Source organism: Novosphingobium profundi, assembly GCF_018491765.1.
GTDB classification, from domain to species: domain Bacteria; phylum Pseudomonadota; class Alphaproteobacteria; order Sphingomonadales; family Sphingomonadaceae; genus Novosphingobium; species Novosphingobium profundi.
The window spans coordinates 223807-275033 of the sequence record NZ_JABWCU010000008.1; the positions used below are offsets into that span (position 1 = coordinate 223807).

Sequence of the window (51227 nt, forward strand, 5' to 3'; positions counted from 1 at the left end):
TCGGCCTTGACTTGCAAGCCTTGCAAGCTAAACGGCCCGTCGCAGACGCGAAAGCGGCCACGGTGGCATTTCGGCACACCAGGCTAGCACGCAGACGGGGGATCGTCGGCAGGCTCGAACGAATAGGAAACGGCTCTCAGAGCCATTTCGTTCCAGCCTGTGTCGGACCGGTTCACCGCATTTGACCTTGTGTTGATGGGTACGAAGCTTGAATGGGCGAGCGCACTGGCGCTGGCCGCATCTGTTGTTACTGCCGTATTGAGCACCCAGGGTTCGGGTGCCGCCGCGTCGGATTATCTTCCGATACCGGCCATCATGCAGGAACCCGCGCAGCCGGTCCTCGAGGCCCCTGCCCCCTCCGCGACCGCTTCCGCCGTCGGCGATGATGCCAAGGACGATGTGACCTTCGTTGCGCGTCCCGTGGTTCAGGCCCTTCCGGAAGAGCCGGTCGAGGACACCGCGACCTCGCTCGCGCAGCTTGTCGCCATGCAGGACATGCCCGAGCAGCTCAGCCGCGACATGCGCTGTCTTGCCGGCGCGATCTATTTCGAGGCGCGCGGGGAATCGCTCGAAGGCCAGCTTGCGGTCGGCCGCGTGGTCGTCAACCGCAGCGATTCGGGCCGTTTCCCCGACAGCTACTGCGGCGTCGTGCTGCAGCCCTCGCAGTTCTCGTTCGTGCGCCGTGGGCGCCTGCCGCACATTCCGCAGAAGTCGGCGGCGTGGAAGCGTGCCGTTGCGGTTGCCAGCATTGCGGTGGCCGACAGCTGGACCAATCCCGCCAAGGGCGCGCTGTTCTTCCATTCGGCGCGCGTGTCGCCGCGCTGGAGCCGCAATCGGCTGGCCCGCGTCGACAACCACGTTTTCTATCGCTGATAGCCCTTTGTAGAACGGGCAGCGCAGGCGGTTGGCCTACGCTGCCCTTTTTTTGCCTTCCAGTGCCGTGTCAGGCGCGCAATTCGACCCAGACGGGTGCATGGTCGCTGGCCTTCTCACGGCCCCTGTGGGCCTTGTCCACGCCGCAGGCGATGAGCCGGTCGGCGAGTTCGGGCGAGAGCAGCGCGTGATCGATGCGAAAGCCGTGGTCGCGCGGCCAGGCGCCGGCCTGGTAATCCCAATAGGTCCACACGCCGCCTTGCGGGTTGTGTGTCGCGATCGCGTCGGTCCAGCCATCGCCGAGCAGGCGGAAATAGGCGTCGCGCGATTCCGGCTGCATCAGGGCGTCGCTCGCCATCGCGGCGGGCGACCAGATGTCGCGGTCATGCGGGATGACGTTGAAGTCGCCGGTGACGATTGCCGGCACTTCCTCGGCGCGAATCTGGGCCATGCGCGCGCGTAGCCGTTCCATCCAGCGCAGCTTGTAGTCGAACTTGGGGCCGGGCACCGGATTGCCGTTGGGAAGGTAGATGCCCGCAACGCGCACGCCGAAGACGTCGACCTCGAGATAGCGCGCGTGATCGTCCTCGGGCTCGCCAGCGAGGCCCCGCTGGACTTCGACGGGCATTTCCCCGTCGGCGAGGATGGCGACGCCGTTGAAGCTCTTCTGGCCGTGCCACAGGCCCTTGTAGCCCAGCTTCTCGAACTCGGCGATCGGGAAGCCCTCGTCCTGCGACTTGATTTCCTGCAGGCAGGCGACGGCCGGGCGCGTTTCCGCGAGCCATTCGAGCAGGCGGGGCAGGCGTGCCTTGACGCCGTTGATGTTGAAGCTGGCGATTTTCATGGTTCGCCTTCTCGACAAGGCCGAGGGGCCGCGTCAAGGCCTTCGCGGATGTTTCCGGCGGGTCGGGCGCGGTTGTCCCCGCGCGCCCGTGCCGGAATCAGATGCTGAAGCTGGATCCGCAGCCGCATCCCGCGGCCGCCATCGGATTCTCGACCCGGAACGCGGCGCCGCCAAGCGATTCCACGTAGTCGACCACGCAGCCGGTCACGAGATCGAGGCTCACGGTGTCGACGACGAGGCGGACCCCGTCAGTCTCGGCCACGCAGTCGTCCGCCTCGGGCGCCTCCGCGAGGCCGAACTTGTACTGGAAGCCCGAACAGCCGCCGCCTTCGACCGAAAGCCGCAGGATCGCGGGCTTGCCCTGTTTCTGCGCGATCGTGGCGACACGGGCGGCGGCAGAGGGGCTCAGAGTGATTGCGGGCTGTTCCATGGCGCCAATGTAGGCCCGTACGGGCCCATCGACAAGTTCGACGCGCTCACGTGCCTCGTGCTGGACGTGAGCGCGCGTGTCGGGGCCCTGCCGATGGCCCCTGCCCTGCTGTTTCCCGAGGTCAGGCCATCTGGATGTAGTCGCGCATCGCCGCGGCTTCGCCCTCGACCTTGTCGATGCGGTACTTGACGATGTCGCCGATCGAGACGAATCCGATCATCCGTCCGCCCCGGACCACCGGCAGGTGGCGAATGCGGCGCTTGGTCATCATCGCCAGCGCGGTCATCGCGGAGGTCTCGGGCTCGACCGTGACCGGGGGCGTCGTCATGACCTCGCGCACGGGCATGTCGAGCACTGCGGCGCCGAATTCGCGCAGGCGATAGAGGACGTCGCGTTCGGAGAAGATGCCCGCGATCGTCTCGCCGTCCATGACCGGAAGCGCGCCGATGCGGCGGTCGGCGAGCAGGCTCGCGGCCTCGCGCACGCTGGCCGAGGCGGGGCAGGTTACAATGTCGTGGTGACCCTCGATTATCCTTTCAATCGTCATCCATGGCTCTCCCTCTGCTAGAGCGCTGTGCCGGACTCGTTGGACCGGCGAGGCACAGCGTATCACAGGCTCTTCCCGTCTGCCACTTGCGCACAGTTACAGGGGGTGGGGTTCAGGACCTGGTTATCTTCTGGTCTCGGGACATCACAAAGCATGCGAGTTTCAAGGGGTTTACCACCCCTTGACCCCGTATACCGTCGAGCCCGGCACCGTGCGCGAGGCGTCCGGACCCGACTGCCCGGGACGGTCGTGGGAGCTCGCGGGGCCCTGCCCCTCGAAATCCTCCCTTGAGCCTCTTGGAACCCGCCCCCTCTTGCCGCCGTCCCCGCAAAGGCGCAGAGGGAGAGTCATGGCACGCCCCTCCCCCCTCGACGATCCCGAGAAGGCCGCCCACGCCTGGGCGCGCTACTTGCGCATCATGCGCTGGATGATGCTGGTGACGGTGGGGCTGGTGGTGGCCGCGATCGTGCTGCTCTACCGTTCGAACGGGGCGGTCTCGATCCATTTCTACATCGCCTCGGCGCTGGGCGTGGGCTTTACGATGCTGCTTGCCTCGGCGCTGATGGGTCTTGCGTTCCTGTCGAGCGGGACTGGCCATGACGAGGCCGTCGCCGATCCGCTCGAGGATGAGCGCGACCGACCCTGAAAGCCTCAGGCGTCGTTCATTCCGGATGGAGGCGGTAGGCTTCGACCGGCTCGCCGCCGATCAGGTGCTGCTGGATGATCGCCTCGAGCACGTCTTCGGTGCAAGAGTGGTACCAGACCCCATCGGGCCAGACCACGGCGACGGGCCCCGCCGCGCAGATGCGCAGGCAATCCGCCTTGGTGCGGGCCACCCCGCCCTGCCCGTCGAGCCCGAGCTGCTTCAACCGCTTCTTGAGATACTTCCAGGCGGCCTGGCCCTTCTCGGGCGAGCAACACTTGGCCTTTTGCGGCTCGGCGCACAGGAAGATGTGGCGCGTGATCGCCTCTCCACCCGTCTTGCCAAGCGCCTTGCGCGCCGTGTGCAGTTCGTCCGGATCGACGCTCACGGGCGCAGCATCCAGTCGTCGAGGCCCTCGGGAAGCGGTACCGTCTTGCCCTCCCCGTTCACCGCCACCGTCACGCAGCGCGAGAAGGCGACGGCTGCGCCGTCCTGCGTCAGGACGTGCACCATGGTCATGCTGGTGGTGCCCAGGCGTTCGAGCGCGCAGTAGACGCTGACGGGCGCGGGATAGTCGGTTTCGCGCAAGTATTCGATGTTGAGGCTGACCACCATCGTGCTCAGCCCCGCGAACTGCGCGCGCAGGCCCGAGGCGCGGTAGAAGCGCACACGGGCGTCCTCGACATAGGCCGCGATCGCGACGTTGTTGACGTGGTGGTTGAGATCGAGATCGGCGAAGCGCGGGGCGATCTCGCAATGGAAGGGGTAGCGGGCGGCGTCGAGCAGCCGGGGATCGGGTTTTGCCATGGAACGACATCTAGGACGGCGCACGGCCGCGATCCAGTGCCTGTCTTGCGCTGCCGGGCGGGTGAACCCTGTTTCAGCCCTTCTTGCCGACGATGCGGGCGATCTCGTCGGCGACGAGGCGTTCGACCATCGGCGGCAGGTTGCGGTCGAGCCATTCGGCGAGCGCGGGGCGCAGCAGTTCGCGCACCATGTCTTCGAGCGAGGTCTCGCCCGAGCGCACGATCTTGGGCTTGGAGCCCGGCTCGGACAGCATCGCGAGCGCGGCGAGCGAATCCTGCATCGATTTGCGCGCCTGGGGCTGGAGCAGCGATTCGGCTTCCGGGGACGGGGTTTCGGGGTAACCGGCGTCGAGCGCCTCGGCCTCGTCAAGTTCGAGCACCGATTCCTCGTAGCGGTTGCTCGCGGTTTCCGCCGCCATGCCGGTGGGCACCGACTGGCCGCGCAGGCCCGCCATGTCGCGCGAGATGACCTTCTTGATCGACTGGAGAATCTCCTCGACCGACGGTTCACCGTTCTGGCGCATGACCTAAAGACCCCCTGAATTGCGGCGCTTTCCCGGCGAAGGGTGGCACCATACCGTACGAAGCCGCTTCATGGTGGGCGAATCGCGCTTCGTCAAAGTTAATTCGACGGAATGTTCCCGTCCTGCACTGGCGTGTCAACGGTGCGTGTCGCGCGTGCCACGGGCGCGGGATCGTTACCCCAGTCCGAGATCTTGCCGCGCACCCGTTCGTAATTGACTTGCGGGTCGTAGAGCAGCCCGCCCTCGAGATTGAGGTCGCGCGCCTCGGCGCGGCCCATCGCGGCGAGCAGCGTGAAGCCGGCGACATAGGCGTTGCGCCGTGCAGTCACGAGGTCGGTCTGGGCGTTCAGGTATTCCTGCTCGGCGTTTAGGATGTCGAGGATCGTGCGGTTGCCGACCGAATTCTCGGCGCGCACGCCTTCGAGGCTGAGTTCGCCCGCATCGACCGCGACTTGCGAGGAGGCGATCACGTCGAGCGAGGCCTTCCAGGCGGTATAGGCCGCGCGGACCTGGGCGATGACGTCGCGCTCGGTGGCGATTTCCTGTTCGAGCGCGGCCGAGGCCTGGGCCTGGGCCTGGCGCCGCTGGGCCGCGGGCAGTCCGCCCTGGAAGATCGGGATCGAAACTTGCGCGCCGGCCTGTGCGGTGCGGTCGGTCTGCGGGTAGAGCGCGGAGCTCGCCCCGCCCAGCGTGTTCAGGTAGTTGCTGTAGCTGCCGCTGGCGAAGAGGCTGACACGCGGCAGGCGCCCGGCCCCCGCCACGTCGATGTCCTTGTCGGCGGCGAGGCTGCGCTGGTGCGCGGCGATGAGGTCGGGGTTGTTGTCGAGCGCGATGGTGACCGCGTCCTCGGGGCTGTCGGGCAGGCCCGGCAGCGGCGGCGGTGGGGCCAGGCTCTCGGGCGGCTTGCCGACGAGGCGGATGTAGGTTTCGCGCGAGGAGGCGAGATCGGCCTGTGCGGTGCGTGCGCTCGATCGCGCGACCGCGAGGCGCGATTCCGACTGCGCCACGTCGGTGCGGGTCACGTCGCCGATCTCGAAACGGTCGTTGGTGGCCTGGAGGTTGGTCTCGAGCACCGCGACGTTCTTGGCGTTGAGCCCGACCAGCGCCTCGGCGCGGATCACGTCCATGTAGGCGGCAACGACGTTGGCGAAGAGCGAGCTCTCGGTGCCGCGCAAGTCGGCCTGGCCGGCCTCGACGCGGATCTTCGCGGCCTTGATCTGGTTCTTCACCGCGCCGCCCGAATAGATCGGCACGCCCAGGTCCGCGCCGGCGTTGAACAGGCGCTTGGGCGCCGTGAACGAGGTCCGGCTGGTCTGGAGGTATTCGGTGTAGGTGGCGTCCGCGCTCGCGCTCGGCAGACCGGCGGCGCGGGCGATCGGGACGCCCTCGTCGACGCCGCGCTGGTTGGCGCGGGCGGCTTCCAGCGTGGGGTTGGTCAGGTAGGCCTGGACGAGAGCATCGCGCAAGGTCTCGGCCCGCGCCGGAAGCACTCCGGCGAGGCAGACCAGTGTCGCACCTGTCATCATCCCGGCGCGCCGCGCGAGCCGGGACACGATCAGAAGGTCCAGCGCTTGGGGGCGGCGAATTCGCCGACGGCGGGGATGCCCATTTCCGAGACCGGCAGCAGCGCGAGCGTGCCCGCGGTCTTGCAGCCGACCGCGAGGCGCGAGACGCCGCGCAGGATTTCGCCGGTCACCACGCGGCCGCCGTCCTCGAGACGGGCCACGAGCGCTTCGGGCAGTTCCTCGGCCGCGCCATCGACGATCACGAGGTCATAGCCGCCGGGGCCGGCGACGAGCGCTTCGGCCGGGGTGATCGTGTCGAACTGGGCGACGAGCGTGCGCAGCAGCGCAGCGAAGTAGCCGTTCGCATCGCCGACGAGCAGGATCTTTTTGGCCTGGGTGGGGTCGGCCTCGGTCAGCGCGGCACCGTAGAACAGCGGGGCGGCCAGGAAGCGGCCCTCGCCCAGCGGCACGGCGCGGTCGATATAGGCGGCGGCCTTCCAGTCGGCGGGCACGAAATCCTCGCGCGCGACGCTGGCCATCGCGGTGAGCACCCAGGGTTCGTTGATGCCGCTGGTGCGCAGCTGGCTCGAGACCATGGCGCGGCGGGCTTCGTTGGTGCCCGTTTCGGTTACGGGGGCGGACCGGTCCTCGGTCAGGGTCATCTCGTGCATTCCCTCAAGCAAGCGCGGCTATGGGGCCTGGTGGTCGCAGGCGGCAGGTCGCGCGGATAAGTCGGCAATTCCAGAAGGCGCTTCTAGGCCAACGTGCCTTATAGGCCAAGTGCTTTGAACGGCACTGGTCGATCACTCTTGACGCTTTGACGATGGGGGGTCTCGCGCCTATGGGAACTTCCAAAATGACAAGAGGTCCCGATCCGGGACCGTGCAACAGGAGCGTTTGATCCCATGGCCGAAATGGTGACTATCCGCGAAGACGACCTCATCGAAAGTGTCGCCGACGCTCTCCAGTACATCAGCTATTACCATCCGATGGACTATATCCGCGCGCTGGGCGAGGCCTACGAGGCCGAGCAGGGCCCCGCCGCGAAGGACGCGATCGCGCAGATTCTCACCAATTCGCGCATGTGCGCTGAAGGTCACCGCCCGATCTGCCAGGACACCGGCATCGTCAACGTGTTCATCGAGTGGGGCCAGAACTGCCGCCTCGAGAGTGACCGCAGCTTGCAGGAAGTGGTCGATGAGGGCGTGCGCCGCGCCTACGGCAACAAGGAGAACAAGCTGCGCGCTTCGGTGCTGGCCGACCCCGCCTTCACCCGCCGCAACACCAAGGACAACACGCCTTCGGTGCTCTCGGTGACGATGGTCCCGGGCTCGAAGGTCTCGGTCGACGTTGCGGCCAAGGGCGGCGGCTCGGAAGCCAAGTCGAAGTTCAAGATGATGAACCCCAGCGACAACATCGTCGACTGGGTGCTGGAAATGCTGCCCCAGATGGGCGCGGGCTGGTGCCCGCCGGGCATGCTGGGCATTGGCATCGGCGGCACCGCCGAGCATTGCGTCAAGCTGGCCAAGCAGAGCCTGATGGAGCCGATCGACATGGGCCAGCTCAAGGCACGCGGCCCCCAGAACGATATCGAGGCGCTGCGCATCGAGATCTTCGACAAGGTCAACGCGATGGGCATTGGCGCGCAGGGGCTGGGCGGTCTTGCCACCATCCTCGACGTCAAGATCCTCGATTGGCCCTGCCACGCGGCGAACAAGCCCATCGCGATGATCCCCAACTGCGCGGCCACCCGTCACGCACACTTCACGCTCGACGGTTCGGGGCCCAAGTACCTGGAAAAGCCGAACCTCGCCGAGTGGCCCGACGTGGAGTGGAAGCCGAGCAAGGAAGCCATCCGGGTCGATCTCGACACGCTTACGGCCGAGGACGTGAAGAGCTGGAAGCAGGGCGATCGCCTGCTTCTCAACGGCAAGATGCTGACCGGGCGCGACGCCGCGCACAAGCGCATCCAGGACATGCTCGAGAAGGGCGAGGAGCTGCCCGTCGATTTCAAGGGCCGCGTGATCTACTACGTGGGGCCCGTCGATCCGGTGCGCGACGAGATCGTCGGCCCGGCCGGGCCCACCACGGCCACGCGCATGGACAAGTTCATGGACATGATGCTCGAACAGGGCCTGCTCGCCTGCGTCGGCAAGGCCGAGCGCGGCCCGGCGGCGACACAGTCCATCGCCAAGCACGAATCCTCGTATCTGATGGCCGTGGGCGGCGCCGCCTATCTCGTCAGCCGTGCGATCAAGGAAGCCAAGGTCGTCGGCTTCGAGGACCTGGGCATGGAAGCGATCTACGAGTTCACCGTCGAGGACATGCCGGTGACCGTCGCGGTCGATTCCGAGGGCAAGAACGTCCACCAGCTCGCGCCGCTGGTGTGGAAGGACAAGATCGCCAAGGAACACCTCCTGGCCGACTGAGCCGGGATCTCCTCGCGAAGATGAAGACGGGCGGGCGGCGTGGGCCGACCCGCCCGTTTTCGTGACCGGGAGGAGGGCGGCTCGACAAAAAGCCGTTGCGCTCCGACCGGCGAACTGGCCTGATCGTGTCCACCGGCGCTAAGGCGGGGAGGACATGGCCATAGTATCTGAAAATCCGCGTGTTCCTGCCCGCATGGTGCTGCTTTCGCTCGCCGCGTTGTGGGCCTGCTATTTCTTCGTCGCCACGCTGCGGGGCGCCTTCATGGGCTATGAGCTGGCCTGGCCGATCGTCTCGCGCCGGCTGACGATCTGCCTGCTCTCGATGATGGTCATGGCTTCGGTCTGGCCGCTGCTGCAGATGCTCGACCGCAAGTCCAACGCGATGCGGCTGCTGGTCGTGCTGGTGGGGGCGCTGCCGCTGGCGATGGCGCTCAGTCTCATCAACACGATGGTCTTCGCCGACATCACGCTGGCAATGAAGACCGCCGAGAAGCAGGGGCTGACCCGGATCGATCCGGGTCGCGTGCGGATCATGCAGGACGAGGCCGGCAACATCCTGGTCGACCTTCCCGATGCGGCCAAGGCCACGCAGGCCCCGCGACCACCGGCTGCGCCTGCGGCACCAACGCCGGCCCCGCTAGCCAGCGACGAACACGCAGAGGCGCAAGGTGCTCTCGACGATCCGGGCCCGCTGGTCGAGGGCGGCGCGGGGGAGGGCATCCTGGCCTCACCGCGCGATTCGGGCATCACCATCCGCGCCAGCGGGCACAAGGCGGGCAACCTGTTCGGGCAGTGGGCGGGGCTCGCCGACACCACGTTCGGCCGCTATTTCCTCGTGCTCGCCTGGGCCGCGCTCTATTTCGCGCTCGCCAAGGCCGAGGAAGCGCGCGCGGCCGAGCGGCGCGAAGGCGAGTATCGCCGCGCCGCCGAGGCGGCCGAGCTGCGCTCGTTGCGCTACCAGGTCAATCCGCACTTCCTGTTCAACACGCTCAATTCGCTGTCGGCGCTGGTCATGACCGGGCGGCAGGACGATGCCGAGACGATGATCCAGACGCTCTCGACTTTCTATCGCCGCACTCTCAACGGCGATCCGACCGGCGACTTGCGCCTCACCGACGAGATCGAGATGCAGAAGCTCTATCTCGCGATCGAGGCGGTGCGCTTCCCTAATCGTTTGCAGACGAAGTTCGCGATTGACGAGGACGTTGCACATGCGAAGGTGCCCGGGCTGATCCTTCAGCCGCTGGTGGAGAATTCGGTGAAGTACGCGGTCGCGGCGACGCAGCGGCCGGTGACGATCGCCATCACCGCGCGGCGCGAGGGGCGGCAGCGACTGGTCCTGACTGTTGGCGATGATGGTCCGGGCGCGGCGCTCAGCAAGGCCGAAGGGTGCGGCATCGGCCTTGCCAATGTCCGGGACCGGTTGCGCGCCCGCTACGGCGAGGGGGCCAGCCTGTCCTTCGGGGCGCAGGACGAAGGCGGTTTCGCGACCGTGCTCGACCTGCCGCTCGAGATCGAGGATTGCCATGCGATCCTCGATACGCGTGCCGCTGGAGATCGGATGTGACGGACGCCCAGGCAATGCAGAATACAGAGCGCAATTCCCCTATGGATACCCCCGGCGTCGCGCCCTTGCGCGCGCTGATCGTCGACGACGAGCCGCTCGCGGTCGAGCGCATGCAGGTGATCTGCGCGAGGATCGGATCGGTTTCGGTGGTCGGCACCGCCAGCGACGGCGAGGCCGCGCTGCGCCTCAGTGAGGCGCTGTCCCCCGACTTGTTGCTGCTCGACCTGACGATGCCCGAGACCGACGGGCTGACGGTGGCGCGCCGGCTTTCGAGCCGCGCCGATGCGCCGGCGGTGATCTTCGTCACCGCGCACGACGAATTCGCGGTCGAGGCCTTCGATCTCGACGCGGTAGACTACGTGCTCAAGCCCGTGAGCCCCGAGCGCCTCGAACGGGCGATCGCGCGCGTGATCGCGCGGCGCGGCGAGCGCAAGCAGCCACGCAGCGACTGGCTCGAGGAATTCTGGGTGCCGCACCGCTCCGAACTGGTGCGCGTGCCCGCCGAGGACGTGCGCCAGATCGACGCCGAGCGCGACTATGTGCGCCTCCACGTGGGCGAGCAGAGCTACCTCCTGCTCCAGACCATCACCAGTCTGCAGGAGCGGCTCGACCCCGACCGCTTCATCCGCATCCACCGCAGCCACATCCTGCGTCGCGACCACGTCAGCGGCCTCAGGCACGAAGGGCTGGGCGTGTGGTCGGTGGAGACGTCCGACGGCGAGACCTTGCGCATCGGGCGCACCTACCTGCCCGAGGTCAAGAAGATGGCCGGCCGCTGAAAGGCGGGCCCGCGACCTCGGGCGAAAGGCAGCGGGGCGCGCTGCGGGCCAGGGCATCCGCGCGGCACGGAAAAGGGCGGAGCACCCGCAAGGGCCCCCGCCGCAGTTTTTCCGGGTCGTTTCTTCTTATGGGACCTCGTGGGCGGGGGCATCAGCCCCCGAGGCGGATCGACGTGTTCTGGTCGCGGGTTGCGGCGGCGATCTGGCCGTCGAACTTGTCGGTGGCCTGGTGGTAGCACGCAAGCGACGAGGCGCTCGGCAGGTTCGAGCCGACGGCGGGCTGGTCCATCTTGCAGATCTTGCGCGCGGCCTTGACGAGGCGGCGTTCGAGGATCTTCTGGTCGTCGGGCGAGCTCAGGTCGAGATCGGTGTAGTAGACGGTGGCGGTGGGGATCGCCTCTTGGGCGGCGGCCGGGCTCGAAGTGGCGGCAAGGCCGGCGAGAGCGGCAGGTCCGACAAGGGCGGCGGCGAAAAATGCGGTCTTCTTGAACATCGGGTTTCCTCCTTCGGTGAGCAGGTCCGCGATGTGTCTCGGCCGGCTCGATGAGTCTGGTTTGCCCCCGATTGCGACGCGCTTCACGCCAGCTTCTATGGTGGGTCGTCCAAGCTCGACCAAGGGCGGCGCATGGCGACAAACGACATTTGTAGTCGACGAACGTCGTACGCGCCGAAGCGCGCAAATGCGCGGGTTCCCGGCTCGCTTCGACGAATCGCTAAGTTTGCCGGACGAAGGTATGGGCCGCCGCCTAGTGCCGGTCTCCAGGCGGGGGTGGCGCGCGCCGGCTGCTGGCGTTAGTCTGCGCTTCGTGACCTTAGCGCTGATCGTCGTCTTCGTTCTGGGAGTGGGGAATTTCGCCGCTCACAAGGCCGTGCTCGAAAGCGGCCATCGCATGCTCGCGCAAGTGCCCTGGCTGTTCAAGCCGCTGGGCGGGCCGATCAGCCTGGTCGTTGAATTCGTGATGCTGCTCGGCACGATGCTGATGGTGGCCGCGGGCTCACAAGGCTGGGCGCTGCTCTATCTCGGTTACTCGCTGGCCAACGCGGTGGCGGCCTGGATGATCGTCACCGAGCGCTTCTAGACGGGAACCGCCGCGCCTTCGCACGGTTCTTGGCTGCATGGAACAGCAATCGGGCATTGGGCAATCGGATGGAGAAGCTGCGCCGGGCTTGACCTCTCGGCAGGTCTGGCTGGTGTGCAACGCGGCGAGCGGCAGCAATGACGAGCAGTCGCAGCGCGACGTCTGCTCCGCACTCGAGGAGGCCGGCTTCACGATTGCGCGGACCATCCGCTTTCCCGACGAACCCGCTCCCGAGGCGGCCGATCTCGACGCGCAGGGGATCGACCTCGTCGTGACCTTCGGCGGTGACGGCACGACGCACGCGGTGGTCACCGGATTGTTCGGCTGGAGCGGCGCGGTCCTGGTGCTGCCCGGCGGCACGATGAACCTGCTTGCCAAGGCGCTGCACGGCGACGTGGATCCATCCACGATTGCGTCCCGGCTCGCCGGCGGGCAGGGGCGGCGCGAACGCCCCTCGGTGATCGGATCGCCGCACGGTTTCGGACTCACCGGCGTTCTCGCCGGGCCGGGCACCGTATGGAACGAGGTGCGCGAGGCGATGCGCGCGGCCAACATCGTGGAGATGGTGGCGACGACCCGGCAGGCGATCAGCTGGTCGGCCAATGGCCCCAAGGTCGTCTGCGCGCAGAGCGACTGCGGCCGCGAGGAAGGCTATGCAGCGATCACCATCAACCCGCGCGAGGAAGGTCTGCTGGTGCGTGGCTACTACGCCGAATCGCTGGCCGACTACGCGGGGCAGGGCATCGCGCTGCTCAACCGCAATTTCCGCGATGGCCCCCACGACGAACTGGGCGTGCACCAAACGGTGCGGCTGGTCTGTTCGGCGGGCGAGCCGATGGGCCTGCTCATCGACGGCGAGCCTTTCGACGGCAAGGCCGAGGAGATATTCGAGCTTGCACGCTGCGAGGTCGATCTTATTGCCACGCTGGAGACATAGTTCGCTGGCAGGGCTGCCGGGGGACGACACCCCAAACACGAGGCAGGTGATTTTTTGATGCAGGATCGTTCGCTCAAGCTTTTCCATCTGAGCGATATTCATTTCGGGCTCGAGGATCGCAGCGCGCTGGCCTGGGTCGAGCGCTGCATCGCGCGCGAGAAGCCCGACGCGGTGGCGATCACCGGCGACCTGACGATGCGCGCGCGAACCCGCGAATTCGACGCAGCCTGCCGCTGGATCCGCCAGCTCGACGTGCCGGTGACGGTCGAAGTGGGCAACCACGACATTCCCTACACCAATCTCTACCAGCGCTTCTTCGACCCCTATCGCCGCTTCAACGCGATCGAGGACCTGCTCGAGGTCGAGCTCGACTTGCCGCGCCTCGCGGTGATTCCGCTCAAGACCACCACCCGCGCGCAGTGGCAGCGTTTTCCCTGGTCGAACGGCTGGGTGACCAGGCGCGCGCTCGCCGAGACTCTCGCCGCGATCGACGCGCAGCCGGCGGGTACGCGCGTGCTCGTTGCCGCCCACCACCCGCTCACCGAGAGGCGCGAGCGCGACAACAAGCTGCTCACCATTAACGGCAACAAGGCGATGGAAGCGCTGGCCGGCCGCAAGGTGGCCGCGATCCTGACCGGGCACATCCACGATCCCTTCGATCTCGTGGCGCAGACCCCCGCGGGGCCCTTGCGCATGATTGGGGCGGGCACCTTGTCCAAGCGCATCCGCTCGACACCGCCCAGCTTCAACGAAATCGTGATCGAGGGCGAAGAAATCCGCGTCACCGCGCGCAACCTCGCGGACGTGGCGAGCCGCGACATGATGATTTGCGACGTGCCCGAGAACGCCTTGCCCCCGCGCGAGCCGGGCGAACCGGTGGCGCCGGTCGGCCACGTCCCCCCGGTCGATCCCCCGGTAAACTGATACCCCATTTTGCTTCGGACATGAAAAAAGCCGCGAAGCCCGTCGGGGCCTCGCGGCTTTTTTCGTGGGTATGGGGTCGGAATTACATGACGTTGCTGGCGGGGGCCTGCGGGGCGGGTTCGGCCTTGTCGTCGGTGTAATCGTGGTCGACCGAGCCGATGCCGTTGATCTCGCTGCGCAGGATCTGCGGCTTGCGCTTCAAGGTGACGTTGCCCACGCCGTTGATCTTGATGTCGGCGAGGCGGCGGGGGGCCAGTGTGACGTCGCCTGCACCATCGACGCGCACGGTGGCGTCGTCACCCTCGACCTTGCCGAGGTCGATGTCGCCCGCGCCGTGCGCGGTGACGAAGATCGTGCGCACCTTGCCGCGGGCCTCGAGATCGATGGCTCCGTTCGCGCTCAGCGAGAAGCGCTCCTGGTCGAGGCCGACCAGCGTGACGTCGCCGGGCGCGTCGAGATCGAGGCTGTCGATCTCGGGCGCGGTGATCTGGACTTTGAGGCTCCGGTGGCTGGCGAGCTTGCCGTCGACCGAGAGGCGGCCGTCCTTCCAGACCAGACGGTCGAGCACCTTGGCCGGGCCCCGGACCGTCATTCCGGGCGTGTCGCCGCGGGTGAAGCTGAGCTCGACGGGAATTTCCATCGCGATCTGCGCACCCGAGGCGAGGGCGAAGGCGCGCGTGGTGGTGGGGCCGAGTTCACCTTCGTCCTCGTCGAAGTCCCAGCTCCATCCCCCGTTCTGGGTGAATTCCTGGCGCAAGTCCTTGCCGCCGACGATCCAGGCCCCACCGAAGGCGACGATCGAGAGGATCGCGGCGCTGGCGAAGACAATGAGCAGTTTCCTGAACATCTTGGTATCTCCTAATTCGCGTTGTTCGCCCTTGGGGTCAGGCTTCGGTGTGGATGGCGGGCTCGAGCACGCGGAAGTGCAGGCGGCCGAACCAGATGATGGCGTTGATGATCCAGATCGAGAGCAGCGTCAGCACCGCGCCGGCGGCGATTGCCCCGGCCATGGTGCCGAGCCCCGCCAGCAGCGCGACCGCCCAGCCGCCCGGGAACCCGCTGAAGGGCCCTGCGACAAGCACGAAGCCGCCGGCGATGAAAACTGCCAGAGCGGCCACGAAAAGCGCGAGCAGCGTGCCGAGCACGGCCAGCACGATCGGCAGCAGGATCAGGATGTCGAGCGAGGCGAGGCCGACGAAGGCGACGATCGCGGCAAAGGCGGAGGAGGGCGAGCGCGCGCTCTTCCAGTTGCGCGAGCCGGCCTCGAAGCGCAGTTCGCGGGCGATGCGTGCCGGATCGCCAAGCGCGGCGGCGATGTCCGCCTCGCTGCGGCCCTCGGCCATGCCGGCGTCGAAATGCTCGGCGTAGTCGGCAAGGATGTCGTCGACGTCGTCGGCGGGAAGGCCCTTCAGGCCCATTTCGAGGCGGCGGATGAATTCAAGACGCGTCATGGCGGGATTCCCCTTCCTGCTCGGTCGCTGTCGCGGTGGTCTGGGTGGGTTGGGCGCCGAAGCCCTCGCCGTCGATCAACTGGTCGACAGCCTTGGTGAAGCCACGCCATTCGGCGATCTGGGCGGCAAGGCTGTCGCGGCCCGCGGGCGTGATGGCGTAATACTTGCGCGGCGGGCCGGAGGGCGATTCCTCGAGGTAGGTCGAGACCAGGCCATCCTTCTGCATGCGGCGCATGAGCGGGTAGATCGTGCCTTCGCCCATGTCGACCGCGTCAGCCATGCGGCTGGCGATCTCATAGGCGTAGCTGTTGCGGCGCGAAAGGAGGGCCAGCACGCACAGGCCGAGCACCCCTTTCTTCAGCTGCACTTCGATTTCGGACATCGAATCATCTCCTGTCGATGGAGACTGTGTAATGCAAGCTAGTGTATGATGCAAGGTACCTTGGAAAGATTGATACATTGCAATGAACCATACGCATCCAGTGCAAGGTACCTTGCTTGGGGTAATTGCCGGAAATGGCGCGCAGAATTGACGGGGCCTCGGGTCGAGACCCGCAGCGAACTCGGGGTAGACCCCTATATCGCAGACCCCTGTCCTCGCGGAACAATCGGGTCCGAGAGGGATGGTGGGCTTCACGCGCGACTCGTCATTGCGGGGCGTTCCGGCCCCCTCACGTCCAACAGGAGACCGCGTGATGCACGACGATACGCCGACCCCCGACATCGACAATGTTGAAACGGCCGCTTCCAAGCCGGACGGCCTCTCGCGCCGCAAGATGCTCTCGGCGACGGGAATGGCCGCCGCGCTGCCCGCGCTCGGCACTCTGGTGGGCACCTCCAAGGCGCTGGCGCAGGCGGCCTCGGGGCGCAAGCCCAACATCCTGGTGATCTGGGGCGACGACATCGGCTGGCAGAACGTTTCCGCCTATGGCCTGGGTACGATGGGCTACCACACGCCCAATATCGATCGGATCGGGCGCGAGGGCATCAAGTTCACCGATCACTATGCGCAGCCTTCGTGCACGGCGGGCCGCGCGGCCTTCATCACCGGCCAGTACCCGATCCGTTCAGGCATGACGACGGTGGGGCAACCGGGCGCCGCGCTGGGGCTGCAGGCGGCCTCGCCCTGCCTTGCCGAAGTGATGAAGGCGGCGGGCTACCGCACCGGCCATTTCGGCAAGAACCATCTGGGTGACCGCAACGAGCACTTGCCCACCGCGCACGGTTTCGACGAGTTCTTCGGCAATCTCTATCACCTCAACACGCAGGAAGAGGCCGAGCAGCGCGATTACCAGGCCTTCGGGAAGCAATTCTCGGGCGACCTGGAAAAGTACGAGTCGCAGTTCGGCACGCGCGGGGTGATCCATTCCTTCGCGACCGACCGGGACGATGCCACCAGCGACCCGCGCTTCGGCAAGGTCGGCAAGCAGACGATCCAGGACACCGGGCCACTGACCGCCAAGCGCATGGAAAATTTCGATTCGGCCGAGATGATCCCCACCGCGCTCGAATTCATGGGCAAGGCCAAGAGCGCCAACGCGCCGTTCTTCGTCTGGATGAACACCTCGCGCATGCACGTCTACACGCATCTTGATGCGGAATGGCGCTATGCGGCCGAGAAATACACCTCCGAGGCCGACATCCACGGTTCGGGCATGATGCAGCACGACCGCGACGTGGGCACCGTGCTCGACTGGCTGGCCCAGCAAGGGATCCTCGACGACACGCTGATCTGGTATTCGACCGACAACGGGCCCGAGCACGATTCCTGGCCGCACGGCGCGACCACGCCGTTCCGGGGCGAGAAGATGACGACTTACGAGGGCGGCGTGCGCGTGGTCTCGCTGCTGCGCTATCCGCGCATGATCCAGCAGGGCCAGATCCTCAACGGCATCCAGGCGCACCAGGACATGTTCACCAGCCTCGCCGCGGTCGCCGGGGTGCCCGACGTCAACAGCAAGGTGATGAGCGCCAAGAAGCAGTACATCGATGGCGTGAACAACCTGCCCTACTGGACCGGTCAGCAGGAAAATTCCAATCGCGACCACATCTTCCACTACTACGAGAGCAAGCTCACGGCGGTGCGCATGGGACCGTGGAAGATGCACTTCTCCACCAAGGAAAACTATTACGACAACCTCGTGCCGCGCACCGCGCCGCTCATGTTCAACATTCGCATGGACCCGTTCGAAAGCTACGATTCGGTCGATTCCTACGGGCACCTGCTCCAGAAGGTGTCCTGGCTGATGCAGCCGATGGGGGTGCTGATGAACCGGCATCTCAAGACGCTGGCCGACTATCCGCCGGTCCAGGGCGGCGCCTCGTTCGACATGTCGAACGTGGTCGAGGAATTCATGAAGCAGGGGCAGCAGTAAGCGCGCACGCGCTGCGCGGACTCATTTTCCCGGAGGGCAGGGGCCCCGGACCGGCTTCGTGCCGCTCCGGGGCTTTCCCATGCCCTGAAGAGGCGATTTCAAGTCCGTGGAGGCGTGGGACTGGAAACAAGCTCCAGGCGTTCCCTGAGGCTCCCAAGAGCAAAATGGGCGGTATGCCTGGCGCACGAAAAAAGGGCCCACGGTTTCCCGCGAGCCCCATTTTCGTAACCGGTAATCCGGTCCAGTTGAAACTTAGCGCTTCGAGAACTGGAACGAACGACGGGCCTTGGCGCGGCCGTACTTCTTGCGCTCGACCACGCGGCTGTCGCGGGTGAGGAAGCCGGCGGCCTTGACCGTGGCGCGCAGGGTCGGCTCGAACTTCGAGAGAGCCTGCGAGATGCCGTGCTTGACCGCGCCGGCCTGGCCCGAGAGACCGCCGCCCTTGACGGTGGCAATCACGTCGTACTGCTCTTCGCGCGCGGTGATCTGGAACGGCTGGGCAATGACCAGACGCAGCGTCGGACGGGCGAAGTAGACCGACTGGTCACGGCCGTTGACGGTGATCTTGCCGGTGCCGGGCTTGATCCACACGCGGGCCACGGCGTCCTTGCGGCGGCCGGTGGCGTAGGCGCGACCGTGGGCGTCGAGCTCCTGCTCGCGCAGGGGGGCGTTCGAGACGACGGGGGTGAAGACCTGCTCTTCAGTGGTCTCTTCGGTCGCGACTTCGGCGCCGAGGTCCTTGAGGTCGGACAGGCTCTGGACGGTATCGGTATCGGACATTACGCGCCCACCTTGTTCTTGCGGTTCATGGAAGCGACGTCGAGTGCTTCGGGCTGGGTGCCACCGTGCGGGTGCTCGGTGCCGGCGTAGACGTGCAGGGCGCGCATCTGGTCGCGGCCGAGCGGGCCACGGGGAATCATGCGTTCAACCGCCTTTTCAAGCACGCGCTCGGGGAAGCGACCGGCGAGGACCTTGTCCGCGGTGACTTCCTTGAGGCCGCCAGCATAGCCGGTGTGCTTGTAGTAGGTCTGCTGCTTGAGCTTGTTGCCGGTGAAGCGGACCTTCTCGGCGTTGATCACGACGACGTGGTCGCCGCAATCGACGTGCGGGGTGAAGCTCGGCTTGTGCTTGCCGCGCAGGAGGTCGGCGATGATGACGGCGAGGCGGCCAACCACCAGACCTTCGGCATCGATCAGATGCCACTTCTTTTCCACCTCGGCCGGCTTGATCGACCGGGTGACCTTCGTGAGCGCCTTCATGGCTGGTCTATCCCTTGTGTTTCGTGCGCGCGCCCAGTGCCGGATTCACGAATGCGAATCTGCGCTGTGCGCGGGAAGTGGCGCCAATTCGTCGAAATGGGCCGCCAAGTCAAGCGGAGCGCGGCTTTGCGAAGAGGTAAAATGATACCTCTAGGAGTTTTCCGGTAGCTCGCCGAGCCAGGCGAGGGTGGGCGCGGCGCCGTTCTCGCAGATCCAGCCCAGCACCGCGGGCGTTTCGTAGGGATGGAGGCGGGAGAGGCGCGAAACCGCGGTTTCGAGGAGGTCCGCGCGGGTCTTGAGCAGCAGGCCGACCTCGCGCGCGGTGTCGATCGCGCCCTGCCATTCGAACACGCTGGTCACGCCGGGAAGCACGTTGCCGCACCGCGCGAGCTTTTCAGTCACGAGCGTGCGGGCGGCTTCGAGCGCGCTCGCCTCGTCGGGAAAGGGGCTCCAGACGAGCGCGCCGCGTGGGTCCGGGGCGGTCATCTCACGCCGGGGCTCAGGCCGCGCTCAGGCGATTGACCGGGTCGCGCCGGCCGAGCGCGTGCGCCCCCCAGACGGTGGCCATGACGAGGAGCGCGGCGCAGACCTGGTGCGCCACCGCGATCCACAGGCTCACTCCGGACCAGATGGTCGAGATGCCGAGCAGGATCTGCAGCCCGAAGGCCATGTGGATCGCGACCGAGGCCGGGCGCTGGCGCACCGCGCGCAGGCGTCGGCCCATCATGATGAGCAGCACCACGACGATCCAGGCCCACCAGCGGTGGAGGAAGTGGACGAGATAGGGATCGCTGAACAGGCCGTTCGCGCCTAGGTCGATGCCGGCGGGGACGAACGCGCCCTGCATCAGCGGCCAGGCGTCGAGGTGGAACCAGCCCGCACCGGCGACGTAGCCCGCGCGCAGCCCCGCCACCAGCGCGCCAAGGAAGAGCTGGAAGGCCAGTGCGGCGAGGACGAGGACGGTGAAGCGGTTGAGCGAGGCGCGCGCCTTGCCCTGCTGGAGGATCGCGAGGTCGAGCGCGGTCCACACAAGCCCGCCAAGCGTGAACAGTGCGGTCAGGAGGTGCGCGGCGAGGCGGAAGTGGCTGACCCGGTCGAGCGCCTCGGGGGAGAGCCCGGAGGACACCATCCACCAGCCCACCGCGCCCTGCAGGCCGCCGAGCGCGAGCAGCGCGATCAGGCGCGGCTTGTAGCCGAGCGGGATCGTGCGGCGCATCCAGAACCAGATCAGGGGCAGCACGAAGACCAGTCCGATGATCCGTGCAAGCAGGCGGTGCGCCCATTCCCAGAAGTAGATGAACTTGTAGTCCGACAGCGTCATGCCCGCCGGGCCGTTCACGTCGAGATATTGCGGAATCTGGCGGTAGCGGGCGAATTCGGCCTGCCATTGCGCCTCGCCGAGTGGCGGGATCACGCCGGTGACGGGCTTCCACTGGGTGATCGAGAGGCCGGACTCGGTAAGCCGGGTGATCCCGCCCACCGCCACGATGAGGACGATGAGCACGGCGACGGCAAGCAGCCAGCGGATCATGGCGGCGATATCGTCGGAGGTTCCGATCAGGGGGCGACCATCAGTATTCTTCATGAGGACACTCCCTGAGCCCTCGGGCCGGTTTGCGCAAGGGGTTGGACCATGCGGTAGCCTCGTGCGACGGAACGAGTCCCCCGGCGCCGAGATCACTTGATTAATGTTACAACGTTACATATTGGCCGGGGCATGCGCAGGACTACATCCCCGATTCGCGGACGGCTCGACCGGGCCGGCATCCTGTTGAGCGGATTGTGCGCGGTGCATTGCGTGGCGGGGATCCTGCTCGTGGGCGTGCTCGGTCTGGGTGGCCAGTTCCTGCTCGCGCCCGCAATCCACGAGATCGGCCTTGCGCTTGCGGTGCTGTTCGGCGCCTTTTCGCTCGGTTTCGGCGTTTTGCGCCACGGCCGTCTCGCCCCGCTGGCGCTGGGCGGCGTGGGCCTCGCGCTGATGGCGATGGCGCTCTTCGTCGGCCATGGACTGCACGAGGCGCTGCTCACGATCTGCGGAGTGGTGCTGGTCGCCACTGCACATCTCACCAACCTGCGCGGCCACGCAGCGCACTGAAGCTGCGCCTTGCGCTCGGCGCAATGCGCGCTATCTGCGGTCACATGACCCGGAACGACACGCCCAGCCCGCTTCTTTCGCTGACCGTCAACGGCGAGCCGCACCGCATCGAGGCGGGGGCGACGATTGCCGACCTTGTCGCGAAAATCGGACTCGATCCCGCCAAGGTCGCGGTCGAACACAATGCCGAGATCGCCCCGCGCTCGACGCTCGCCGACATCGTGCTGCGCGATGGCGACAGCCTCGAGATCGTCCACTTCGTCGGCGGCGGCTGAGCGTCCCGGGTCCCTCGTTCGGACCCGCCCCCCTCCCCCCCATTGCCGACTTTCCCTCGATTCTCGCCCCCCTTGAAAGGATGCGAACCGTGACCGACACTGCCTCCGCTCCCGCCCCGACCACCCCTGCCGACGCCGCCGACACCTGGACGGTCGCCGGGCGCACGTTCACCTCGCGCCTCATCGTGGGCACGGGCAAGTACAAGGATTTCGAGCAGAACGCGGCGGCGGTCGAAGCTTCGGGGGCCGAGATCGTCACCGTCGCGGTGCGCCGGGTCAACGTTTCGGACCCCAAGGCGCCGATGCTGACCGACTACATCGACCCGAAAAAGATCACCTATCTGCCCAACACCGCGGGCTGCTTCACCGCCGAGGACGCGATCCGTACGCTGCGCCTGGCGCGCGAGGCGGGCGGCTGGGATCTCGTCAAGCTGGAAGTGCTGGGCGAGGCGCGCACGCTCTACCCCGACATGCGCGAGACGCTGAAAGCCACCGAGATCCTCGCCAAGGAAGGCTTCCTGCCGATGGTCTACTGTGTCGACGACCCGATCGCGGCCAAGCAGCTCGAAGAGGCGGGCGCGGTCGCGGTCATGCCGCTGGGCGCGCCGATCGGTTCGGGGCTGGGCATCCAGAACCAGGTTACGGTGCGGCTCATCGTCGAGGGGGCCAAGGTGCCGGTGCTGGTCGACGCGGGCGTGGGCACCGCGTCCGAAGCGGCGGTGGCGATGGAGCTGGGTTGCGACGGCGTGCTGATGAACACCGCGATCGCCGAAGCGAAAAATCCGGTCCGCATGGCGCTCGCGATGCGCCTCGCGGTAGAGGCCGGACGGCACGCATATCTTTCCGGCCGCATGGCGAAACGTCGTTACGCCGACCCTTCGAGCCCGCTTTCCGGCATGATTTGATGGTTAACAAATTCGTTTCCTAATCCTTTCGGCCAGTGAGGTGTTCAAACGATTGCATACTTAACGCACGGGTAACCGGAACGTGGTTTACTGTGTCCAGCAGAGGAAAGGCCAAAGCTTAGAAAACAGAAACGGACACGGTCATGGAATACGCAGGCACGGCAAGTCTCACGATCAGCGAACTTCGCGAATTCGCAAGCTTTACGCCCTCGGAGCAGCGCTACATCCGGCGCAGCCTCGATGTCGGTCTCGGCCGGCAGGATGCGTTCAAGCTGTGGGGGCGCAATGCGGAAGAGAAGTCCTCGATCCGCTGCCAGTACGAGATGTACCGCGACCTGCCGGTGCTGCGCGCGCAGCAGCCCGATGAATACGGGGTGGTCGATCTCGACGTGTTCATGGGCAAGCTCATCCGGCTCGCCATGTTCGACCTCGCGCAGGGCAGCCTGACCAGCTTCTCGGCCTTCCGCTTTCTTTACGAGCGTCTCTTGGGCGCCGGGGCGCGGCCCTGGTTGCCGGGCGCCTTCTGCGGTGCGGCGGCGCTCCCGCAGATCCGCCCCGACCGGCGCAAGACGCTGCTCCACTCGATCAGCGAGGCGGCCGCCACCGCGCCCGGCTGGTCGACCCGCGAACCCGGTTTCTACCCCGAATGGATCGAGCTGGAAGCCGCCTGACGCGCTTGCGACCGATCGAGAGGGTCACTTCGGGTCGCACCGTTCCCTCGCTCGCCAAAAGGCACCAAGGGCCGATCACCTCCGGGCGATCGGCCTTCTTGCGACAGGGCCTTGCGTGAGGCCCTGAGCTGCGGGCGGTGATTGTCGCCATTCGGATAGATCCAAGTCCGGTGCGCATCGCCGTGCGATTGTGGCATCCTTGCAATCATGGAAGACCGGCTGCGCGGACGCGCCGGAACATGAGGTGCAGGACGTGACGATGAAACCGCAGACGGCAGGCCGGCGGGCGATGCCCGGGCTCGACGACAGCGAGGACCAGACTTTCGGCATGATTGCCGCGTTGGCCAGCGAACTGGCCATGGCGCGCGAGCGTATCGACACGCTCGAACGCCTGCTGGCGGCGCAGGGCACGCTCGACGCCGACGCGGTCGAGGCCTATGTTCCCGACGAGGAGGCCGCCAAGGCGCGCGGCGCGTTGCGCCAGCGGATGATCGGCAAGGTCTTCCGGCCGATCCGCGAGGCGGCGATCCGCCGCGCCGCCCAATCGACCCCGACCAAGGGAGCCTGAAACCGATGTCGCATCCCATGCTGGCCAGTGCCAACCACGACGAGACCGCCGAACAGCTCTTCGTGCGCGATCTGCAGACCTGGCTCTACACCGAAGTCGAACCCCACGAGCGCCAGATCGCCGAGCAGCTCGATCCCGGCCTTTCGCACAATTCGCGCGCCGAGGCGGTGTTCGAGGCGCTCCACGCGGAGCCCGCGTTCCTGGGCTGGTCGAACTTGCGCCGCACGACCCAGGAACTGCTGTGGGATTCGGTGTGGAACTGTGTCGATCGCCAGGCCGGAGCGCTCGACGCCAAGGCCGCCGAGGCGGGTGAACTGGGCTCGCTGAGCCTTGATCCCGACTTCACGGTGCCCGCCTATCTCGCCGATTCGCACGTCCACCTCATGCCCGGCGGCTACGGTTCGGACACCGAGGGCGTGCGTCAGGGCGCGCTGATGGATCGCGGCGGCGCGGTCTACATGCTCGGGCGCAACGGCGGCTTCCTCAACGACGGTCGCGGCAAGGCGGTCGCGGCGCATCTTGCCACCTGCTATCCCGATTTCGCGCCCGAAAAGCTTGTCGAACTGGGCTGCGGAGTGGGTTCGAGCGTGATCCCGGTGGCCAATCTCTATCCCGGGGCCCAATCCTATGCTGTCGACGTCGGCGCCTCGGTGCTGCGCTATGCCCACGCCCGCGCGGCGCACCTGGGCGCGGACATTCATTTCGTGCAGGACGATGCCGAGCGCACCCGCTTCGAGGACGGGAGCTTCGATCTCGTGTTCACCGCTGCGGTCATGCACGAGACTTCGCCCGAGGCGATTCGCCGCATCATCGCCGAAAGCCACCGCCTGCTGCGCAAGGGCGGCGTCGCGGTCCATCTCGAAGTGCCGGTCAAGTACGAGACGCTCGACTTGTGGAGCCAGGTAATCGCGGGGGTCGAGCGCGACTACAACAACGAACCTGCCTGGCAGGAGGCCACTTCGGCGGACTATGCCGCCTTGCTGCGCGAGGCCGGGTTCGAGGATTGCAGGATCGGCTTCCAGGACGCGGTCTTCGGGCCCGATCTTTCGGCGAGCACTTTCGGGACCGAATCGAAGGGGGTCTTCCTGTCCTGGTTCGTCGCCTCGGGCCGCAAGTAGGGCCGCCTTGGGCCATTCGCGAAAAGGGGCGCCTTCCCGATGGGAGGTCGCCCCTTTTTCGTGTCCGGCTTTTTCGCGTCAGTTCCGGTAGAGCCGGTCGAGTCGCTCGCCGTAGCGCTCCTTGAGCTTGTGGCGGCGGATCTTGAGGCTAGGGGTCATTTCCTCGTTCTCGATCGCGAAGGGCTCGTCGGCGAAGGCAAACTGGCGCACTTTCTCGATGACCGAGAGCTCGCGGTTCACCCGGTCGATCGCCTCGCGCAGCGCGGCGCGAAAAGGTGCGGTCGGCTCGAGCGCGGCGAGATCGCCCGCGAGGCCCCGTTCGGCCGCCCATTCGCGCGCCCAGTCCGCATCGGGCACGATCAGGCCCACGACATAGGGTCGCCGGTCGCCCGCGACCATGGCCTGCGCAATCTCGGGTTGAAGCGTGAGCATCGATTCGATCCGCTGGGGCGAGACGTTGTCGCCCTTGTCGTTGACGATCATGTCCTTCTTGCGGTCGGTGATGCAGATGCGGCCCTTGTCGTCGATGTGGCCGATGTCGCCGGTGAGCAGCCACCCGTCCTGGAGCGCGGCGCGGCTGGCGGCCTCGTTCTGCCAGTAACCGTGCATGACCAGTTCGCCGCGCACGCAAATCTCGCCGTCCTCGGCGATCCTGACCTCCGCGTGGCGCAAGGGCGGGCCGACGGTGTCCATCTTGATGCCCGCGCGCGGGCGGTTGACCGAGATCACCGGGCCGCTTTCGGTTTGGCCGTAGCCTTGCAGGAGGGTGAGGCCCATGGCGTCGAAGAACTGGCCGATCTCGGGGTTGAGCGGCGCGCCGCCCGAGACCAGCGCCTTCATGTGCCCGCCGAACTTCGCGCGAATCTTGGGGCGCAAGGTGCGTTCGAGCAGGAAGTCGAGCGGCCCGTCGGTGAGCCGCGTGCGGCCTTGCGCCTTGCGCGCGGCGAGCGCGATCGCCTGCTCCATCAGCCACTTGGCCGCGCCGCCCTGCTTCTCGATCTGCTTCATGATCTTGGTGCGCAGGACTTCGAAGAGACGCGGCACCACGACCATGATGGTCGGGCCCACTTCCTCGATGTTGGCGGCGAGCTTCTCGAGCCCCTCGGCGTAGTAGATCTGGCCGCCGAGCGTCACGGGGAAGATCTGCCCCGCGGTGTGCTCGTAGGCGTGGCTGAGCGGGAGGAAGGAGAGGAACTTCTCGGGCACGTCGAGGTGGAAGTCCTCGAGGATGACCGCGGTCGTGCCGGCGACGTTGGTCAGCAGCATGCCGTGATGCTGGCGCACCCCGCGCGGCGCGCCGCCGGTGCCGCTGGTGTAGATGATGCAGGCGAGCGTATCGCGCTGGATGTGGATGAGGCGCGCTTCGACTTCTGCGCGCGCGGCCTGGGCATCGCCCGTCAGCATGTCGGCGAAGAGCGCGGTGTCGAAATTGCCGCCCTGCAGGCTGGGCAGTTCGTCCATGCCGATCACGTGGCTGCACAAGTCGGTCTGCACGATCGCGGGAAGCAGCGCCTTGGCCAGCTTCGCACTCGACACGATTGCCGCGCAGGCGCCTGAATTTTCAAGGATATGGGTGTGATCGCGGGTGGTGTTGGTGGTGTAGGTCGGCACCGTCACGCAGCCGGCCGCCATGATCGCAAGGTCCGAAATGCACCATTCGGGCCGGTTTTCCGAGACGATCAGCACGCGGTCGCCGTCGGCAAGCCCCATGCGCCGCAGCGCGCTGGCCATCAGGCAGACACGGCGGGCGACTTCGGCCCAGCTGATCGCGCGCCATTCGCCATCGTGCTTGGACCAGAGCATGGGAGTCTCGCCCAGCGCGTCGGCGCGCTTGAGGAACAGCGACACGACGTTCGCGCTCCTGTCGAATTCGGCAAGATCCATGACCTGGGACATTCCTCTCGTGCGCCTCGCGTTTCACCCGGTGTGTGGTCCGGCCGCTCCCGTCCAGAGTCGCGGCCCCGGTCGGACGCGCCGGCCAGGGGCAGGCTCGTTTGCCGAACGTTTAGGCGCGGCAAACGGTTGCGGCAAGATCGCCGCGCCTCCTGTCAGAATTGTCCCGATTAGGCCAGTGGATTGATTTTGACATTTGCATCCCCCCGAAGGGGTGGGCACATGTCAGAAGCGAACCACCAGACTACTCGTGCGCGCCGTTGAGGCTGTTCTTGCGCCGCTTGATCACGGTGACGTTGCCCAGCGTGTCCATTCCCACGCCCTCGCTGCGCGGATCGGCGGCCCCGATCCAGCGCCCGCCCACCTTCTCCACGGCGTTGGCCTTGAGACCGAGCGGCACGACCTTGACGCTCTCGCCCAGCTTCTCGAGCGCGGGGACCATGGCGGCGAGTTCGGTGCCCTCCTCGAGGCTCGCGACCTTCGAGCCGGGCGCGTAGATCAGCCCGAGCGCGATGGCGTCCTGTGCCGAGAGGTCCCAGTCGATCACGCCGACGATGGCCTTGGCGATCTGGCAGATGATCGTCGCGCCGCCCGCCGCGCCGACCGCGAGGCGGACCGTGCCATCGGGGTTGTAGACGATGGTGGGGGCCATCGAGCTGCGCGGGCGCTTGCCGCCGGCCACGCGGTTGGCGACGAGATAGCCGTCCTGGCTCGGCACCGGGTCGAAATCGGGCAGTTCGTTGTTGAGCATGAAGCCGTGCGTGGAGATGCCCGAGCCGAAGTAGCCGTTGATCGTGGTGGTGACCTGGCTGACGTTGCCCTGTTTGTCGACGACGGCAAGGTCGCTCGTGCCCGGATCGTCGCGGAAGGGGACGCGCTGGCGTTCGGGGGCGCCATCGGGCGTGCCCGGCTCGATCACGGCGATCGTGCGGTCGGGCTGGATCAGCGCCGAGCGCCGCGCGAGGTAGGCGGGGTCGAGCAGGCCCTTGACCGGCACGCCGACGAAATCGGGATCGCCCATGTAGAGGTTGCGATCGGCATAGGCGAGGCGCTCGGATTCGGCGAGGAGGTGCCAGGCGACCGGGCTGTCCTTGCCCAGCGCCTTCATGTCGAAGCGTTCGAGTTGCTTGAGGATCATCAGCACGGTGAGGCCGCCCGAGGAGGGCGGGCCCATCGAGCAGACCTTGTAGCCGCGGTAGCTGTCGCAGACGGCGGCACGCTCCTTGGCCTGGTAGGCGGCGAGGTCGGCCGTGGTGATCGGCGAGGAGAGCGGCTTGGCCGTATTCAGCGCCTCGACGATGTCCTTGGCGATGTCGCCCTTGTAGAAGGGCTCGGGGCCCTGGCTGGCGAGGCGTTCGAAGGTCTCGGCAAGCGCGGGAGTCTTGAGCGTCGTTCCCACCGCCACCGGCTGGCCGCCCGGGAAATAAGTGTCCTTTGCCCATCCGGTGACGTGCTGGCTGTAGAGCTTGAGCCCGTTATGCAGCCGATCGGTGACAACGAAGCCGTCGCGTGCCAGCGCGATCGCGGGCTGGAACAGCGCCGCCCAGGGCAGCTTGCCCCAGCGTCTGTGCGCCTGTGCCATCGCGGCGAGCGCGCCCGGAACGCCCGAACTAAGCGCGCCGGTGTAGATCTGCGCCGGGGGCAGGGGCTTGCCGTCCTGACCCACGAACCAGTTGCCGTCGGCGGCGGCGGGCGCCGTCTCGCGTCCGTCAATCGTTGCGATCGAATGGTCGTCGGCGCCGTGACGCAGCCAGAACAGGCCGCCGCCGATCCCCGAATTCTGCGGCTCGACGACGTTGAGCGCGAGCATCGTGGCGATCGCGGCGTCGGTCGAGCTGCCGCCCTGGTTGAGGATTGCGATACCTGCCGCGGCCGCGCGGGGGTCGGCTGCGCTGACGAGCCCGGTGCCGGTGGCGTCGCGGGCCTGGGCGGAGGACGCCATGCCGCCGCCGGGCGGGGGCATCGTCGCGACCGGCGCGGCGCAGGCGGCGAGGGCGGTGGTGGCGGTAAGGGCGAGCGAGGCGCGAAGGCCGATCAGGGAACTGCGGAACATCGCGCCCGAGGCTATTCGCTTCCGACCGCCTCGGCAATGGTGGTGAACCCGTCGCGCTTCATGAGCCTTTCCAGTCCCTTGCAGATCGAACGGGCAATGTAGGGGCCTTCATAGACCATTGCGCTGTAGACCTGGACGAGGCTGGCGCCGGCGCGGATGCGCGCCCAAGCGTCCTCGGCGGTGGCAATGCCGCCCACGCCCACCAGCGGCAGTGCGCCGCCGGTCGCCTTGCGGAAGTCGCGCAGGCGCTGCTGCGCGAGGTCCTTCAGCGGCGCGCCCGAAAGCCCGCCGGTCTCGCCCGCATGCGCCGATTTCAGCGGCGGACGCGAGATCGTGGTGTTCGAGACGATCAGTGCGCCCAGTTTGCGTTCGATGGCGATGCGCGCGATCGCGTCGATGTCGGCGGGTTCGAGATCGGGGGCGACCTTGAGGAAGACCGGAGGGCCGCCCTCGGGACAAGCCTGGGCCTTGGCTTCGTTGACCGCGTCGAGCAGGCCGGTCAGCGCCGATTCGTCCTGCAGCGCGCGCAGGCCCGGGGTGTTCGGGCTGGAGATGTTGACCGCGAGGTAGGTCGCGAGCGGGGCCATCATGCGCGCCATCGCCGCGTAGTCGGCCACGCGGTCGTCCGAATCCTTGTTCGCGCCGATGTTGATGCCGAGCACGCCCGGGCGTCCCAGGCGCGCCGCGAAGCGCCCGCGCGCCGCTTCGCCGCCGCCGTTGTTGAAGCCCATGCGGTTGATCACCGCGCGGTCCTCGACGAGCCGGAACAGGCGCGGCTTCGGATTGCCGGCCTGGGGAAGCGGGGTGATCGATCCTGCCTCGGCAAAGCCGAAGCCCACCTTGAGCAGCGCGTCGGGAACTTCGCCGTCCTTGTCGAAGCCGGCGGCCATGCCCACGGGATTGGGAAAGGCGATTCCCGCGACCTCGGTGGCGAGCGTGGGATTTGCGCGGGCCGGGGTCAGCGCGGCGAGCAGGGGAAGGCTGCGAAGGGCCATTCCATGCGCCGATTCGGGGTCGAGTCGGAACAAGGCCTTGGTTAGGAGTGCGTACATAACGTTAGCGCTCATAGCTGCGTTGCAGGAAGGCCACAAATCTTTCGTCTAACAACAATTGTCAGCAAAAAAGCGTCTTTGACGCAACTGCGAACGCATCAGCGTGTCGCAAATCTACAATTCCTGAACGGATCGTCAGCTTACACAACCCCTGCGACCCGAAGGGCTCGTAGCGGGATGCGCTCGAGTTCTTTATACCTTAGGGCGGCTTGGCGCGGCTAGCGCCTAGCCGCCCTTTTTTCGCGCCATTCCCACCTTTTTAGAACGCTGCGCGCCGTTTTGGGTCATGCCACGTGCAGGTTTTGCATTCCTGCCCCCCCGGACGGCGCGCCGGGCCCGCCTTGAAACGCGCGCCCGCATGCGCTAGTTAAATCGGAAAGATTTGATCCAGTTTGACCACAGGGTTTCGAGAAGCTTCCGCTTATGCGCCTTTCCAGCATGGCCGACTACGCCGTCGTCATCATGTCCGCCGCCGCGCGGCATTGCGGCGGCGTGCGCGTGAATGCGGGGCAACTGGCCGAGGAGACCGGACTTCCGGCACCCACGGTGCAGAAGCTGGTGAGCAAACTGACCGCGGCGGGGCTGATGCGCTCGTCGCGTGGCGCTGGCGGGGGGCTCAAGCTGGCCCGTCCGCCGGCTGCGATCACGATCGCCGACATCGTCGAGGCAGTGGAAGGGCCGATCGCGCTCACCGCCTGCATCGAAGAGGGCAAGCATGACTGCACGCTGGAGGGGCAATGCACGGTGCGCCCCCACTGGCCGCAGGTGAATGCGGCCCTGCGCGGGGCATTGGCACAGGTGCCCCTCACCCAGTTCGTCGAGGAAGCATAAATGACACAAGGATCCGCCCCTCTTACTCCGGAGGCCCCGGAGCGCGATCAGGCCGCGCGCGAGGCAGCTGCGCGCGTCGCCGAATACGAGCACGGCTGGTCGTCGGACATCGAGCAGGAATACGGCCCCAAGGGCCTGTCCGAGGATACCGTGCGCTTCATTTCGGCCAAGAAGGACGAGCCGGAGTGGATGCTCGAATGGCGTCTCAAGGCCTATCGCCGCTGGCTCGAGATGACCCCGCCCGACTGGGCCAAGCTCGACGTGCCGCCGATCGACTACCAGGAAGCCTATTATTGGGCCGCGCCCAAGAAGAAGGAGGCGCTCGCGAGTCTTGACGAGGTCGATCCGGAAATCCTGCGCGTCTACGAGAAGCTGGGCATTCCGCTCGAAGAGCAGAAGGTGCTCGCCGGCGTCGAGGGCGCGCGCAAGGTCGCGGTCGATGCGGTCTTCGATTCGGTTTCGGTCGCCACCACCTTCCGCAAGGAGCTGGAGAGCGCGGGCGTGATCTTTCGCTCGATCTCCGAGGCGATCCGCGAATACCCCGAGCTGGTCAAGAAGTGGCTGGGCAAGGTCGTTCCGGTCCAGGACAACTACTTTGCCGCGCTCAACTGCGCGGTCTTTTCCGACGGCACGTTCGTCTACGTGCCCGAGGGCGTGCGCTGCCCGATGGAGCTCTCGACCTATTTTCGCATCAACGCCGAGAACACCGGCCAGTTCGAGCGCACGCTGATCGTGGCCGACAAGGGCGCCTATGTCTCGTACCTCGAGGGCTGCACCGCGCCGCAGCGCGACGAAAACCAGCTCCATGCCGCCGTGGTCGAACTGGTTGCGCTGGAAGACGCCGAAATCAAGTATTCGACCGTCCAGAACTGGTACCCCGGCAACGCCGAGGGCAAGGGCGGCATCTACAACTTCGTGACCAAGCGCGCGCTGTGCCAGGGGGACCGCTCGAAGGTCTCCTGGACCCAGGTCGAGACCGGCTCGGCGATCACCTGGAAATACCCGTCCTGCGTCCTCAACGGCAAGGATTCGGTCGGCGAGTTCTACTCGGTCGCGGTCACCAACAACTATCAGCAGGCCGACACCGGCACCAAGATGATCCACAACGGCGCGGGATCGCGCTCGACGATCATCTCCAAGGGCATCTCGGCGGGCAAGTCGAACAACACCTACCGCGGCCTCGTGCGCGTGGGTGCGAATGCCGAGAACGTGCGCAACTTCACCCAGTGCGATTCGCTGCTGCTGGGCAAGGAGTGCGGCGCGCACACCGTCCCCTACATCGAGGTGCGCAACCCCAGCGCCCAGATCGAGCACGAGGCGACCACCTCGAAGATCAGCGACGACCAGCTGTTCTACGCGCAGCAGCGCGGGCTCGACACCGAGGCGGCGGTCGGCCTCATCGTCAACGGCTTTGCCAAGGAAGTGCTCCAGCAATTGCCCATGGAATTCGCGGTCGAGGCGCAGAAGCTGCTCGGCATTTCGCTGGAAGGGAGTGTCGGTTGATGACCGCAGAACGCAAGACTTTGGGTGTGAGCCGCGCCGATACCGGCATCCGGGGCGATGCCCGCCAGGGCTTCGTGCTGACCGGCGCGCGCTATGAGAAGCTCAAGGAGCGCGCCCGCGAGCAGCGCCACCATCCCAGCGAGGCGCAGGCGCTCCTGTGGGAGGAACTGCGCGGCTCGAAGCTGGGCGGGGTCAAGTTCATCCGCCAGGCCATCGTCGGCTCGGCGATCGTCGACTTTGCCTGCCCGGCGCGCTGGATCGCAGTGCAGATCACGCCCGAAGGCGCCAACGCCGAAGTGGCGACGCTTCAGGACGGCAAGCTGATCCAGGTCGGCGTGCGCCTCCTGCGCTTCGCCGAGGCCGACGTGCTGGGCGACACCGCCGGTGTGGTCCAGGCGATCACCGCCGAGGTCAACAAGCCCTTCGACAAGCGCGCGGCGCGGCGCGGGGTCCCGATGCCCCGGTTCGACGACACCGGCGCTGAAGGCTGAGGCCGTGGCCGGGCACGGCTTCGAAGGGATGACGGTCAACGAACGTCTCGTCGAAGCTGGACTGCTCGAAGAATACGAACTGGCGCACTCCTGCGGGGAGCGCGCGAAAATCAATGCCGTTCTGGCCAAGATTGGCCTTCGCCGGGACGAAAACGACATGAATTGGACGATTGAACCGATGCTCACGATCGAAGACCTGCGCGCCAACGTGGCCGACAAGCCGATCCTCAAGGGCCTCAGCCTCGAGATCAAGGCGGGCGAGATTCACGCCATCATGGGCCCCAACGGCGCGGGCAAGTCGACGCTGGGCTACACGCTCGGCGGCCGCCCCGGCTACGAGGTGACCGGCGGCTCGGCGACGCTGTGCGGCGAGGACCTGCTGGACATGGAACCGCACGAGCGCGCGGCGGCGGGCCTGTTCCTGGGCTTCCAGTACCCGGTGGAGATTCCGGGCGTCTCCTTCGTCCAGTTCCTGCGCGAGGCGGCCAACGCCCAGCGCAAGAGCCGCGGCGAGGAACCGCTGTCGGGCGGCGAGTTCCTCAAGCTTGCCAAGGAGAAGGCCGGTCTTCTCAAGATGGACATGGACATGCTCAAGCGCCCGGTGAACGTGGGCTTCTCGGGCGGCGAGAAGAAGCGCGCCGAGATGGTGCAGATGGGCGTGCTCGATCCCAAGCTGGCGATCCTCGACGAGACCGACTCGGGCCTCGACATCGACGCGCTGCGCATCTGCGGCGAGGGCATCAACGCGATCATGCGCCGCGAGGACAAGGCGGTGCTGCTGATCACCCACTACCAGCGCCTGCTCGACTATGTGAAGCCGGACTATGTCCACATCCTGTCGGCGGGCCGCATCGTCAAGTCGGGCGGTCCCGACCTTGCGCTGCGCCTCGAGGAAGAGGGCTACGAGGCCGTCGTCGCCGAGACCGCCGCATGAGCGAGGTCCTGTCTCTTCCCACCCGCCGGGACGAGGATTTCCGGTACTCCGACCTCAAGGCGCTCGAGGCGCTCTGGCCGATCGTGCCCGAGACGATCGCGATCGCCGACGGCGACGAGGAAGCGCTGCAGTTCGTCCTCGACGGCGGCGCGCCGATCGCGCGTCATCTCGTGATCACGCTTGGCAAGGGGGCGAAGCTCGACCTTCGCGTGCTTTCGGCGGGTCCGGCCTATGGCCGTTTCGCCATCGACGTGCGGCTCGGCGAGGGGGCGGATTTCACCTTCGGCGCGGCGCAACTGGCGACGGCTTCGGAAAATCTCGAAGTGGTGACCAAGGTCGTCCACACCGGCCTCAACGCCAGCTCGAGCCAGATCGTGCGCTCGGTGCTCGGCGGCACTTCGGTTGGCACGTACCTGGGGTGCATCGGTGTCGAGCGCGGTGCGGACGGCACCGATGCGCAGCAGTCGGTGCGCGCGATGCTGCTTGATCGCACGGCGACCGCCAACGCCAAGCCCGAACTGGAAATCTACGCCGACGACGTGAAGGCCGCGCACGGTTGCGCGGTGGGTGAACTCGACGCGCAGGGGCTGTTCTACCTCATGTCGCGCGGACTTCCCCCGCTCGATGCCAAGCGCCTGATGCTTCAGGCCTTCGTGGCCGAGGCCTTCGCGGGCGCGCCGCAGAGCGACGAGTTGAACGCGGCGGCACAGGCGCGGTTGCAGGCGATCCTGGCATGACCACCGCTACGCTGACCCTGAAGGACCAGTTCCCCGGGCTCGTTTCGGCGAATGGGGCGGGCAACTGGCACTACCTCGACACCGCCGCGACCGCGCAGAAGCCGCAGGCCGTGATCGACGCCACGGTCAACGCCATGGGCCGCGATTACGCGACCGTGCACCGCGGCGTCTACGCGCGCTCGGCCGAGATGACGCTGGCCTTCGAGGCGGCCCGCCGCACGAGTGCGCGCTTCATCGGCGCCGCCGAGGACGAGATTGTGTTCACCCGCGGCGCGACCGAGGCGATCAACCTCGTCGCGCAGACCTGGGGCCAGGCGAACCTCAAGGCGGGCGATCGCATCCTGCTCTCGGTGCTCGAGCACCATTCGAACATCGTGCCCTGGCAGCTCCTCGCCGAGCGCGTCGGCGCGGTGATCGACGTCTGCCCGTTGACCGCGGACGGCCGGATCGATCTCGAGGCCGCCGAGCGCATTCTGACCCCGACGCACAAGCTGGTCGCCTTTGCGCACGTTTCGAACGTGCTGGGCTCCGTGCTCCACGTGGAACATGCCGCGAAGCTGGCGCACGCGGTGGGGGCGAAGCTGCTCGTCGATGGCTGCCAGGCCGCGCCGCGCCTCGCACTCGACGTGAAGGCGATGGGCTGCGATTTCTATGCCTTCTCGGCGCACAAGCTCTACGGTCCCACCGGGATCGGCGTGCTCTGGGCGAAGAAGGACCTGCTCGACGCGATGCCGCCCTGGCACGGCGGCGGGGCGATGATCGACCGCGTGACCTTTGAAAAGACCACCTATGCCCCTGCGCCGCAGCGTTTCGAGGCGGGTACCCCGATGATCGTCGAGGCGCTCGGCATGGCGGCGGCGATGGACTGGCTGTCCGGTGTAGGGCTTGCCCGCGCCGAGGCGCACGAGCGTGATCTGGCCGCGACGCTGCGCCGCGAACTGGCGGCGCGTAACGACGTGACGTTGTTCGGTCCGGACGATGCCCTGGGTATCGTCAGTTTCGCGCTCGACGGGGTTCACCCGCACGATCTGGGTACCATATTGGACGAGGAAGGCGCCGATGGCAGCCGCGTGGCGATCCGCGCCGGCCACCACTGCGCACAGCCGCTGATGGATCACCTTGGCGTTTCGGCCACAGCGCGGGCCAGTTTCGGCCTTTACAGCGATGAAAGCGATATCGAGGCGCTCCTGAAAGGGATCGAGCGCACCAGGAGAATTTTTGGATGAGCAACGAGGCCAAGCCCCCCTTCACGGTCGAGACGGTCGACCAGGCCCCGACCCCGCCGCGCGCACGGGTCGAGGATGCCCCCCAGCCCGAAGCGGAGACGACCGGCGAGCGCAAGCGCGACTACCTCGATGGTTTCCTGGCTGAAAAGCCGCAAGGGATCGATCCTGGCGCGCCGGGCGGCGCGATCTACGACGGTGTCGTCGATGTGCTGAAGGAAATCTTCGATCCCGAAATTCCGGTCAACATCTATGACCTCGGCCTCATCTACGCGGTCGACGTCTCGCCCGAGGCTTCGGTGGCGGTCACCATGACGCTGACCACGCCGCACTGCCCGGTCGCCGAATCGATGCCGGGCGAAGTCGAATTGCGTGTCGCCGCCGTTCCCGGCGTGCGCGACGCCGAGGTGAACCTGGTCTGGGATCCGCCGTGGGACATGGCCAAGATGTCGGACGAGGCGAAGCTCGAACTGGGCATGCTGTGAGCGCAGAAGGGCCGCTGGCGACATTGGAGGTGGCCGCGTTCAGCGTGCGCCTTGCCAATTTCGGCTACGAGGCGGACGGGCACGCGATTGTCAGGCTTCTCGATGCCTATGCGCGCGATCCGATGGGCGGGGGCGAGGGGTTGGCCACGCAGGTCGCCGAGCGCCTGCCGATGGCGCTCCACGCCTTCCCCGGCGCGTTCTCGGTGCTCGCCTTCGCGGGGGCAGTTCCGGTGGGCCTTGCCAACTGCTTCACCGGATTCTCGACCTTTGCGGCGCGCCCGCTGGTCAACATCCACGATCTCGTGGTACTTTCGCCGTATCGCGGCAAGGGCGTAGGCTCTGCGTTGATGGTCGCGGTCGAGGACGAGGCCCGCACCCGCGGGGCCTGCAAGGTGACGCTCGAGGTGCTTTCGGGCAATGCCCCGGCCAAGGCGCTCTACCGCGCGCAGGGCTACCGCGACTATGCGCTCGATCCCGAGGCAGGCACAGCGCAATTCTGGGAAAAGAAGCTATGACGACAACCACCACCACCCGTCCGCGCCCCGCCGCCGTCCTCCTGACGCCGAGCGCCGAGGCGCGTGTCGCCAAGCTGATGGCCGAGGCGCCCGAGGGCGCGGTGGGCGTCAAGCTCTCGACCCCGCGCCGGGGCTGCTCGGGTCTTGCCTATTCGGTCGACTACGTCACGCAGGAAAACGCGATGGACGAAAAGATCGCGACACCCGGCGGCGTGTTCTACATCGACGCGGCTTCCGTGCTCTACCTGATCGGCAGCACGATGGACTGGCAGGAGGACGACTTCACCGCCGGTTTCGTCTTCAACAATCCCAATGCCAAGGGCAGCTGCGGCTGCGGTGAGAGCTTCACCGTCTAGTCGCGCTTCCGCTCGACGGCGGGGCTTCAGCCTTCGGCCAAGAAGCGCAGAAGCGCCTGGTCGTAATCGTCGACCGCGCCGCTCGCCTCGATCCGCTCGTCGAGCCAGATCTGCTCTTCGCCGGTCACTTCGGTGGCGGCTTCGACGAGCGCGTTGACATCGGGCCGGGCGGGCTTGCGCCCGAAGACCTTGCCCGCGCGATTGGGATGGAGCATGGCCCGCGCGGTCTTGCCGAGGAAGCCGGCGACCGAGGTGGCGTGATCGTTCATGTACCGGTCGAGTTCGGCCGCGCGCGCGGGGCTGACCGGGGTGTGCCGGGTGAACCCCTGGAGGTAGTTGGCCACGCCCTGGACGAACAGCGCCTTCCATTCAGGCGCATTTGCAGCCCCCAGCGTCGCGTCCTTGAGGCGGTAGAGCAGCTCGGCCTCGCGCCGGCTCACGCCCGCGGGGCGCTCTGAGCCGCTGGCGAAGAGAATCCGCCGCAGGATCGCGGTGTCCTCACGCGTGATCGTGCCTTTCTCCACTTGCGGGCCCCGCCTGGCGAGACCGGTGCCATCGCGAATCGCGCGCTCGAGGCGCTCGAGAGCCCAGACCCGCAGCGATTCGGGTGTTGATTGGGCGGTTTCGAACACGCGCACCACGACGGCGAGCTCGGTCTCGGGGCAAAGTGCCTGGTCGCGTTCGATCGCGTCGACAAGCCAGCGCGCGTTGGCTTCATCGAGGTATCCGCGCGGTTCGATCGTCTCGACGAGGTAGTGCGCGATCGCTTCGGTGAAGAAGGCGCACCAGGCCGGGGGCGGCTCGACCAGCGCCCGGTTGATCGCAAAGATCGTCTGCGCCTCGTCCTGGGTGATCGTGGCGTCGCGCCATCCGGCCCGGCGCAGCGCGAGGATGTCGGCCTCCTCGATCGTTCCGCTTGCCGAGACCTTTTGCGCAATCGCGCCGAAATGCGTGGTCATGGTGTCGCTTCTCCCCGCGATCGCCGTTGGGAAGAGCCTGTCACCTCGCGCCTAATGGGCGGTTAATGGCGCGCCGACAGGCGCGTCGAGGGCCCGGTATCAGCGCTGGCGCAGCGCCGCGACGCAGGCCGCACGGTCGACGTCCTGCCCGTCCGACTGGCGGCGGGCATCGACGTAAGTGGCGACGGGGCTTTTTGAATTGCTGGTGGGATAGAGATAGACGTCGAGCAGGCAGGCGCGTCCGGTGAACTGCAGCTTGCGCGCATCGCCCTCCCAGACATCGAGGCGAGGTTGGCCGAACTGGCGGACGAGTTCGCGTTCGGTCACGCCGATGACGCCCTCGAGGCCACGCATCGTCATGAACTGCGGATCGCGCGGGCCTGACGGGGTGGCGGGGCGGATCGTGGTCGAATGGGTGGGGCGCGAGGAACCTGTCGGCCGGCTCGGCGCCCCGCTCGAGACGCAGCCTGCGAGCGGGAGCGCCAGAGCGAGCGCGGCGGCGAGCACGGCGCCGCGCGAACCGCCGCGCGAGGTACCACGTGGGCGCGAAAGGGTCCGGTTCGGCAGGCGAGGGTGCGCGGGCACGGGCGAATGAACTGTCATCTTCCCCCGCGCATCGCGCGCCCGCCGCGCGCTGTCAACGGGGGCGCGCGATGCAGGGGTGTTGCACCGCGACGGACGGCAGGCTACTCGCGGCATGATGCGCGCGCGAGCCGCGCCGGTTATCCTTTCCCGCCGATCAACCCTTTTACTTGAGGAAACACGCTGCATGAGCGAGACCACCCTGGACGTCGTTGCCATCGGCAATGCCATCGTCGATGTCATGGCCCACTGCGAGGATGCCCTGATCGAGGAGCTGGGCCTCGTGCGCGGCGGCATGACGTTGATCGACACCGAGGGGGCGAATTCGCTTTACGCGCGCATGGGCCAGGCGACCGAGATCTCGGGCGGTTCGGCGGCGAACACGCTGGCGGGCCTTGCCGCGCTGGGTGCCAAGTGCGGCTTCATCGGCCAGGTCGCCGAGGACCAGCTGGGTGAAATCTTCGCGCACGACATCCGCTCGGGCGGCATCGCCTTCACCACCGAGGCGCGCGAGGGCAACCCGCCCACCGCGCGCTGCCTGATCTTCGTCACCCCCGACGGCCAGCGCACGATGAACACCTACCTCGGTGCCTCGCAGTACCTGCCCGCTGCCGCGCTCGACCTTGACATGATCGCGAGCGCCAAGGTGCTTTACCTCGAAGGCTACCTGTGGGACCCCGAGGAACCCCGCGCGGCGATGCGCCAGGCGATCGATGCGGCGCGCAAGGCCGGGCGCAAGGTTGCCTTCACGCTCTCCGACGCCTTCGTCATCAGCCGCCACGGCGACGACTTCCGCGCGCTGATCGAGGCCGGGCAGATCGACATCCTCTTCGCCAACGAGGTCGAGCTGGCCTCGCTGACCGGTGAGGACGATTTCGACGCCGGGATCGCCGCGCTTGCTCCCAAGGTGCCCACGCTCGTCGTCACGCGCAGCGAGAAGGGCGCCGTCGCGGTCGTGGACGGCACGCTGACCCAGGTTCCCGCCGAGCCGATCGCCAAGGTCGTCGACACCACCGGCGCGGGCGACCTTTTCGCAGCGGGCTTCCTCTCCGGCCACGTGCGCGGGCTGGAGGTTGCCAAGTGCCTCAAGCTTGGTGCAATCTGCGCGGCAGAGATCATCTCGCACATGGGCGCGCGCCCCGAGGCCGACCTCGAGGCGCTGACCGCGCAAGTCGCCTGAGCCATTCGCTCCGTCGGCCGCGGGTCGACGGAGCGCTTCCTTCGTGCACGGTGAGCATGGGGAGAACGCGGTTTGACCTGTCCGGCGCTGATCGACTTCGAGGCGAGCTGCCTGCCCGAATACGGGCAATCCTATCCGATCGAGGTCGCCATCGCCCGCGTCGACGGGCGTAGCCGAGCCTGGCTGATCAAGCCTTCCCCGCAATGGCGCTACTGGGACTGGTCGCAGGAGGCCGAGGACCTCCACGGCATTTCGCGCGCGATGCTCGAGGCCGAGGGGCAGCCCGCGACGCAGGTCGTGGCCGAGATGATCGCCTTTACCGAGGACTGCGACCTCTACGCCGACGCCGATCTTGACGAATACTGGTTCGAGGTGCTGTGCCACGCGGTGGGGCGAGCGATGCCCTTCCCGATCCGGTACCTTGGCGAATTCATCGGGCGGCGCGGCTATACCCGCGAACAGGTAGTGCGCGCGCTCGAGGCGGCGAAGGCCGAGCTGCCCCAGGAACATCTCGCGCGCGAGGACGCCAAGCGGCTGGCGATGATGGTCAAGCTCCTGCTCGACGAACCGCCGCAGGGGCTCAGCCGCGCGGCGGTGTGAGCCGGATGTGCGGGATCTCTCAGGTCTCGCCGAAAAGGCTGCGCTGCGAGGCTTCCATTTCCTCGAAATAGCGCCGGCGCGCGTGGCGTTCGGAGACGACGCCGACCACCCGCCCGATCCCGTCCACCACCGCCAGCTCGTCGGCCCCGGCATCGTCGAACAGGCGCAGCATCGCGCGCATGTCCGAGGCGGGCGAGAGGTGCTTGCCGGTCAGCCGTGCAAGCTCGGCGAGCGGTGTCTCGGGATCGAGGTCGGGATTGTAGGCGGCTTCGGTGGTGACGATGCCGGCGTAGCGCTGGTCGTCGTCGGCGAGAATCGCCTTGCTGGCCGAGCCCAGCGGCACGCGCGCGCGGAATTCGTTCACGCTCAGCGCGGCGGGCGCGCTCACCCAGTCCTTGCGCATGATCCGCCCGGCGGTGAGTCCCACCATCCAGCTGATGTCGCGCGGGCTGCGGATGATCGATCCGCGCACGTGCAGGCGCCAGGTCGAGAACGAATAGCCGAAGAATTCGCGGGTGAAGGCGCTGGCGACGAGCGAGGCGGCCAGCACCGCGCCCATCAGCGCGAAGTCGTGGGTGGTTTCGAGCACCAGCATGGCGAGCGTCATCGGCCCGCCCACGATCGCCACCGCCATCGCGGCCATGCCGACCAGCGCGGCGTCGTTGGGGGCGAGGGTATGGCCAAGCGCGAGCATGTCGAGCGTGCCGGCGAAGATCAGCCCGACCAGCGAGCCCAGGAACAGCGAGGCGAAGAACAGCCCGCCGCGAAACCCGAAGCTGAGCGAGATCACCGAAGCCGCGATCTTGAGCGCGAGGACGACAAGCAGGAACGAGACTGGCGGCAGCAAGGCAAGGTTGAGGTGCATCGCGCCGTGCCCGGCCGAAAGCGACTGGGGCGAGACGAAGGCGATCGGCATCAGCAGCAGGCCGCCGATCAGCGGGCGCCAGCGGGCGATCCGCTTGAGCTTCTGGACTTGCGCCTCGCAGCTCGTGACGAGGCGCATCACGACGATGCCGACGACCGCCGAGACAAGGCCGAGCAGCATGTAAAGGGCATAGTCGATTGTCGAAACGCTCGGGTCCACGCTCGTCGCGATGAGGTAGGGCTCGACGCCCAGCGCGCGGGTGACGAAGGCGGCGCCCAATGCGGCGGCGATGACCGGGGCGACGGCGGCGGGGGTGTAAGTGCCGATCACGATCTCGAAGGCGTAGAAGGCGCCCGCGAGCGGGGCCCCGAAAGCCGCACCCACCGCGGCGCCCGCGCCCGCGCCGACCAACGTGCGCATGTCCGCGCGGCGCAGCTTGAGCGCCTGGCCCAGCACCGAGGCCACGCCCCCGCCCATCTGCGCATAGGCCGCCTCGAGCCCGACCGAGGCGCCCGCGCCATTGGAGATGATCGTCTGGGTGCAGATGATGAGGTTGTCGATGAAGGGAATGCGCCCCGCGTGCAGCGCATTGGCCTCGACCACGTCGATCGGTGCGCGGCGGCGGCGTTGGAGCACACGGGCGAGGGCAACGAGCAGCAGTCCGCCGAGCGGCAGCGCGAGCAGGCGCCAGGGATGGTGAATTTCGCCCAGCGCACTCAGGCGATTGAGGCTGACCCCGTAGAACAGGCGCTGGAAGGCGTGGGCGATGAAGCCCTGGATGTTGGTCAGCGCACCGGCGGCGAGGCCGGCAAGCAGCGCGAGCACGATGAACGCCGATTCGCTCTGGCGCAGGCGATGACGGTGGCGCTGGATGAAGATGCGCAACGGGCGCGGAACGCTCTGGCGCAGCGCGCGCGCGGGGTCGCGCCGGGCGAGGCGCGCGATCGCGGTCCAGGGGCGTGGCGTCACCCTTGTGCCCTTCTGGCCGCTGCCCGCATCATCGCCTCAACTCTGCTGGGCGGCCTGAAGCGCCGCGTCGCACTGGCGCCGCGCGTCGCGTCGCTCCTCGACGAGCCGTTCGGCCATGCGCGTGGTCAGCGCGCAGCCGCGCTCGGGACGGATCGGGTGCTTGCGGCGGCACCCTGCCTCGGTCGAGAACCAGTCGTCGGCGCAGTCCTCGTAAGCCGCCTCGTCGGCCGCGCTCTGCGCCCGGCAGGCGGCGGTCCAGTGGTTCTTGTAAGTGAGCTCGGCCCCGCTGACGCAATCGGCGTAGGCGTTCTGGGCGATCTTCTCGCGGCGCGCCTTCTCGGCGAGCGCGTCGCTCTGCTGGCGCACGACGTCGACGTGCTCGGTCATCGCCTGGCTCTGCGCCCGGATGTCCTGTGCGGGCAGATAGATGCCGTAGTAGAAGCCGACGCCCGCCCCCGCCATCAGCGCGGCGGCCGCGAGCGAGAGCTTGAGGATGGCGTCGGCGTGCTTGACCATCGGGCTTACGAGGCGCTCTTCTCGCGGGCCACCTCGCGCCAGCCGATGTCGCGGCGGGCAAAGCCGGTGGGGAAGTCGATGGCATCGAGCGCGGCGTAGGCGCGCCCCTGCGCCTCGCTGACCGTGGAACCCACGCCGGTCACGTTGAGCACGCGGCCCCCGTTGGCGACCAGCGCCCCCTCCTTCACCGCGGTGCCCGCGTGGAACACCTTCACGTGTTCGTTCTCGTTGGCCTCGATCCCGCGGATTTCGCCGCCCTTCTCGGGCGTGTCGGGATAGCCCTTGGCGGCCATGACCACGGTCAGCGCGGTGGCGTCGGAAAAGCGCGGCGGGGCGACCGAGCCGAGGCGGTTCTGCGCGCAGGCGTGGAGCAGTTCGACGAGGTCGCTCTGCAGGCGCATCAGCATGACCTGGCATTCCGGGTCGCCGAAGCGGCAGTTGTACTCGATCAGCTTGGGGCCTTCGCGCGTCAGCATGAGGCCGAGGAACAGCACGCCGTTGTAGGGCACGCCCTCGTCGGCCAGCGCGCGCACGGTGGGCGCGATGATGCGGGTCATCGTCTCGGCCTGGAGCGCGGGGGTGAGCACGCGCGCCGGGCTGTAGGCGCCCATGCCGCCGGTGTTGGGGCCGGTGTCGCCGTCGCCCACGCGCTTGTGGTCCTGCGCGCTGGCGAAGGGGACGATCGTCGAGCCGTCGGTCAGCGCGAAGAAGCTGGCTTCCTCGCCCTCGAGGAATTCCTCGACGACCGCTTCCGCGCCCGCCTCGCCGAAGCGGCCCGAGAAAATCTCCATGATCGCCATCTCGGCTTCGGCCATGGTCATCGCGACGGTCACGCCCTTGCCCGCGGCAAGACCGTCGGCCTTGACCACCACGGGCGCGCCGAAGCGCGCGATCGCGGCAAGGCCATCGGCTTCGTTGGTCACGCGCTCGTAGCCGCCGGTGGGGATGTCGGCCTTGGCGCACAAGTCCTTGGTGAAGCCCTTCGAGCCTTCGAGCTGGGCGGCACCCTTGTTGGGGCCGAACACGGGAATGCCTTCGCCGCGCAGCGAATCGGCAAGGCCGTCGACAAGCGGCGCCTCGGGACCGATCACGACGAGGCCGATGCGCTTGTCCTCGCAAAAGGCGATGACGGCGCCATGGTCGGCGACGTCGAGCGCGACGCAGGTCGCATGGTCCGCGATCCCCGGATTTCCGGGGGCAGCGTAAAGCGTTTCGCAGAGCGGGGATTGCGCCAGCTTCCAGGCCAGCGCATGTTCGCGGCCGCCCGAGCCCAGCAGAAGGATGTTCATAGCCCCGTGCCTTTCAATCGATCCTATGACGATGACAATACCGAATACGGTCGTTCGCAGGGGCTGGTAGCGAAGGAGGGCGCAGGGGACAACGCCGCGCCGCTCTCGATTACCGAGATTTCCGCTCTGCTGAAGCGCACGGTCGAGGATCGCTTCGGCTTCGTACGCCTGCGCGGGGAGCTTTCGGGCGTGAAGCGGGCGGCCTCGGGACACCTCTACTGCGCCTTGAAGGACGACAAGGCGGTCATCGATGGGGTGATGTGGCGCGGCGGGGCGCAGCGTCTCGCGTTCCGCCCCGAGGACGGTATCGAGGTCGTCGCGACCGGCAAGCTGACGACGTACCCCGGCCGCTCGAAGTACCAGATCGTGATCGAGACGATGGAGATTGCGGGCGAGGGGGCGCTGCTCGCGCTGCTCGAGAAACTGCGCGCGCGGCTCGCCGCCGAAGGTCTCTTCGCGCCCGAGAGGAAGCGCGCGTTGCCGTTCCTGCCGCGCACCATCGGCGTCGTCACTTCGCCCACCGGCGCGGTCATCCGCGACATCCTCCACCGCCTGGCCGACCGCTTCCCGAGTCGGGTGCTGGTCTGGCCGGTGCTGGTGCAGGGCGAGGGCGCCGCGCAGCAGGTGGCGAACGCGGTGCGCGGTTTCAGCGCACTTCAGCCCGGCGGTCCGGTGCCGCGTCCCGATCTCGTCATCGTCGCGCGCGGCGGCGGCTCGATCGAGGACTTGTGGAGCTTCAACGAGGAAGTCGTCGTGCGCGCGGTCGCGGAATGTTCGATCCCCGTGATTTCGGCGGTCGGGCACGAGACCGACACCACCTTGTGCGACTACGCCGCCGACCGGCGCGCGCCCACCCCCACCGCCGCCGCCGAGATGGCGGTGCCGGTGCGCGGCGAACTGCAGAACCAGCTGGACGAGATGGGCCTGCGCATGCGCCGTTCGGCGCTGCGCCCCGTCACGCTCGGGCGCGAGCGGCTCGAAGCGCGCGTCCAGCGCCTGCCCCGGCCCGACGCGATCCTCGCGCTCAAGGCGCAGGCGCTCGACGACCTGACCGACCGTTTGCGGCGCGGGCTCAAGGACAAGGCCGGGCAGAAGCGCGAGCGGCTCGGTGTCGTCGCCGCGCGGCTATCGCTGCCGCTGCTTCAGCGCCAGGTCATCCAGGCCGGCAAGGACCTCGCCGGTTCCGGGCTCGATCCGCGCCTGCTCACCCGGCGCTGGGCGCAGGATCGCGACCGGCTCGCCCCCTTCGCGCGGGTGCTGCCCCAGCTCGATCCGCGCCGTCCGCTCCAGCGCGGCTATGCGCTGGTCAAGAACCGCGAAGGCCAGGCGCTGACCTCGCGCGCGAAGGCGGGTGCCGAGGCGCACCTCGTGCTCGAATTCCATGACGGCGAACTGCAGGTCGCGGTGGGCGACGAAGCGCCGGTAACGGCTCCGGCGCCCACGGCGCCCGAGGCCGCCCGCCGGCCCGCGCGGTCGAAGAGCACGGAGTCGCGACAGGGCGATTTGTTTTGACGGCGGCGCTCTGCTAGCTTTGCCCCATGCTTATGACGTCTGCTGATCGCCCCGCGAAACTCGCCTTTGGTCCCAACGGGTTCCGCATGCTCACCCCGGGGAGCTACGTGAACTGCGCGGTGACCGGAGAGCCGATTTCGCTGGAGGAGCTGCGCTACTGGAGCGCCGAGCGGCAGGAGCCTTACGCCAGCGCCGAAATCGCGACCCGTCGCCTGCTCGCGGACGCCTGATCGGACGGGGAAACGCCATGACCAAGAACGTACGCATGCCGTTCCCGGGCCGGATCGCCCTGGGGAGCGCGCTCGCTTGTGCGCTGGCCCTCGCCGGCAGCCTCGCACTTTCCCGGCAGGAGGCGCAGGCCGCCACGGCCGCCGTCGACCTCGGCTTCTCGGGTGAGGTGACTCAGGGCGGCTGGATTCGTGGAATGGCGCCCAAGGGGACCGTGTCGCTCTCGCTCGATGGCGAGTCGGTGGGAGTTGACCCCGCGAGCGGCCAGTGGTTTGCCGCCTTCGACCGCGACGCCAAGTCGAGCGTGACGCTCGAGGCGAAGCTTGCCGATGGACGGGTGGTCGACCGGACGATCAGCGTCGCGCCGCGCCACTGGAACATCGAGAACATCAACGTTGCCCGCACCGCGAAAGGCCCCTCGGAGGCCTTCATGAAGATCCGTCGCCCCGAACTGGCGCAGATCAACGCCGCGCGTGACATGCGTACCGGCGCCAAGGGGTGGATGGAGCACTTCATCTGGCCTGCGAAAGGGCGGATTTCGGGCCGCTTCGGCTCACAGCGCATTTACCGCGGCGAGCCGGGTGCCTACCACTCGGGCATCGACATCGCCACCGGCACCAGCGGCACGCCTTTCGTGGCGCCCGCCGACGGGGTGGTGATCCTCGCCGCCGACAAGCCCTTCTCGCTCGAGGGTAATCTCCTGATGCTCGACCACGGCAATGGCCTCAACAGCGCTTTCCTGCACTGCTCGCAGATCCTCGTGAAAGTGGGCGATCACGTGAAGCAGGGGCAGGTCATCGGTAAGATCGGCATGACCGGTCGCGCCACGGGGCCGCACTTGCACTGGTCGCTGAAATGGAAGGACGCGCGTCTCGATCCGATCCTGTTCACCGGACCGATGGATTGATCCAACCCGTAGCGGTTGAACAGCCAGCCTTTCCGGCCTGATCTGCGGCCACCCGACCAAGGAAGCTCCCGTGCGCCGCAGCCTCGCCCTAATTGTGCTTGTCCTGGGATTGCTGATCCCGACGTGGATGCAACGACCGCTGATTCCGAGGGATCAGAGGGGGGCCATCACGTTCGCACGCGAGACCATTTCCAATCCCGCCCGCCTTGCAAGCGATCTTGGCCCATTCCGCCTTGAGCAAGCCTGGCACCTGAGCAGTTTGCGCAACGGCGGCTATTCCGCCCTGCTTGCGCCCTCTGACCACGGTCTCGTGGCGATCAGCGACACGGGCTGGTCGGCGCGGTTCGAACTGCGTGAAGGCCAGCCCCCCGACTACAGCGTACACAAGGTCGGCTTGCGCAAGGGAAGCAGGGGCAAGGAACTGCGCGACATCGAATCGGCGACCCGCGATCCCGCAACCGGGACGGTCTGGCTGGGGATGGAAGGGGTCAACGCCATCGTGCGTACGAACCCGAAATTGCAGGAGCAGGCGCGCGTGATGCCCCAGGAGATGCGGCACTGGGGCACCAATTCCGGGCCGGAAGCGCTCGTCCGGCTTGCCGATGGACGCTTCCTCGTCCTGCAGGAGACCGGCATCGCCGGCAGTGGAGGACGACGCCATGAAGGATTCGTCTTCGCGGGCGACCCGACTCGCGGCGCGCGCGGCGCGCGCTTTGAATTCGAGGGGCCGCGCAACTTTGCGGTGGTCGACATGGCCCAGCTGCCCGATGGACGGGTCTTGCTGCTCATGCGCCGCCTGGTCTGGCCGATGCCGCTGCGCTTTGCCGGGCGCATCGTGATCGCCGATCCGCGTCAGATCGCGGCAGGAAAGGTCTGGACCTCGCGCCAAGTTGCGGTGCTGGCATCGGACATGCCGATCGACAATTTCGAGGGTCTTGCCGTCTCGGGCGAGGCGCGAAAGGACGGCCGCGTGACGGTCTGGCTCATCTCCGACAACAACATGATGAACGACTGGCAGCGAACGCTGCTCTGGAAGCTCTCGGTCGACCCGGCCGAGTTGCCCTGACCGGACCGGATACTTGCCCCGCCGAGTGAAGAAGGCCGCGCCCTGGCGGGCAGGAAGATAGTCTTGCTGATCGCCCGATCGTCGCCGATGCCCGTGCTGCGCAGCACAAAGGGCGCGCGGAAAACCGCACGCCCTTTCGTGACACACATCGAAGATGCGCGGCGCTGTAAGTTCACCCCTTGCGGGGCGAAGCTATCAGGCGGCCTGCTGCTTCTTGAGCTCGCGCTTCACCTTGACGGCGCGCGGGCTGAGCTTGGCGTCCGAGGTCTTGAGCAGCCAGTTGTCGAGGCCGCCATTGTGTTCGACCGAACGCAGGCCGTGGGTGGACACGCGGAACTTGAAGCTGCGGTCCAGAGCTTCCGACATCAGCGTGACGTTCTGCAGGTTGGGCAGGAAGACGCGCTTGGTCTTGTTGTTGGCGTGGCTGACGTTGCAGCCGACCTGACGGCCCTTGCCGGTCAGTTCGCAGATGCGGGACATGTTTACTCTCGCTCGAAAAAAACGGTTGCCGTTAATACGGGAAGGCGCGCCCTTACTGATTCCCTGTGCAAAGGTCAAGTTGCAAGGCCGCATTTCGCAGGCTAGCGCTGGGTCATGACCCGCTGGCCGCTCCCTCCATACATGGCTCTCGCCCTCGCGCAAGCCCGGCAAGCCGCCGATTCGGGCGAAGTGCCGATCGGCGCGGTGGTGGTGAAGGACGGAAAGGTGATTGCAAGCGGCCGCAACGCCCCGCGCACGAATCACGACCCCACCAGCCACGCCGAAATCGAGGCGATTCGCGCGGCGGCGCGGGTGCTGGAGGACGAGAGGCTGACCGGCTGCGAGCTGTGGGTCACGCTCGAGCCTTGCGCGATGTGCGCGGGCGCCATTGCCCACGCGCGCATCGAGAGGCTCTACTACGCCGCCAGCGACCCCAAGGGCGGTGCGGTCGAGCACGGCGCGCGCGTCTTCGACCATCCCCAGTGCCTGCACCGCCCCGAAGTCTATTCGGGCATAGGCGAGGCCGAGGCGGCGGCGCTGCTGCGCGATTTCTTTCGGGAAAGAAGGTAGACATTTCGAGGGCCATTGCCCTCGAGCTCCCAAAATCGTCGAGTCCATCGTGCTCGATCGACGTAGCGTGCGAAAGGTGAGGTCGCCTGTTTCGGGAGCCCGAGGGCGATGGCCCTCGGAAATCTTTCCTAGAGTCCTCGCCAGATCTTCATCGGCGCTGCATCGCGCGCGCCGAACTGGTGGCTGGCGCAGGCAGTGGGCCGGAAGTCGCGCCCGTAGCAGAGCCGGACCTCACGCAGCCAGCCGCCCTTGCTCAGTTCGATGCCGATCGCCTCGCGCCGCCAGCCCGAGGTGGTCTCGAGAAAGGCGTTGCGAAAGTCGCCGGCGGTGAGGCCCTGTTTGCGTGAGAGGCGGTCGGCGTCGGGCCAGTGGAGCGAACGCCACAGGATCGCGCTTACCTTGAGGTACTTCTCGGGGGTCGGGGCCATGCAGCTGCCGTGTTTGGCCCATTCGTGCGCGAGGAGCCCTGGCGAGGGGGTCATGCACAAATGTTGGCGCAGCGTGGCGGGGCGCGGAAGCGGCAGGGTCTGGCACCACTGTGGGGGGCTTCCAGACGCCGCCTCGGGCCAGAGGCCGTGGAGGACGAAGCCGAAGCGACCGTAACGCCTGTCGCACTGCATCGAGCTGGTGTTTCGGTGGGTCTTGCACCAGTCGGGCGACCAGCTGGCCGCGAGCGTGTAGCCCGCGATCGGCCGCTTGCGGGTCGGCCCGTCGGGCGTGATCGGGCGGAGCGGCGGCAGGCTGCGGGGCACGCGGCACTGGTAGGCTTGCGCCTGGGCGGTCTGCGCCATCGGAGCCAGCGCGAGGAACAGGGCGAGCGCGATCCGGTGCATGTCAGCCGAAGATGTCGGCGTGATCGGGCAGGCGCCCGCGCGCCTTCAGCCAGCCTTGCGCGTCGCCTCGGTAGAGCATCGCGACGGCGGCGATCTGGAGCAGCGTGGCCAGTCCGGTGGGCAGCACGTAACCCCATCCCAGCGCGATGTAGGCCGCCCGGTCGATCACCATCGTGACGAGGCTGAAGGCGGTCAAGCCGCTGAAGATCCAGGCCGAGACCCGGCTCGCGCGCCGCGCCACCGCATACCAGAAGCACAAGTTGTACCCGCAGACCCAGAACATCGCGAGCAAGGGCCCTGCCGCGGCGAAACCGAGCGCCAGCGCCTGGGCCCGCAGCACGGGGGCAAACACCACGAGCGTCGTGAGCGCGACCAGCGTCGCGGCCAGCAGGAGCCAGCCGAAGATCCGGATCGACGTTGGTCTCGGGCTCATTGCGCGGCGTTCACAGCGGGGTGAAGTCGAGCCCGATGTCGGCGGCGGGCGCGCTCTGGGTCAGGCGGCCGACCGAGACGTAAGTCACGCCCGAAGCCGCGATCGCACCGATGGTGGCGAGGTTGACGCCGCCCGAAGCCTCGGTCGGAACGCGGCCCGCGACGAGGGCGACCGCTTCGCGCAGCCTGTCGGGCCCCATGTTGTCGAGCAGAAGATGGTGCGCGCCCGCCTCGATCGCGGGTTCGATCTGATCGAGGTGGTCGACCTCGCAGATGATCTGCGCGACGCCGGCTTCGCGCGCCCGCGCGACCGCCGGGCCGACGCCGCCGGCGACGAGGACGTGGTTGTCCTTGATCATCGCTGCGTCCCACAGTCCCATGCGGTGGTTCTGCGCCCCGCCCATGCGCGTCGCGTACTTTTCGAGGTGCCTGAGGCCGGGGATCGTCTTGCGCGTGTCGAGCAGCGTCGCATGGCCCGCCATGGCCTCGACGTAGCTGCGCGTCATCGTGGCGATGCCCGAGAGGTGCTGCACGGTGTTGAGCGCGCTGCGCTCGGCCGTCAGCAGCGCGCGCGCGTTGCCGGCAAGGCGCATGAGGCGCGTGCCGGGCGAAACCTGCGCCCCCTCGGCGACGAGGATCTCGATCTCCATCGCCGGGTCGAGCGTGCGGAAGAAGGCCGCCGCGATCGGCAGCCCCGCGACGGTGATCGCGTCGCGCGAGTCCATGACGCCCGAAAAGCGGGCCTCAGGCGCGATCACGCTCTCGCTGGTGACGTCGCGGCCGCCGCCGGGAAGCCCCGCGCCGAGGTCTTCGTCCAGAGTCGCCGAAACGAAGGCGTCGAGGTCGAAGCCCTTGATCGAAAAGGGCGCGTGCGCGGGGGCGGAAAGATGTGCCTGGGTCATGCCCAAGTCCATGCCAAGGCGATGGCCACCTGTCGAGAAGTTGGTGCGGGCTCCATTTGCAAATTATGCACAAGAGGCGTATAAGGCTCCCAACACGAGCTCACGGCCAAGAGGCGCTCGTGGCTGCAAGACCCTTGAGAGTTCCTGGCTGCACACACGCCGTTCATTCGTGTCGTCTGTCCGCGCCGGAAGCCCGTTCGGATCGCTGTACAGCCCATTCCTGCCGAAGCCCGGACGCATCCGCGTCTCCGGGCGCTTTTCGGCTGCCATCCTGGCCGATCGGCTCGCGTTTGCGGAGCTGTTCCGGTGCGTCGCCACGGGGTGATGCACGGCGTGGCTCCGTCTGACAGCAACGCCGCATCGTCGGCCCGATTAGGAGCAGTTTCCATGGCCCAAGGCCCCCTCAAGCCCTTCCTCATCCAGAAGGACGACACGGGTAACTTCCGTCTCACCGTGCGCACCACGCGCTACAACTCGATCGGCTACCCGATCGTCTCGTCCAAGCTGCAGGACGAGATCTTCGAGACGCAGTCGGCGGCCAAGGCCTATGCCCGCAAGAACTTCAACGCCGAAGCCGGCGAATACGCGACGAAGTAAGCACGTCCTCGCGCAGGACGGGTGCAACGAAAAGGGGCCGCGGCGGACGATCGATGTCCGCCG

Annotated in this window: 60 protein-coding genes; 32 read left to right on the forward strand and 28 right to left on the reverse strand. The window is 67.3% G+C overall.

The genetic code is table 11. From position 1 onward, the window contains the following. The first annotated feature begins 195 nt into the window (after positions 1 to 195). Entirely contained in the window at positions 196 to 873 is a 678-nt protein-coding gene (locus HT136_RS10870; RefSeq protein WP_214199783.1) for a cell wall hydrolase, read from the forward strand. A 70-nt stretch (positions 874 to 943) separates the two neighbouring features. Here the strand turns inward: HT136_RS10870 and xth are convergent, their stop codons facing one another. The 3 genes from xth to HT136_RS10885 all read right to left on the reverse strand — a co-directional run bounded on the left by xth (position 944) and on the right by HT136_RS10885 (position 2694). Then, positions 944 to 1717: an exodeoxyribonuclease III gene (xth, locus tag HT136_RS10875; protein WP_214199784.1), complete on the reverse strand. Its 774-nt coding sequence runs from the start codon at positions 1715 to 1717 to the stop codon at positions 944 to 946. 97 nt (positions 1718 to 1814) lie between these two features. Beyond that, positions 1815 to 2147, reverse strand: coding sequence for a HesB/IscA family protein (locus HT136_RS10880; RefSeq protein WP_214199785.1), 333 nt, complete (start codon positions 2145 to 2147; stop codon positions 1815 to 1817). A 121-nt stretch (positions 2148 to 2268) separates the two neighbouring features. Then, complete coding sequence (locus tag HT136_RS10885; RefSeq protein WP_214199786.1) at positions 2269 to 2694, reverse strand: CBS domain-containing protein; 426 nt, start codon at positions 2692 to 2694, stop codon at positions 2269 to 2271. Between the two features lie 349 nt (positions 2695 to 3043). On the opposite strand from HT136_RS10885, the gene HT136_RS10890 reads away from it, so the two are divergent. Beyond that, positions 3044 to 3340, forward strand: coding sequence for a hypothetical protein (locus HT136_RS10890; protein ID WP_214199787.1), 297 nt, complete (start codon positions 3044 to 3046; stop codon positions 3338 to 3340). A gap of 16 nt (positions 3341 to 3356) precedes the next feature. Here the strand turns inward: HT136_RS10890 and HT136_RS10895 are convergent, their stop codons facing one another. The 5 genes from HT136_RS10895 to HT136_RS10915 all read right to left on the reverse strand — a co-directional run bounded on the left by HT136_RS10895 (position 3357) and on the right by HT136_RS10915 (position 6834). Next, entirely contained in the window at positions 3357 to 3725 is a 369-nt protein-coding gene (locus tag HT136_RS10895; protein WP_214199788.1) for a (2Fe-2S) ferredoxin domain-containing protein, read from the reverse strand. Beyond that, the gene (locus HT136_RS10900) at positions 3722 to 4144 is read right to left on the reverse strand and encodes an acyl-CoA thioesterase (protein WP_214199789.1); all 423 of its coding nucleotides are present in this window, start codon (positions 4142 to 4144) and stop codon (positions 3722 to 3724) included. Before HT136_RS10900 ends, HT136_RS10895 begins: the two co-directional genes overlap by 4 nt. A gap of 73 nt (positions 4145 to 4217) precedes the next feature. After that, positions 4218 to 4667, reverse strand: a complete 450-nt coding sequence (locus HT136_RS10905; protein WP_214199790.1) for a DUF2497 domain-containing protein — start codon at positions 4665 to 4667, stop codon at positions 4218 to 4220. Positions 4668 to 4765: 98 nt separating this feature from the next. Then, a complete protein-coding gene (locus HT136_RS10910) occupies positions 4766 to 6190 on the reverse strand; it encodes a TolC family outer membrane protein (RefSeq protein WP_425516892.1) in 1425 nt (474 codons plus the stop codon). 32 nt (positions 6191 to 6222) lie between these two features. Next, positions 6223 to 6834 (reverse strand): protein-L-isoaspartate O-methyltransferase family protein, encoded by a 612-nt coding sequence (locus HT136_RS10915; protein ID WP_214199791.1) that lies wholly within the window; start codon positions 6832 to 6834, stop codon positions 6223 to 6225. 243 nt (positions 6835 to 7077) lie between these two features. On the opposite strand from HT136_RS10915, the gene HT136_RS10920 reads away from it, so the two are divergent. The 3 genes from HT136_RS10920 (at position 7078) to HT136_RS10930 (ending at position 10947) form a co-directional block, all read left to right on the forward strand. After that, on the forward strand, positions 7078 to 8601 hold the full coding sequence (locus HT136_RS10920; RefSeq protein ID WP_214199792.1) for a fumarate hydratase: 1524 nt from the start codon (positions 7078 to 7080) through the stop codon (positions 8599 to 8601). A 154-nt stretch (positions 8602 to 8755) separates the two neighbouring features. After that, positions 8756 to 10168: a sensor histidine kinase gene (locus HT136_RS10925; protein WP_214199793.1), complete on the forward strand. Its 1413-nt coding sequence runs from the start codon at positions 8756 to 8758 to the stop codon at positions 10166 to 10168. Positions 10169 to 10182: 14 nt separating this feature from the next. Then, complete coding sequence (locus tag HT136_RS10930) at positions 10183 to 10947, forward strand: LytR/AlgR family response regulator transcription factor (RefSeq protein WP_246543588.1); 765 nt, start codon at positions 10183 to 10185, stop codon at positions 10945 to 10947. Positions 10948 to 11098: 151 nt separating this feature from the next. Here HT136_RS10930 and HT136_RS10935 read toward each other — a convergent pair whose 3' ends face one another. After that, the gene (locus HT136_RS10935) at positions 11099 to 11440 is read right to left on the reverse strand and encodes a UrcA family protein (protein ID WP_214199794.1); all 342 of its coding nucleotides are present in this window, start codon (positions 11438 to 11440) and stop codon (positions 11099 to 11101) included. 241 nt (positions 11441 to 11681) lie between these two features. Between HT136_RS10935 and HT136_RS10940 the strand changes: the two genes are divergently transcribed. From HT136_RS10940 to HT136_RS10950, 3 genes are all read left to right on the forward strand, one after another. After that, positions 11682 to 12026 (forward strand): hypothetical protein, encoded by a 345-nt coding sequence (locus HT136_RS10940; protein WP_246543590.1) that lies wholly within the window; start codon positions 11682 to 11684, stop codon positions 12024 to 12026. 88 nt (positions 12027 to 12114) lie between these two features. Then, on the forward strand, positions 12115 to 12963 hold the full coding sequence (locus HT136_RS10945; RefSeq protein ID WP_246543592.1) for a diacylglycerol/lipid kinase family protein: 849 nt from the start codon (positions 12115 to 12117) through the stop codon (positions 12961 to 12963). A 57-nt stretch (positions 12964 to 13020) separates the two neighbouring features. Further along, positions 13021 to 13887 (forward strand): metallophosphoesterase family protein, encoded by an 867-nt coding sequence (locus HT136_RS10950; protein ID WP_214199796.1) that lies wholly within the window; start codon positions 13021 to 13023, stop codon positions 13885 to 13887. Positions 13888 to 13969: 82 nt separating this feature from the next. Here HT136_RS10950 and HT136_RS10955 read toward each other — a convergent pair whose 3' ends face one another. Genes HT136_RS10955 through HT136_RS10965 form a run of 3 tightly spaced genes read right to left on the reverse strand, consistent with a single transcriptional unit; the run spans position 13970 to position 15720 of the window. Further along, entirely contained in the window at positions 13970 to 14734 is a 765-nt protein-coding gene (locus HT136_RS10955) for a GIN domain-containing protein (protein WP_214199797.1), read from the reverse strand. A 37-nt stretch (positions 14735 to 14771) separates the two neighbouring features. Beyond that, positions 14772 to 15338: a DUF1700 domain-containing protein gene (locus tag HT136_RS10960; protein ID WP_214199798.1), complete on the reverse strand. Its 567-nt coding sequence runs from the start codon at positions 15336 to 15338 to the stop codon at positions 14772 to 14774. Further along, positions 15325 to 15720: a PadR family transcriptional regulator gene (locus HT136_RS10965; protein ID WP_214199799.1), complete on the reverse strand. Its 396-nt coding sequence runs from the start codon at positions 15718 to 15720 to the stop codon at positions 15325 to 15327. The genes HT136_RS10960 and HT136_RS10965 overlap by 14 nt, the downstream gene beginning before the upstream one ends. Before the next feature lie 313 nt (positions 15721 to 16033). Between HT136_RS10965 and HT136_RS10970 the strand changes: the two genes are divergently transcribed. Further along, a complete protein-coding gene (locus HT136_RS10970) occupies positions 16034 to 17713 on the forward strand; it encodes an arylsulfatase (protein WP_246543596.1) in 1680 nt (559 codons plus the stop codon). Between the two features lie 252 nt (positions 17714 to 17965). Here the strand turns inward: HT136_RS10970 and rpsI are convergent, their stop codons facing one another. The 4 genes from rpsI to HT136_RS10990 form a co-directional block, all read right to left on the reverse strand. Beyond that, a complete protein-coding gene (rpsI, locus tag HT136_RS10975) occupies positions 17966 to 18493 on the reverse strand; it encodes a 30S ribosomal protein S9 (RefSeq protein ID WP_214199800.1) in 528 nt (175 codons plus the stop codon). Further along, a complete protein-coding gene (gene rplM / locus HT136_RS10980; RefSeq protein WP_039389852.1) occupies positions 18493 to 18972 on the reverse strand; it encodes a 50S ribosomal protein L13 in 480 nt (159 codons plus the stop codon). The genes rpsI and rplM overlap by 1 nt, the downstream gene beginning before the upstream one ends. Positions 18973 to 19122: 150 nt before the next feature. After that, a complete protein-coding gene (gene cutA, locus HT136_RS10985; RefSeq protein ID WP_214199801.1) occupies positions 19123 to 19458 on the reverse strand; it encodes a divalent-cation tolerance protein CutA in 336 nt (111 codons plus the stop codon). Between the two features lie 13 nt (positions 19459 to 19471). After that, positions 19472 to 20557, reverse strand: coding sequence for a COX15/CtaA family protein (locus tag HT136_RS10990; protein WP_214199802.1), 1086 nt, complete (start codon positions 20555 to 20557; stop codon positions 19472 to 19474). A gap of 132 nt (positions 20558 to 20689) precedes the next feature. On the opposite strand from HT136_RS10990, the gene HT136_RS10995 reads away from it, so the two are divergent. The 6 genes from HT136_RS10995 (at position 20690) to HT136_RS11020 (ending at position 24604) form a co-directional block, all read left to right on the forward strand. Beyond that, the gene (locus HT136_RS10995) at positions 20690 to 21067 is read left to right on the forward strand and encodes a MerC domain-containing protein (protein WP_214199803.1); all 378 of its coding nucleotides are present in this window, start codon (positions 20690 to 20692) and stop codon (positions 21065 to 21067) included. A 44-nt stretch (positions 21068 to 21111) separates the two neighbouring features. Further along, positions 21112 to 21342 (forward strand): sulfur carrier protein ThiS, encoded by a 231-nt coding sequence (thiS, locus tag HT136_RS11000; RefSeq protein ID WP_214199804.1) that lies wholly within the window; start codon positions 21112 to 21114, stop codon positions 21340 to 21342. 89 nt (positions 21343 to 21431) lie between these two features. Further along, entirely contained in the window at positions 21432 to 22247 is an 816-nt protein-coding gene (locus tag HT136_RS11005; RefSeq protein ID WP_214199805.1) for a bifunctional sulfur carrier protein/thiazole synthase protein, read from the forward strand. A gap of 143 nt (positions 22248 to 22390) precedes the next feature. Next, positions 22391 to 22918, forward strand: a complete 528-nt coding sequence (locus HT136_RS11010) for a hypothetical protein (protein ID WP_214199806.1) — start codon at positions 22391 to 22393, stop codon at positions 22916 to 22918. 259 nt (positions 22919 to 23177) lie between these two features. Then, the gene (locus HT136_RS11015) at positions 23178 to 23486 is read left to right on the forward strand and encodes a hypothetical protein (RefSeq protein WP_214199807.1); all 309 of its coding nucleotides are present in this window, start codon (positions 23178 to 23180) and stop codon (positions 23484 to 23486) included. Between the two features lie 5 nt (positions 23487 to 23491). Then, entirely contained in the window at positions 23492 to 24604 is a 1113-nt protein-coding gene (locus HT136_RS11020; RefSeq protein WP_214199808.1) for a class I SAM-dependent methyltransferase, read from the forward strand. Between the two features lie 78 nt (positions 24605 to 24682). On the opposite strand, the gene HT136_RS11025 is transcribed toward HT136_RS11020, so the two are convergent. From HT136_RS11025 to HT136_RS11035, 3 genes are all read right to left on the reverse strand, one after another. Continuing rightward, complete coding sequence (locus HT136_RS11025) at positions 24683 to 26488, reverse strand: AMP-dependent synthetase/ligase (protein WP_214199852.1); 1806 nt, start codon at positions 26486 to 26488, stop codon at positions 24683 to 24685. A gap of 253 nt (positions 26489 to 26741) precedes the next feature. Next, a complete protein-coding gene (gene ggt, locus HT136_RS11030; RefSeq protein WP_214199809.1) occupies positions 26742 to 28550 on the reverse strand; it encodes a gamma-glutamyltransferase in 1809 nt (602 codons plus the stop codon). A gap of 11 nt (positions 28551 to 28561) precedes the next feature. Beyond that, positions 28562 to 29617, reverse strand: a complete 1056-nt coding sequence (locus HT136_RS11035; protein WP_214199810.1) for a quinone-dependent dihydroorotate dehydrogenase — start codon at positions 29615 to 29617, stop codon at positions 28562 to 28564. Between the two features lie 408 nt (positions 29618 to 30025). On the opposite strand from HT136_RS11035, the gene HT136_RS11040 reads away from it, so the two are divergent. The 9 genes from HT136_RS11040 to HT136_RS11080 all read left to right on the forward strand — a co-directional run bounded on the left by HT136_RS11040 (position 30026) and on the right by HT136_RS11080 (position 36677). Then, entirely contained in the window at positions 30026 to 30433 is a 408-nt protein-coding gene (locus HT136_RS11040) for an SUF system Fe-S cluster assembly regulator (RefSeq protein ID WP_214199811.1), read from the forward strand. Beyond that, positions 30434 to 31936 (forward strand): Fe-S cluster assembly protein SufB, encoded by a 1503-nt coding sequence (gene sufB, locus HT136_RS11045; RefSeq protein ID WP_214199812.1) that lies wholly within the window; start codon positions 30434 to 30436, stop codon positions 31934 to 31936. Next, a complete protein-coding gene (locus HT136_RS11050) occupies positions 31936 to 32427 on the forward strand; it encodes an endonuclease domain-containing protein (protein ID WP_214199813.1) in 492 nt (163 codons plus the stop codon). Before sufB ends, HT136_RS11050 begins: the two co-directional genes overlap by 1 nt. Positions 32428 to 32605: 178 nt before the next feature. Further along, a complete protein-coding gene (gene sufC, locus HT136_RS11055; protein ID WP_214199853.1) occupies positions 32606 to 33361 on the forward strand; it encodes a Fe-S cluster assembly ATPase SufC in 756 nt (251 codons plus the stop codon). After that, entirely contained in the window at positions 33358 to 34098 is a 741-nt protein-coding gene (locus HT136_RS11060) for a SufD family Fe-S cluster assembly protein (RefSeq protein WP_214199814.1), read from the forward strand. Before sufC ends, HT136_RS11060 begins: the two co-directional genes overlap by 4 nt. Further along, positions 34095 to 35324, forward strand: coding sequence for a cysteine desulfurase (locus HT136_RS11065; RefSeq protein WP_214199815.1), 1230 nt, complete (start codon positions 34095 to 34097; stop codon positions 35322 to 35324). The genes HT136_RS11060 and HT136_RS11065 overlap by 4 nt, the downstream gene beginning before the upstream one ends. Continuing rightward, a complete protein-coding gene (locus tag HT136_RS11070) occupies positions 35321 to 35806 on the forward strand; it encodes an SUF system Fe-S cluster assembly protein (RefSeq protein WP_214199816.1) in 486 nt (161 codons plus the stop codon). The genes HT136_RS11065 and HT136_RS11070 overlap by 4 nt, the downstream gene beginning before the upstream one ends. Further along, complete coding sequence (locus tag HT136_RS11075) at positions 35803 to 36321, forward strand: GNAT family N-acetyltransferase (protein ID WP_343222164.1); 519 nt, start codon at positions 35803 to 35805, stop codon at positions 36319 to 36321. The genes HT136_RS11070 and HT136_RS11075 overlap by 4 nt, the downstream gene beginning before the upstream one ends. Further along, on the forward strand, positions 36318 to 36677 hold the full coding sequence (locus tag HT136_RS11080) for a HesB/IscA family protein (protein ID WP_214199817.1): 360 nt from the start codon (positions 36318 to 36320) through the stop codon (positions 36675 to 36677). Before HT136_RS11075 ends, HT136_RS11080 begins: the two co-directional genes overlap by 4 nt. 26 nt (positions 36678 to 36703) lie before the next feature. Here HT136_RS11080 and HT136_RS11085 read toward each other — a convergent pair whose 3' ends face one another. Together HT136_RS11085 and HT136_RS11090 are read right to left on the reverse strand one after the other, a co-directional pair. Next, positions 36704 to 37636 carry a hypothetical protein gene (locus tag HT136_RS11085; RefSeq protein ID WP_214199818.1) on the reverse strand — a complete coding sequence of 311 codons (933 nt, stop codon included), beginning with the start codon at positions 37634 to 37636 and terminating at the stop codon, positions 36704 to 36706. Positions 37637 to 37735: 99 nt separating this feature from the next. Further along, positions 37736 to 38239: a hypothetical protein gene (locus tag HT136_RS11090; RefSeq protein WP_246543597.1), complete on the reverse strand. Its 504-nt coding sequence runs from the start codon at positions 38237 to 38239 to the stop codon at positions 37736 to 37738. Between the two features lie 166 nt (positions 38240 to 38405). On the opposite strand from HT136_RS11090, the gene HT136_RS11095 reads away from it, so the two are divergent. Next, a complete protein-coding gene (locus HT136_RS11095; RefSeq protein WP_214199819.1) occupies positions 38406 to 39398 on the forward strand; it encodes an adenosine kinase in 993 nt (330 codons plus the stop codon). 72 nt (positions 39399 to 39470) lie between these two features. Beyond that, the gene (locus HT136_RS11100; RefSeq protein WP_214199820.1) at positions 39471 to 39998 is read left to right on the forward strand and encodes a 3'-5' exonuclease; all 528 of its coding nucleotides are present in this window, start codon (positions 39471 to 39473) and stop codon (positions 39996 to 39998) included. 19 nt (positions 39999 to 40017) lie between these two features. Here HT136_RS11100 and HT136_RS11105 read toward each other — a convergent pair whose 3' ends face one another. The 3 genes from HT136_RS11105 to purD all read right to left on the reverse strand — a co-directional run bounded on the left by HT136_RS11105 (position 40018) and on the right by purD (position 43637). After that, positions 40018 to 41772 (reverse strand): chloride channel protein, encoded by a 1755-nt coding sequence (locus tag HT136_RS11105; RefSeq protein WP_214199856.1) that lies wholly within the window; start codon positions 41770 to 41772, stop codon positions 40018 to 40020. 96 nt (positions 41773 to 41868) lie between these two features. Then, complete coding sequence (locus HT136_RS11110; RefSeq protein ID WP_214199821.1) at positions 41869 to 42348, reverse strand: hypothetical protein; 480 nt, start codon at positions 42346 to 42348, stop codon at positions 41869 to 41871. Between the two features lie 5 nt (positions 42349 to 42353). Further along, a complete protein-coding gene (gene purD, locus HT136_RS11115; protein WP_214199822.1) occupies positions 42354 to 43637 on the reverse strand; it encodes a phosphoribosylamine--glycine ligase in 1284 nt (427 codons plus the stop codon). Between purD and xseA the strand changes: the two genes are divergently transcribed. The 4 genes from xseA (at position 43599) to HT136_RS11135 (ending at position 47350) form a co-directional block, all read left to right on the forward strand. Beyond that, positions 43599 to 45149 carry an exodeoxyribonuclease VII large subunit gene (xseA, locus tag HT136_RS11120; RefSeq protein ID WP_214199823.1) on the forward strand — a complete coding sequence of 517 codons (1551 nt, stop codon included), beginning with the start codon at positions 43599 to 43601 and terminating at the stop codon, positions 45147 to 45149. The genes purD and xseA overlap by 39 nt on opposite strands. A 26-nt stretch (positions 45150 to 45175) precedes the next feature. Further along, positions 45176 to 45379 (forward strand): DUF2093 domain-containing protein, encoded by a 204-nt coding sequence (locus HT136_RS11125; protein WP_214199824.1) that lies wholly within the window; start codon positions 45176 to 45178, stop codon positions 45377 to 45379. 17 nt (positions 45380 to 45396) lie between these two features. Beyond that, positions 45397 to 46284: a M23 family metallopeptidase gene (locus HT136_RS11130; RefSeq protein ID WP_246543598.1), complete on the forward strand. Its 888-nt coding sequence runs from the start codon at positions 45397 to 45399 to the stop codon at positions 46282 to 46284. A 70-nt stretch (positions 46285 to 46354) separates the two neighbouring features. Further along, positions 46355 to 47350 (forward strand): esterase-like activity of phytase family protein, encoded by a 996-nt coding sequence (locus HT136_RS11135; RefSeq protein WP_343222165.1) that lies wholly within the window; start codon positions 46355 to 46357, stop codon positions 47348 to 47350. Positions 47351 to 47545: 195 nt separating this feature from the next. Here HT136_RS11135 and rpmB read toward each other — a convergent pair whose 3' ends face one another. Continuing rightward, positions 47546 to 47830, reverse strand: coding sequence for a 50S ribosomal protein L28 (rpmB, locus tag HT136_RS11140; RefSeq protein WP_214199825.1), 285 nt, complete (start codon positions 47828 to 47830; stop codon positions 47546 to 47548). 114 nt (positions 47831 to 47944) lie between these two features. On the opposite strand from rpmB, the gene tadA reads away from it, so the two are divergent. Next, entirely contained in the window at positions 47945 to 48400 is a 456-nt protein-coding gene (gene tadA / locus HT136_RS11145; protein ID WP_214199826.1) for a tRNA adenosine(34) deaminase TadA, read from the forward strand. A gap of 128 nt (positions 48401 to 48528) precedes the next feature. Here tadA and HT136_RS11150 read toward each other — a convergent pair whose 3' ends face one another. The 3 genes from HT136_RS11150 to nadC are packed head-to-tail and all read right to left on the reverse strand — an operon-like array spanning position 48529 to position 50567. Further along, on the reverse strand, positions 48529 to 49233 hold the full coding sequence (locus tag HT136_RS11150; RefSeq protein WP_246543599.1) for a ribonuclease T2 family protein: 705 nt from the start codon (positions 49231 to 49233) through the stop codon (positions 48529 to 48531). A gap of 1 nt (position 49234) precedes the next feature. Next, positions 49235 to 49666, reverse strand: coding sequence for a hypothetical protein (locus HT136_RS11155; RefSeq protein WP_214199827.1), 432 nt, complete (start codon positions 49664 to 49666; stop codon positions 49235 to 49237). 10 nt (positions 49667 to 49676) lie between these two features. Further along, positions 49677 to 50567 carry a carboxylating nicotinate-nucleotide diphosphorylase gene (gene nadC, locus HT136_RS11160; protein WP_214199828.1) on the reverse strand — a complete coding sequence of 297 codons (891 nt, stop codon included), beginning with the start codon at positions 50565 to 50567 and terminating at the stop codon, positions 49677 to 49679. A gap of 387 nt (positions 50568 to 50954) precedes the next feature. Between nadC and HT136_RS11165 the strand changes: the two genes are divergently transcribed. Continuing rightward, entirely contained in the window at positions 50955 to 51164 is a 210-nt protein-coding gene (locus HT136_RS11165; protein WP_214199829.1) for a hypothetical protein, read from the forward strand. Positions 51165 to 51227: the final 63 nt, after the last annotated feature.

What these genes read in the sequence shown, in the direction of transcription:
- HT136_RS10870 (WP_214199783.1), top strand. Translation starts at nt 196, where the DNA reads ATGGGTACGAAGCTTGAATGGGCGAGCGCACTGGCGCTGGCCGCATCT.
- xth (WP_214199784.1), bottom strand. Translation starts at nt 1,717, where the DNA reads ATGAAAATCGCCAGCTTCAACATCAACGGCGTCAAGGCACGCCTGCCC.
- HT136_RS10880 (WP_214199785.1), bottom strand. Translation starts at nt 2,147, where the DNA reads ATGGAACAGCCCGCAATCACTCTGAGCCCCTCTGCCGCCGCCCGTGTC.
- HT136_RS10885 (WP_214199786.1), bottom strand. Translation starts at nt 2,694, where the DNA reads ATGACGATTGAAAGGATAATCGAGGGTCACCACGACATTGTAACCTGC.
- HT136_RS10890 (WP_214199787.1), top strand. Translation starts at nt 3,044, where the DNA reads ATGGCACGCCCCTCCCCCCTCGACGATCCCGAGAAGGCCGCCCACGCC.
- HT136_RS10900 (WP_214199789.1), bottom strand. Translation starts at nt 4,144, where the DNA reads ATGGCAAAACCCGATCCCCGGCTGCTCGACGCCGCCCGCTACCCCTTC.
- HT136_RS10905 (WP_214199790.1), bottom strand. Translation starts at nt 4,667, where the DNA reads ATGCGCCAGAACGGTGAACCGTCGGTCGAGGAGATTCTCCAGTCGATC.
- HT136_RS10910 (WP_425516892.1), bottom strand. Translation starts at nt 6,190, where the DNA reads ATGACAGGTGCGACACTGGTCTGCCTCGCCGGAGTGCTTCCGGCGCGG.
- HT136_RS10915 (WP_214199791.1), bottom strand. Translation starts at nt 6,834, where the DNA reads ATGACCCTGACCGAGGACCGGTCCGCCCCCGTAACCGAAACGGGCACC.
- HT136_RS10920 (WP_214199792.1), top strand. Translation starts at nt 7,078, where the DNA reads ATGGCCGAAATGGTGACTATCCGCGAAGACGACCTCATCGAAAGTGTC.
- HT136_RS10925 (WP_214199793.1), top strand. Translation starts at nt 8,756, where the DNA reads ATGGCCATAGTATCTGAAAATCCGCGTGTTCCTGCCCGCATGGTGCTG.
- HT136_RS10930 (WP_246543588.1), top strand. Translation starts at nt 10,183, where the DNA reads ATGCAGAATACAGAGCGCAATTCCCCTATGGATACCCCCGGCGTCGCG.
- HT136_RS10935 (WP_214199794.1), bottom strand. Translation starts at nt 11,440, where the DNA reads ATGTTCAAGAAGACCGCATTTTTCGCCGCCGCCCTTGTCGGACCTGCC.
- HT136_RS10940 (WP_246543590.1), top strand. Translation starts at nt 11,682, where the DNA reads ATGGGCCGCCGCCTAGTGCCGGTCTCCAGGCGGGGGTGGCGCGCGCCG.
- HT136_RS10950 (WP_214199796.1), top strand. Translation starts at nt 13,021, where the DNA reads ATGCAGGATCGTTCGCTCAAGCTTTTCCATCTGAGCGATATTCATTTC.
- HT136_RS10955 (WP_214199797.1), bottom strand. Translation starts at nt 14,734, where the DNA reads ATGTTCAGGAAACTGCTCATTGTCTTCGCCAGCGCCGCGATCCTCTCG.
- HT136_RS10960 (WP_214199798.1), bottom strand. Translation starts at nt 15,338, where the DNA reads ATGACGCGTCTTGAATTCATCCGCCGCCTCGAAATGGGCCTGAAGGGC.
- HT136_RS10965 (WP_214199799.1), bottom strand. Translation starts at nt 15,720, where the DNA reads ATGTCCGAAATCGAAGTGCAGCTGAAGAAAGGGGTGCTCGGCCTGTGC.
- HT136_RS10970 (WP_246543596.1), top strand. Translation starts at nt 16,034, where the DNA reads ATGCACGACGATACGCCGACCCCCGACATCGACAATGTTGAAACGGCC.
- rpsI (WP_214199800.1), bottom strand. Translation starts at nt 18,493, where the DNA reads ATGTCCGATACCGATACCGTCCAGAGCCTGTCCGACCTCAAGGACCTC.
- rplM (WP_039389852.1), bottom strand. Translation starts at nt 18,972, where the DNA reads ATGAAGGCGCTCACGAAGGTCACCCGGTCGATCAAGCCGGCCGAGGTG.
- cutA (WP_214199801.1), bottom strand. Translation starts at nt 19,458, where the DNA reads ATGACCGCCCCGGACCCACGCGGCGCGCTCGTCTGGAGCCCCTTTCCC.
- HT136_RS10990 (WP_214199802.1), bottom strand. Translation starts at nt 20,557, where the DNA reads ATGAAGAATACTGATGGTCGCCCCCTGATCGGAACCTCCGACGATATC.
- HT136_RS10995 (WP_214199803.1), top strand. Translation starts at nt 20,690, where the DNA reads ATGCGCAGGACTACATCCCCGATTCGCGGACGGCTCGACCGGGCCGGC.
- thiS (WP_214199804.1), top strand. Translation starts at nt 21,112, where the DNA reads ATGACCCGGAACGACACGCCCAGCCCGCTTCTTTCGCTGACCGTCAAC.
- HT136_RS11010 (WP_214199806.1), top strand. Translation starts at nt 22,391, where the DNA reads ATGGAATACGCAGGCACGGCAAGTCTCACGATCAGCGAACTTCGCGAA.
- HT136_RS11015 (WP_214199807.1), top strand. Translation starts at nt 23,178, where the DNA reads ATGAAACCGCAGACGGCAGGCCGGCGGGCGATGCCCGGGCTCGACGAC.
- HT136_RS11020 (WP_214199808.1), top strand. Translation starts at nt 23,492, where the DNA reads ATGTCGCATCCCATGCTGGCCAGTGCCAACCACGACGAGACCGCCGAA.
- HT136_RS11025 (WP_214199852.1), bottom strand. Translation starts at nt 26,488, where the DNA reads ATGGATCTTGCCGAATTCGACAGGAGCGCGAACGTCGTGTCGCTGTTC.
- ggt (WP_214199809.1), bottom strand. Translation starts at nt 28,550, where the DNA reads ATGTTCCGCAGTTCCCTGATCGGCCTTCGCGCCTCGCTCGCCCTTACC.
- HT136_RS11035 (WP_214199810.1), bottom strand. Translation starts at nt 29,617, where the DNA reads ATGAGCGCTAACGTTATGTACGCACTCCTAACCAAGGCCTTGTTCCGA.
- HT136_RS11040 (WP_214199811.1), top strand. Translation starts at nt 30,026, where the DNA reads ATGCGCCTTTCCAGCATGGCCGACTACGCCGTCGTCATCATGTCCGCC.
- sufB (WP_214199812.1), top strand. Translation starts at nt 30,434, where the DNA reads ATGACACAAGGATCCGCCCCTCTTACTCCGGAGGCCCCGGAGCGCGAT.
- HT136_RS11050 (WP_214199813.1), top strand. Translation starts at nt 31,936, where the DNA reads ATGACCGCAGAACGCAAGACTTTGGGTGTGAGCCGCGCCGATACCGGC.
- sufC (WP_214199853.1), top strand. Translation starts at nt 32,606, where the DNA reads ATGCTCACGATCGAAGACCTGCGCGCCAACGTGGCCGACAAGCCGATC.
- HT136_RS11060 (WP_214199814.1), top strand. Translation starts at nt 33,358, where the DNA reads ATGAGCGAGGTCCTGTCTCTTCCCACCCGCCGGGACGAGGATTTCCGG.
- HT136_RS11065 (WP_214199815.1), top strand. Translation starts at nt 34,095, where the DNA reads ATGACCACCGCTACGCTGACCCTGAAGGACCAGTTCCCCGGGCTCGTT.
- HT136_RS11070 (WP_214199816.1), top strand. Translation starts at nt 35,321, where the DNA reads ATGAGCAACGAGGCCAAGCCCCCCTTCACGGTCGAGACGGTCGACCAG.
- HT136_RS11080 (WP_214199817.1), top strand. Translation starts at nt 36,318, where the DNA reads ATGACGACAACCACCACCACCCGTCCGCGCCCCGCCGCCGTCCTCCTG.
- HT136_RS11085 (WP_214199818.1), bottom strand. Translation starts at nt 37,636, where the DNA reads ATGACCACGCATTTCGGCGCGATTGCGCAAAAGGTCTCGGCAAGCGGA.
- HT136_RS11090 (WP_246543597.1), bottom strand. Translation starts at nt 38,239, where the DNA reads ATGACAGTTCATTCGCCCGTGCCCGCGCACCCTCGCCTGCCGAACCGG.
- HT136_RS11095 (WP_214199819.1), top strand. Translation starts at nt 38,406, where the DNA reads ATGAGCGAGACCACCCTGGACGTCGTTGCCATCGGCAATGCCATCGTC.
- HT136_RS11110 (WP_214199821.1), bottom strand. Translation starts at nt 42,348, where the DNA reads ATGGTCAAGCACGCCGACGCCATCCTCAAGCTCTCGCTCGCGGCCGCC.
- xseA (WP_214199823.1), top strand. Translation starts at nt 43,599, where the DNA reads ATGTTCGCGGCCGCCCGAGCCCAGCAGAAGGATGTTCATAGCCCCGTG.
- purD (WP_214199822.1), bottom strand. Translation starts at nt 43,637, where the DNA reads ATGAACATCCTTCTGCTGGGCTCGGGCGGCCGCGAACATGCGCTGGCC.
- HT136_RS11125 (WP_214199824.1), top strand. Translation starts at nt 45,176, where the DNA reads ATGCTTATGACGTCTGCTGATCGCCCCGCGAAACTCGCCTTTGGTCCC.
- HT136_RS11130 (WP_246543598.1), top strand. Translation starts at nt 45,397, where the DNA reads ATGACCAAGAACGTACGCATGCCGTTCCCGGGCCGGATCGCCCTGGGG.
- rpmB (WP_214199825.1), bottom strand. Translation starts at nt 47,830, where the DNA reads ATGTCCCGCATCTGCGAACTGACCGGCAAGGGCCGTCAGGTCGGCTGC.
- tadA (WP_214199826.1), top strand. Translation starts at nt 47,945, where the DNA reads ATGACCCGCTGGCCGCTCCCTCCATACATGGCTCTCGCCCTCGCGCAA.
- HT136_RS11150 (WP_246543599.1), bottom strand. Translation starts at nt 49,233, where the DNA reads ATGCACCGGATCGCGCTCGCCCTGTTCCTCGCGCTGGCTCCGATGGCG.
- HT136_RS11155 (WP_214199827.1), bottom strand. Translation starts at nt 49,666, where the DNA reads ATGAGCCCGAGACCAACGTCGATCCGGATCTTCGGCTGGCTCCTGCTG.
- nadC (WP_214199828.1), bottom strand. Translation starts at nt 50,567, where the DNA reads ATGACCCAGGCACATCTTTCCGCCCCCGCGCACGCGCCCTTTTCGATC.
- HT136_RS11165 (WP_214199829.1), top strand. Translation starts at nt 50,955, where the DNA reads ATGGCCCAAGGCCCCCTCAAGCCCTTCCTCATCCAGAAGGACGACACG.